This is a genomic window from Burkholderia sp. DN3021 (assembly GCF_049805555.1).
Classification (GTDB): Bacteria; Pseudomonadota; Gammaproteobacteria; order Burkholderiales; family Burkholderiaceae; genus Burkholderia; species Burkholderia pyrrocinia_C.
The window spans coordinates 1-41,869 of the sequence record NZ_JBNCAB010000061.1; the positions used below are offsets into that span (position 1 = coordinate 1).

The 41,869-nt window shown below is 66.7% G+C and carries 32 protein-coding genes and 2 pseudogenes; 18 read left to right on the plus strand and 16 right to left on the minus strand.

What is annotated here, in order from left to right:
* The 6 genes from ACPUER_RS25510 to ACPUER_RS25535 form a co-directional block, all read right to left on the minus strand.
* The coding region (locus ACPUER_RS25510) for an amino acid adenylation domain-containing protein (protein WP_425132454.1) at nucleotides 1–4,638 on the minus strand (4,638 nt) is incomplete at its 3' end.
* 19 nt (nucleotides 4,639–4,657) lie between these two features.
* Nucleotides 4,658–6,421 carry a carbamoyltransferase family protein gene (locus ACPUER_RS25515; protein WP_425132455.1) on the minus strand — a complete coding sequence of 588 codons (1,764 nt, stop codon included), beginning with the start codon at nucleotides 6,419–6,421 and terminating at the stop codon, nucleotides 4,658–4,660.
* Between the two features lie 53 nt (nucleotides 6,422–6,474).
* The gene (gene bioB / locus ACPUER_RS25520) at nucleotides 6,475–7,470 is read right to left on the minus strand and encodes a biotin synthase BioB (protein WP_425132456.1); all 996 of its coding nucleotides are present in this window, start codon (nucleotides 7,468–7,470) and stop codon (nucleotides 6,475–6,477) included.
* A 40-nt stretch (nucleotides 7,471–7,510) separates the two neighbouring features.
* Nucleotides 7,511–8,494: an NADPH:quinone oxidoreductase family protein gene (locus tag ACPUER_RS25525; RefSeq protein WP_425132457.1), complete on the minus strand. Its 984-nt coding sequence runs from the start codon at nucleotides 8,492–8,494 to the stop codon at nucleotides 7,511–7,513.
* Nucleotides 8,495–8,496: 2 nt separating this feature from the next.
* A complete protein-coding gene (locus tag ACPUER_RS25530; RefSeq protein ID WP_425132458.1) occupies nucleotides 8,497–9,663 on the minus strand; it encodes an FAD-dependent oxidoreductase in 1,167 nt (388 codons plus the stop codon).
* A 101-nt stretch (nucleotides 9,664–9,764) separates the two neighbouring features.
* Nucleotides 9,765–10,814, minus strand: coding sequence for an aminotransferase class I/II-fold pyridoxal phosphate-dependent enzyme (locus ACPUER_RS25535; protein ID WP_425132459.1), 1,050 nt, complete (start codon nucleotides 10,812–10,814; stop codon nucleotides 9,765–9,767).
* A gap of 117 nt (nucleotides 10,815–10,931) precedes the next feature.
* On the opposite strand from ACPUER_RS25535, the gene ACPUER_RS25540 reads away from it, so the two are divergent.
* Nucleotides 10,932–11,390: a hypothetical protein gene (locus ACPUER_RS25540; RefSeq protein ID WP_310137396.1), complete on the plus strand. Its 459-nt coding sequence runs from the start codon at nucleotides 10,932–10,934 to the stop codon at nucleotides 11,388–11,390.
* A 434-nt stretch (nucleotides 11,391–11,824) separates the two neighbouring features.
* Nucleotides 11,825–12,002: pseudogene (locus ACPUER_RS25545) on the plus strand (transposase domain-containing protein); the annotation flags it as partial.
* Between the two features lie 103 nt (nucleotides 12,003–12,105).
* Here ACPUER_RS25545 and ACPUER_RS25550 read toward each other — a convergent pair.
* Nucleotides 12,106–13,200, minus strand: a complete 1,095-nt coding sequence (locus ACPUER_RS25550; protein ID WP_072443240.1) for a potassium channel family protein — start codon at nucleotides 13,198–13,200, stop codon at nucleotides 12,106–12,108.
* 84 nt (nucleotides 13,201–13,284) lie between these two features.
* A complete protein-coding gene (locus tag ACPUER_RS25555) occupies nucleotides 13,285–14,619 on the minus strand; it encodes an NAD(P)/FAD-dependent oxidoreductase (RefSeq protein ID WP_425132460.1) in 1,335 nt (444 codons plus the stop codon).
* Nucleotides 14,620–14,844: 225 nt separating this feature from the next.
* Here ACPUER_RS25555 and ACPUER_RS25560 point away from each other — a divergent pair, with 225 nt between their 5' ends.
* On the plus strand, nucleotides 14,845–15,699 hold the full coding sequence (locus ACPUER_RS25560) for a helix-turn-helix domain-containing protein (RefSeq protein WP_175959343.1): 855 nt from the start codon (nucleotides 14,845–14,847) through the stop codon (nucleotides 15,697–15,699).
* A 107-nt stretch (nucleotides 15,700–15,806) separates the two neighbouring features.
* The gene (locus tag ACPUER_RS25565) at nucleotides 15,807–17,474 is read left to right on the plus strand and encodes an ATP-binding domain-containing protein (protein WP_425132461.1); all 1,668 of its coding nucleotides are present in this window, start codon (nucleotides 15,807–15,809) and stop codon (nucleotides 17,472–17,474) included.
* Nucleotides 17,475–17,530: 56 nt separating this feature from the next.
* Here ACPUER_RS25565 and ACPUER_RS25570 read toward each other — a convergent pair whose 3' ends face one another.
* Complete coding sequence (locus ACPUER_RS25570) at nucleotides 17,531–19,090, minus strand: methyl-accepting chemotaxis protein (RefSeq protein ID WP_425132462.1); 1,560 nt, start codon at nucleotides 19,088–19,090, stop codon at nucleotides 17,531–17,533.
* A gap of 230 nt (nucleotides 19,091–19,320) precedes the next feature.
* Here ACPUER_RS25570 and ACPUER_RS25575 point away from each other — a divergent pair, with 230 nt between their 5' ends.
* A complete protein-coding gene (locus tag ACPUER_RS25575) occupies nucleotides 19,321–20,835 on the plus strand; it encodes an MDR family MFS transporter (protein ID WP_425132463.1) in 1,515 nt (504 codons plus the stop codon).
* Between the two features lie 99 nt (nucleotides 20,836–20,934).
* Here the strand turns inward: ACPUER_RS25575 and ACPUER_RS25580 are convergent, their stop codons facing one another.
* A complete protein-coding gene (locus ACPUER_RS25580) occupies nucleotides 20,935–21,933 on the minus strand; it encodes a quinone oxidoreductase family protein (protein ID WP_425132464.1) in 999 nt (332 codons plus the stop codon).
* 131 nt (nucleotides 21,934–22,064) lie between these two features.
* On the opposite strand from ACPUER_RS25580, the gene ACPUER_RS25585 reads away from it, so the two are divergent.
* Nucleotides 22,065–22,958, plus strand: coding sequence for a LysR family transcriptional regulator (locus tag ACPUER_RS25585; protein WP_310137378.1), 894 nt, complete (start codon nucleotides 22,065–22,067; stop codon nucleotides 22,956–22,958).
* 75 nt (nucleotides 22,959–23,033) lie between these two features.
* Here the strand turns inward: ACPUER_RS25585 and ACPUER_RS25590 are convergent, their stop codons facing one another.
* A complete protein-coding gene (locus tag ACPUER_RS25590) occupies nucleotides 23,034–24,398 on the minus strand; it encodes an MFS transporter (RefSeq protein WP_425132465.1) in 1,365 nt (454 codons plus the stop codon).
* Nucleotides 24,399–24,836: 438 nt separating this feature from the next.
* Here ACPUER_RS25590 and ACPUER_RS25595 point away from each other — a divergent pair, with 438 nt between their 5' ends.
* The 4 genes from ACPUER_RS25595 (at nucleotide 24,837) to ACPUER_RS25610 (ending at nucleotide 28,472) form a co-directional block, all read left to right on the plus strand.
* Nucleotides 24,837–25,856, plus strand: coding sequence for an AraC family transcriptional regulator (locus tag ACPUER_RS25595; RefSeq protein WP_310137371.1), 1,020 nt, complete (start codon nucleotides 24,837–24,839; stop codon nucleotides 25,854–25,856).
* A gap of 98 nt (nucleotides 25,857–25,954) precedes the next feature.
* Nucleotides 25,955–26,518 (plus strand): N-acetyltransferase family protein, encoded by a 564-nt coding sequence (locus ACPUER_RS25600; protein ID WP_425132466.1) that lies wholly within the window; start codon nucleotides 25,955–25,957, stop codon nucleotides 26,516–26,518.
* A gap of 9 nt (nucleotides 26,519–26,527) precedes the next feature.
* Nucleotides 26,528–27,367, plus strand: a complete 840-nt coding sequence (locus ACPUER_RS25605; RefSeq protein ID WP_175959352.1) for a MerR family transcriptional regulator — start codon at nucleotides 26,528–26,530, stop codon at nucleotides 27,365–27,367.
* 124 nt (nucleotides 27,368–27,491) lie between these two features.
* Nucleotides 27,492–28,472 (plus strand): sulfonate ABC transporter substrate-binding protein, encoded by a 981-nt coding sequence (locus ACPUER_RS25610; protein WP_175959353.1) that lies wholly within the window; start codon nucleotides 27,492–27,494, stop codon nucleotides 28,470–28,472.
* A 187-nt stretch (nucleotides 28,473–28,659) separates the two neighbouring features.
* On the opposite strand, the gene ACPUER_RS25615 is transcribed toward ACPUER_RS25610, so the two are convergent.
* Nucleotides 28,660–29,487 carry an SDR family NAD(P)-dependent oxidoreductase gene (locus ACPUER_RS25615; RefSeq protein WP_425132467.1) on the minus strand — a complete coding sequence of 276 codons (828 nt, stop codon included), beginning with the start codon at nucleotides 29,485–29,487 and terminating at the stop codon, nucleotides 28,660–28,662.
* A 100-nt stretch (nucleotides 29,488–29,587) separates the two neighbouring features.
* Here ACPUER_RS25615 and ACPUER_RS25620 point away from each other — a divergent pair, with 100 nt between their 5' ends.
* Both ACPUER_RS25620 and ACPUER_RS25625 read left to right on the plus strand, forming a co-directional pair.
* The gene (locus ACPUER_RS25620) at nucleotides 29,588–29,962 is read left to right on the plus strand and encodes a heavy metal-responsive transcriptional regulator (protein ID WP_072443292.1); all 375 of its coding nucleotides are present in this window, start codon (nucleotides 29,588–29,590) and stop codon (nucleotides 29,960–29,962) included.
* Between the two features lie 115 nt (nucleotides 29,963–30,077).
* A pseudogene (locus ACPUER_RS25625) lies at nucleotides 30,078–31,329 on the plus strand (IS256 family transposase).
* 52 nt (nucleotides 31,330–31,381) lie between these two features.
* Here ACPUER_RS25625 and ACPUER_RS25630 read toward each other — a convergent pair.
* The gene (locus ACPUER_RS25630) at nucleotides 31,382–31,951 is read right to left on the minus strand and encodes a TetR/AcrR family transcriptional regulator (RefSeq protein WP_072443294.1); all 570 of its coding nucleotides are present in this window, start codon (nucleotides 31,949–31,951) and stop codon (nucleotides 31,382–31,384) included.
* Nucleotides 31,952–32,094: 143 nt separating this feature from the next.
* On the opposite strand from ACPUER_RS25630, the gene ACPUER_RS25635 reads away from it, so the two are divergent.
* Nucleotides 32,095–32,778: a glutathione S-transferase gene (locus ACPUER_RS25635; RefSeq protein WP_310137347.1), complete on the plus strand. Its 684-nt coding sequence runs from the start codon at nucleotides 32,095–32,097 to the stop codon at nucleotides 32,776–32,778.
* Between the two features lie 254 nt (nucleotides 32,779–33,032).
* On the opposite strand, the gene ACPUER_RS25640 is transcribed toward ACPUER_RS25635, so the two are convergent.
* Nucleotides 33,033–33,662 carry a TetR/AcrR family transcriptional regulator gene (locus ACPUER_RS25640; RefSeq protein ID WP_425132468.1) on the minus strand — a complete coding sequence of 210 codons (630 nt, stop codon included), beginning with the start codon at nucleotides 33,660–33,662 and terminating at the stop codon, nucleotides 33,033–33,035.
* 451 nt (nucleotides 33,663–34,113) lie between these two features.
* Between ACPUER_RS25640 and ACPUER_RS25645 the strand changes: the two genes are divergently transcribed.
* Nucleotides 34,114–35,244, plus strand: a complete 1,131-nt coding sequence (locus tag ACPUER_RS25645) for an alpha/beta fold hydrolase (RefSeq protein ID WP_175959718.1) — start codon at nucleotides 34,114–34,116, stop codon at nucleotides 35,242–35,244.
* A gap of 78 nt (nucleotides 35,245–35,322) precedes the next feature.
* On the opposite strand, the gene ACPUER_RS25650 is transcribed toward ACPUER_RS25645, so the two are convergent.
* Nucleotides 35,323–36,198: a LysR substrate-binding domain-containing protein gene (locus ACPUER_RS25650; protein WP_425132469.1), complete on the minus strand. Its 876-nt coding sequence runs from the start codon at nucleotides 36,196–36,198 to the stop codon at nucleotides 35,323–35,325.
* A 129-nt stretch (nucleotides 36,199–36,327) separates the two neighbouring features.
* Here ACPUER_RS25650 and ACPUER_RS25655 point away from each other — a divergent pair, with 129 nt between their 5' ends.
* Nucleotides 36,328–36,816 (plus strand): DinB family protein, encoded by a 489-nt coding sequence (locus ACPUER_RS25655; RefSeq protein WP_425132470.1) that lies wholly within the window; start codon nucleotides 36,328–36,330, stop codon nucleotides 36,814–36,816.
* Nucleotides 36,817–37,107: 291 nt separating this feature from the next.
* Here ACPUER_RS25655 and speB read toward each other — a convergent pair whose 3' ends face one another.
* Nucleotides 37,108–38,076: an agmatinase gene (gene speB, locus ACPUER_RS25660; RefSeq protein WP_175959360.1), complete on the minus strand. Its 969-nt coding sequence runs from the start codon at nucleotides 38,074–38,076 to the stop codon at nucleotides 37,108–37,110.
* Between the two features lie 414 nt (nucleotides 38,077–38,490).
* Here speB and ACPUER_RS25665 point away from each other — a divergent pair, with 414 nt between their 5' ends.
* From ACPUER_RS25665 to ACPUER_RS25675, 3 genes are all read left to right on the plus strand, one after another.
* Complete coding sequence (locus tag ACPUER_RS25665) at nucleotides 38,491–39,162, plus strand: lysoplasmalogenase (RefSeq protein WP_425132471.1); 672 nt, start codon at nucleotides 38,491–38,493, stop codon at nucleotides 39,160–39,162.
* 248 nt (nucleotides 39,163–39,410) lie between these two features.
* Nucleotides 39,411–40,991, plus strand: a complete 1,581-nt coding sequence (locus ACPUER_RS25670) for a flavin-containing monooxygenase (RefSeq protein WP_425132472.1) — start codon at nucleotides 39,411–39,413, stop codon at nucleotides 40,989–40,991.
* Nucleotides 40,992–41,012: 21 nt separating this feature from the next.
* On the plus strand, nucleotides 41,013–41,869 hold an 857-nt coding region (locus tag ACPUER_RS25675; RefSeq protein ID WP_425132473.1), incomplete at its 3' end, for an SDR family NAD(P)-dependent oxidoreductase.

Genomic DNA, 41,869 nt, shown 5'->3' on the forward strand with positions numbered 1-41,869 from the left:
CTCGATCTGCGCCGACGTCCCCGCCACCACCTGCTGCGACGGCCCGTTCAGCGCGGCGATCACCAGCCCGCCGCCCTGCTCCGCCAGCCGCGCGCGCAGCGTCGCCGCATCCAGCATCACCGACAGCATCGCCCCGCCTTCGCAACGGCCCTGCATCAGCCGCCCACGGCTCGCCACCAGCTTCAGCCCCGCCTCCAGCGTCAGCACCCCCGCCGCCTGCGCCGCCATGTACTCGCCCAGGCTGTGACCCATCACCACCTGCGGCGTCACACCCCACTCCTCCCATGTCCGGCGCAGCGCATACCCCAGCGCGAACAGCGCCGGCTGCGTGTAGTCCGTGCGGTCCAGCAGCGCCGTCGACGCCCCGAACAGCACCTCCAGCAGCCCCACCTCCAGCTCGCCTTCCAGCAGCCTCGCGCAATCGTCCAGCGCCGCCCGGAACACCGGCTCGCGCTCGTACAGCTCACGGCCCATCCCCGCGTATTGCGAGCCCTGGCCCGTGAACAGCATCGCCACCCGCGGCCGGCGGTTCCGGTACACCCCGCGCAGCAGCGCCGGCTGCTCGCCGCCCTCGCCGAATGCGCGCAGCCGCGACACCAGCTCCGAGCGCTCGCGCACGACCCACGCAGCGCGCTGCTCGAACGCGCTGCGTCCCGTGTTCGCCGTGTAGCAGATCGATGCCAGATCCGCCGAGCCCTGCTCCACGAACGACGCATAGCGCGTCGACAGCGCGCGCAATGCCTCCTCGCTGCGCGCCGACAGCGTCAGCACCTGCGCGCCGCGACCCGCGACCGCCGCTTCGCGCGTCACCTCCGGCGCCGATTCCAGAATCGCGTGCGCATTCGTGCCGCCGATCCCGATCGAACTCACGCCGGCCACCCGCACGCCGCCCTCGGGGCGCCACGCGCGCAGCTGCGTATTGACGAAGAACGGGCTTGCGTCGAACGGAATGTCCGGATTGGTCTGCGTGTAGTGCAGGCTCGGCGGGATCTCGCCGTGAAATACCGTGAGGACCGCCTTGATCAGCCCGGCGACGCCCGCCGCCTGATCGAGGTGTCCGATGTTGGTCTTGACCGAGCCGATCGCGCAGAAGCCGGTGTCCGCGGTCGACGCGCGGAATGCCTGCGTCAGCGCGGCGATCTCGATCGGATCGCCGAGCGGCGTCGCCGTGCCGTGCGCCTCGACGTAGCCGATCGCACGCGGATCGATGCCGGCCGCCGCGTGCGCCTCCATGATCGCTGCCGCCTGGCCGTCGACGCTCGGCGCGGTGTACCCGACCTTGCCCGAGCCGTCGTTGTTGATCGCGGTCCCCTTCACCACCGCGTAGATGCGGTCCCCGGCCGCGAGCGCGTCGTCGAGCCGCTTCAGCAAGACCACGCCGGCTCCGCTGCCGAACACCGTGCCCGCGCCCTGCCGGTCGAAGGCGCGGCAGTGGCCGTCCGGCGACGCGACCATCCCTTCCTGGTACAGGTAGCCGACGCGATGCGGAACGTGGATGCTGACGCCGCCGGCGAGCGCCGCGTCACACTCGCCGCGCAGCAGGCTTTGCGCGGCCAGATGCACGGCGACCAGCGAAGTCGAGCAGGCCGTCTGCACGTTGACGCTCGGGCCGCGCAGGTTCAGACGGTAGCTGACGCGCGTCGGCAGGTGATCCTTCTCGTTGCTGATGCGGATCTGGAAAGCCGCCGCGGGCGCCGAGTCCGATTCGAGCGACGCGAGAACCGACTTGTGATAGCCGCTCGCGTCCGTGCCCGCAAATACGCCGATCCCGTCGCCCTCCTTCTGCGGATCGACGCCCGCATCCTCGAGCGCCTGCCACGCGCATTCGAGGAAGATCCGCTGCTGCGGATCGAGCAGCTCGGCTTCGCGCGGGCTCATGCCGAAGAAGGTCGCGTCGAACGCGTCGATGTCGTCGAGCACGAAGCCCGCGCGCACGTAGTTCGGATCGGCGAGCAGCGCGGGCGAGACGCCGGCCGCGCGCAGCTCGGCTTCGCTGAATTCCGTGCGCGATTCGACGCCTTCGCGCAGGTTGCGCCAGAACGCGTCGACGCTCGACGCGCCCGGCACCCGCACCCCGATCCCCACCACCGCGACGCTCGCCGAGCGCGCCGGCGTCTCGCCCCGGCTGCGTCTGCGCGGCCGGCCGGCGGCGCCGGCCGGCTGGCCGTGCGCGTCGAGATGGGCGGCCAGCCCGGCCACCGTCGGATTGCGGAAGAACTCGACGCGCGGCACGCGCATCCCGAACGCCTGCTCGATCTTCTGCTGCATCTGCAGCAGCAGCATCGAATGGCCGCCGAGATCGAAGAAATTGACGTCGACGCCCACCTCGGGCGTGCGCAGCACGTCCCGCCAGATCGCCTGCACGCGTTCGAGCGTCGATCCGGCCGCCGCGGCCTGCGGCGCGGGCGACGCCGCACGTGCGAGCGCCGGCAGCGCGTTGCGGTCGACCTTGCCGTTGTCGGTCAGCGGCACCCGCTCGATGGACACGAACGCCGCCGGCATCATGTAGTCGGGCAGCGTGCGGCGCAACGCGTCGCGCCATGACGCCGAGCGGTCCGTGGCTGCGCCGTCGTCGTGCACCACGTAGGCGACGAGCCGCTGGTCTTGCTCGTCGACGCGCTCGACGATGGCAACCGCCTGGCGTACGCCCGGCAGCGCGGTCAACGCGGCCTCGACGTCGCCCAGCTCGATCCGGAAGCCGCGTAGCTTCACCTGGTTGTCGAGCCGCGCGAGCCAGCGGATCGCGCCGCTCGCGCTCGCCCGCACCAGGTCGCCGGTGCGATACAGCCGAACCTTGCGGCCACCGTCGAGCGTCGCTTCGACGAAACGCTCCCGCGTCAGCGAATCGCGGCCGTGGTAGCCGTCGGCAAGGCCCGCGCCGCCGATATACAGCTCGCCCGCCACGCCGGGCGGCACCGGTGCGCCATGCGCGTCGAGGATATGCAGGTGCACGTTGCGCAGCGGCGCGCCGATCGCCACGAAACCGTGATCCCGGACTTCGTGCCAGGTCGCCCACACGGTTGCCTCCGTCGGCCCGTAGACGTTGCACAGGCGGCCCACCAGCGGCCGCAGCGCGCGAGCGAGCGGTTCGTCGAGCGCTTCGCCGCCGCACACGGCGGTCAGGTCGGGCTTGCCGCGCCATTGCGCGGCGACCAGCATCCGCCAGGTGGCCGGCGTTGCTTGCAGCACGCGTGCCTGCGCCGCGTCGATCCGGCTCGCCAGCGCCAGCGGGTCCGCCGTTTCGTCGCGGCTCGCAAGCCACACGCGCCCGCCGGCGACGAGCGGCACGAACAGCTCCGCGAACGCGATGTCGAACATCGGCGTGGTCACGGCCAGCCACGTCTCGCCGGCCTGCAGGCCGCTGCGCTCGTGCATCGCGAGCAGCAGGTTGACGGCCGCGCGATGCGCGACGCGCACGCCCTTGGGCTGCCCCGTCGAACCCGACGTGTAGATCACGTAGGCGATCGCGGACGGATCGTCATCGCTGAAATCAGTGCCCGCGCCGTCGCCGGGCGCACCTTCCAGCAGCGTGTCCAGCGCCACCTGCGGACGCGCCGGCGCACCGTCGGCCGCCGCCTCGGCGATCACGAGCCGGACGTCGGCGTTCTCGAGGATGAAATCGCGTCTCGCGGCCGGGTAACCGGGGTCCAGCGGGACATACGCGCAGCCGGCCGTCATCACGCCGAGCAGCGCGCCGAGCAAATCGACGCGACGCTCCACGCACACCGCCACGCGCTCGCCCGGCTGGACGCCTCGCGCGCGAATCTCGCGGGCGACCCGCGCCGCCCGCTGCAGCAGTTCGCGATAGCTCAGCCGCTGCGTCGCCGTCTCGACCGCGATCGCGTCCGGCGTGCGCGCGGCGGCCGCCCGGATCAACGCGCTGACCGTCAGATCGGGGATCTCCGCCACCGGGCCGCGCAGCGTGTCGCACCACGCGGCAAGCGCAGGCGCCGGCCACAGCGGCAGCTCGCCGATCGGCGCGTCCTCCGCGTCCTCCGCGTCCTCCGCGTCCGACAGCGCCGTGGCCGCACCAAGCCAGCTCGTCAGCATGCCTGCGATCGTCGCGGCTTCGTAGCGATCCTCGTCGTACTCGCACTCGAGCGACAGGCCCTCCGCGCGGCGGATCAGCATGAAATTGAGCTCGCTGTCGACGAACAGCGCGTCGGCGTCATCCAGCGCCGCCTCGGACAACGCCGCCTCGGGAAGATCGGCGGGCAAGCCGGCGAACGACACCGTCACGGGAGCAGGCACGCGCTCGGCGTCGTGCAGCGCGCGCTGGTCGAGCGCGCCACGGGTCGCGCGCAGCAACACATCGGCCGGCGCCTCCGGCGCGACGTCGAGCGTCAGTCGCGTGCGCGCCGGTTCGTCCTGCGCGTCGGCCTGCGTGATCAGGTCGAGCGGCACGCTGCGCTGGTCCGCGTAGCGGGCGAGCGTCATGCCGAGCCCCGCGAGCCAGAGTGTCGTCTCCGCGTGGCCGTCCTGTCGCGCGCGCTTGCCGGCCGCCTCCGCCGCCGCGGCGGGCACGGGCATGTCGTGACGCATCCTGCGGTAGCGGGGCGTGACCGGCGCGGGATAGTCGCGCGGCAGGTCGAGCGGTACGGGCGCGTGCGTCGCGGGCGTCGTCGTGTGTGCGTTCATGGTCGTGTCGTCGTTGTCTTCAAGCCTTCAGCACTGCCAGGTAATTACCGATCACCAGCGCGTCGAGGCGCGCTTCGCGGAACGTCTCGACGGCCTCCTCCGCGGTGCGAACGATCGGCTGGCCGCGCACGTTGAAGGAGGTGTTCAGCAGGATCGGGATGCCCGCCGCATGCTCGAACGCTTCGAGCAACTGATAAAAGCGCGGGTTGCGGTCGGCGAACACCGTCTGCACCCGCGCGGAGCCGTCGCAATGCGTGACGGCCGGCAACGCGTCCCGGTGCGCGGCCTTCACGCCGGTCACGTAAAGCATGTGCGCGAAGGTATCCACTTCGCCCGCCCTGACGTCGAAGAATTCCGGCGCGCGGTGGGCCAGCACGGCCGGCGCGAACGGCCGGAAATCCTCGCGCTTCTTCACCAGCGCGTTGACGCGCGCGCGCATCGACGGCGAGCGCGGATCGGCGAGGATGCTGCGATTGCCGAGCGCGCGCGGACCGAATTCCATCGCGCCCTGGAACCAGCCGACGATCCGCTCGCGCGCGAGCAGGTCCGCCGTCACGCCCGCCAGTTCCGCCGCGTCGTCGAAGCGGCGCACGTCGAGCCACGGCTTGTCGAGCGCCGCGCGGATCGCGCCGTCGTCCTCGTGCGTGCCCCAGAACGGCATGCTCATCGGCTGCATCACCGCATCCGGGTCGTGCTCGCTCTGCACGTAGAGCGCCGCGCCGAGCGCCGTGCCGTCGTCGCCCGAAGCGGGCTGCACGAAGGTGCGCCTGAACAGCCGGCTGCGCAGCACGACGCCGTTCGCGGTGCAGTTGAGCGCGACGCCGCCCGCCATGCACAGGTGGCGCGCGCCGGTGCTCGCCTTGAAGGTCCGCAGCGTATGCAGCGTCGTGTTCTGCAGCACGGCCTGCAGCGCGGCCGCGAGATCCATGTGAGCCTGGGTGATCGGCTCGTCCGGCAGGCGCGGCTTGCCGAACAGTTCCTCGATGACGCGCGACGACGCGCGATAGGTCGCCATCTCGAGCGGCGTCTCGTTCAGCTGCAGGACCGGAATCGTGTAGAAGCCATCGTCCTGCAGGCGCACCAGCTCGCTCAGCTTCGCGAAGTACGGGCGCGGATCGCCATACGGCGCCAGTCCCATCACCTTGTATTCGCCCGAGTTGAAACGGAACCCGAGGTGCAGCGTGAACAGCCCGTACAGCACGCCGAGCGAGTGCCGGTGCGACACGCTCGCGACCCGGGTGAGGCGGCCGTTGCGGCCGGTCCAGATCGACGCGCTCTCGGTCTCGCCCATTCCGTCGGAGACGAACACCAGCGCGTCGTCCATGCCGCTCGGGTAGTAGGCGCTGGCCGCGTGCGCGAGATGGTGAGGCACCTGCACGAACTTCTCGTTCCACGGCCCGTCGCCCCAGCGTTCGCGCAGCACGCTCAGTTGCGCGTCGCGCGACTGGACCTGCTCGAACTCCACGCGTGCATCGCCCGACTGCGCCAGCGATGCGGCGACGGCATCGTAGGCAAAGCCGTGCGCGATGCGATCGACCTGGTCGAGCCGCAGGCCCGCCTGGGCCAGCACCGCGTCGATCGCGCCGGCCGGAAAGCGCTCGGTGCCCTTGTGACCCGTGAAGCGCTCTTCCGCCGCCGCGCCGACGATGCCGTCCGGGCCGACGAGCGCCGCGGCAGCGTCCAGCCCTTGCGTGATGCGCAATTCACGGCGCTGGATATCCGGGTAGTGCTGCTCGCGAAACGCAATGGCGCGGTCCAGCCCGCTAATCCCAAGGACATGCATGACGGCCCCTCGTAAAGTGATTCGAATGGTGTCGGGTCGACACGGACGCCGGGTCAGCGCGCGCCCAGTCTCGTGATCAGATGCTCGTCCCGCTCGAGCGTCGGGTTCGGGGTCGTCAACAGCCGGTCGCCGACGAATACCGATCCGGCGCCGGCCAGGAAGCACAGCGCCTGCAGTTCGTCGCTCATGTGCTCCCGGCCGGCCGACAGGCGGACCACCGATTCCGGCATCAGGATCCGCGCGACCGCGATGGTGCGAACGAACTCCAGCCCGTCGACGCCGTCGGCGTCGGCCAGCGCGGTGCCGGGAATCCGCATCAGCGAGTTGATCGGCACGGACTCGGGATGGACCGGCAGGTTCGCGAGGGTCTGCAGCATGCCGATGCGGTCGTCGCGGGTCTCGCCCATGCCGACAATGCCGCCGCAGCACACCTTGAGGCCCGCGCCGCGCACGTGATCGAGGGTCTCGAGGCGATCGTCGAGCGTGCGCGTACTCGCCACCGTCGGGTAATACGCCGGCCCGGTGTCGATGTTGTGGTTGTAGAAATCCAGCCCGGCTTCCGCCAGCCGCTCGGCCTGCGGCCCGGTCAGCATGCCGAGCGTCACGCAGGTCTCGAGGCCGAGCGCCTTCACGCCCTTGACCATGTCGCACACGCGCTCGAGATCCCGCTCGCGCGGGCTGCGCCACGCCGCGCCCATGCAGAACCGCTGCACGCCGGCCGCCTTCGCGGACGCCGCGGCAGCCAGCACCGCATCGAGATCCATCAGCTTGCTGGCCGGCAGCATCGTGTCGGCATGCACCGACTGGCTGCAATAGCCGCAGTCTTCCGGACATCCGCCGGTCTTGATCGACAGCAGCTGCGAAATCTGCAGCGGACGTCCCGCATGGAAGCGGCGCTGGATCGTCTGCGCGTCGTACAGGAGATCCGTCAGCGGCGCGGCGAACAGCGCCGCGATCTGTTCGTGCGTCCAGTCGTGCCGGACGGCCGCGTCGGCGCTCCGCCCGCCTGCGCACGCGCGAACGCCGTCCGACGACGTGTCATGACTCATGTGAACGATTCCGTTGATTGAAATGAAAATCGGACGGCAGTCAGTTCCGCCCGGTGCTCAGCACCACCTTTCCGGCCACCTTGCGCTGGCGCAGCAGCTCGATTGCGTCCGCCGCCTCCGACAGTTCCATGACGCGCGACACGTGCGGTGCGAGCTTGCCGGCCTCGAACCAGCCGAACAGCGTGGCGAACGCCTTGCGTACCCAGTCCGGCCGGTTCGCCCGGTAGTGCCCCCAGTAGAAACCCATCACCTCGCAGTTCTTGACCAGCAGCAGGTTCGCCGGCACGCGCGGGATCTCGCCGCTCGCGAAACCGATGACGACGATGCGCGCCTCGGGCGCGACCACCCGCAGGCTGGTGTCGAACGCAGCCCCGCCGACCGGGTCGTACACGACGTTCACGCCCTTCCCGCCGGTCAGCGCCTTCACCTGTTCGCGGAAATCGTCCCGGCCGACCTCGATCACGTGGTGCGCGCCGTGGCGACGGGCGGCCGCCCGCTTGTCCTCCGAGCTCGCCACCGCGATCACCGTGGCACCGAGCGCCCGACCCACTTCGACAGCGGTCAGGCCGGTGCCGCTGCCCGCGCCGTGCACCAGCAGCGTCTCGCCCGCCTGCAGCTTCGCGCGCCACGTGAGCGCGCCGTACGACGTGCCGTAGGCGATGGCGAAGCCTGCGCCGGTCGTGAAATCCATCGACGCCGGTATCCTGAACAGGTTTGCGGCAGGCAGCACGACCTCGTCCGCGAAGCCGCCCCACGCGAGGATGCCCATGACCCGCTCGCCGACCGACACCGACGTCACGCCGGGCGCCGTCTCGACGACCGTGCCCGCGATTTCGAAACCCGGCACGAACGGCAGCGCCGGCTTGGTCTGGTAGCGCCCCTCGACGATCAGCGTGTCCGCGAAATTGATGCCGCACGCATGCACGTCGACCCGCGCCTCGCCCGCCCCGAGCGGCGCCGGCGTCACGTCCCGCAGCGCGAGCGCCCCGGTGCCGTCATAGGCTTCACATACGATCGCGCGCATGATCAAGCCCCGGCCGGCACGTCGTCGGCGCGCGCGCCCCGACGGCCATCCTGCTCGATGCCGGCCGACCTGGCCGACAGCATCTGCTCGACCCGTTCCGCAGCCTCGAGCGCGCATCCCCACGACAACGTCACACCGGCCCCACCGTGCGCGTAGTTGTGCAGGATGTGCGTGCCCGGCACTGCTTCGAGCCGCACGTTGCCGTGCCTGAACGGCCGCAGCCCGGCCCGCACCGGCTCGTCCGGATCGATCTCGACGTTCGCGAGTGCGGGCATGAACTCGATGCCACGCCGGTACATCCGCCGGATCGGCTCGTGATTGTCGAACCCGATGTCGGTGCTCCATTCGTCGGCTTCCGCGATCGCGCCGAGCACGATGCGGTCCTCGCCGCGCGGCACGAGGAACACGATCTCGTCGACGCCCGTCACGTGGTCATGAGACACGCAGTGCGCCTGATCAAGGCGCGGCATCTTGCTGCCGTCGTTCACGAGGCGGATCACGGCGCCGCGCAGCGGATACATCGGCTCGCCGCTCAGCTCGGCCGCCCCGAGGCCCGCGCAGTTGACGATCGCATCGACGCCGAAGTCCGCCTTCAGGCGCGCCTCGTTCGCCTGCAGGTCGCCTTCGATCCGCTGCTGGACGACCCGGATGCCCTTTGCGATCACCTGGCCCAGCAGCCAGGCCATGTAGACGTCCGTATCGACCATCGGCGCGAGATGGCAATACGCGTCGACGAGTCCGATGTCCGGATTCACGCCGTTCTCGCGAATCAGCGACGGGTCGCGCCGGAAGCCCGGCACGTGCTCGCGGATCTCGTTCATCTTCTCGAGATGGAGCGCGTGCTCCTCGATCCTGTTGCGGAAATAGAAATTGACCGGGCGGATGTAGACGCCCGTCGCCGGATCGGCCGCGAGCGTCTCGAACGTGCGGAACGACACCATGCACCAGTGCTTCGAGCGCTCCAGCGAAACCTCGTCGTCGTGATAGCCGCAGACGGCGGGCGGCCATTCCCACAGGGCGCCGGCCACCACGGACGTGATGTTCGGCGCGAATTGCTCGCCGACGACCGTCACGCGGATGCCGCGCGCGTGCAGGCACAGCGCTGTCGTCAGGCCGGCCACGCCCGCGCCTATGACGAGCGCGTGCCCCTTCTCTCCAGATACCCTCATGTCTTCTCCATGAATCGGCCGTTCCACGCGACCCCGAGGCGGCCGACAGGAAGCAGCACTGCCGGGCGCGCCGCGCCCGCTGCACGCACGACTGCGGATGATCAGCTGCCGGCCGGCACGTCCGCGCGCGCAACGCGCTGCCGGATCACCGTCGCGAGGCGCTCGACCTCGTCGTCGGGATGGCCCGCGGTGATCAGGACGCGCAGGCGGGCCGTGCCGCGCGGCACCGTGGGCGGACGGATCGCGGTCACGAAGAAGCCTTCGTCGGCAAGCATGCGCGATGCGTCCAGCGTGGCCCTCTCGTCGCCGATGATGATCGGCACGATCGGCGTCTGCGGCTCCGGGATGCCCAGCGACGCCGCGAACGCCTTCGCTTTCGCGAGCGGCCGTTCGACCAGCGCCGGATCGGTGGCGATGATCTCGAGCGACGCGATGGTCGCCGCGACCGTCGCCGGGGGTTGGCCCGTCGTCAGCCCATAGGTACGCGCGCGGTTGCGGATCAGGTCGATCACCGGGGCCGACGCTGCAAGGTAGCCGCCGTAGCTGCCCACCGCCTTGCCTAGCGTGCCCATCTTCAGGGGTACGCGCGCGTCGCGCCCGGTCGCGAAGGTCGCGCCGCGCCCTTGCCCCACCACACCGATGCCGTGCGCGTCGTCGGACATCACCCATGTGTCGAAACGATCGCCAAGCGCGACCAGCGCCTCGAGCGGCGCGATGTCGCCGTCCTGCGAGAACACGCCATCGGTCAACAGGATCGCTTTGCCATGTGCGCGCCGGTGCTCGTCCAGCAGCGCCTCGACGTGGGCGAGGTCGTTATGCCGGAACGCGACGGTCCGGCCGCGCGACAACTGCGCGCCCGCCCACAGGCAGCCGTGCGCAAGTTCGTCGATGAGGATCAGGTCCTCCTTGCCGACGAGGGCCGGAACGATGCCCGAGTTGGCGAGGTAGCCCGAGCCGAACACGCAGGCGGCCTCCGTGCCCATCAGGCCGGCGAGCCGCGCTTCGAGATCGGCGAACAACGGGTGATTGCCCGTCACGAGCCGCGACGCGCCGGCACCGGCCCCATAGCGGCGAATCGCGGCGATCGCCGCTTCCTTCACCGCCGGATGCTGGGTGAGATTGAGGTAGTCGTTGCACGAGAACGAAAGCAACCGGCGTCCGTCCCGGCGGATCCAGATCCCTTCACTTCGATCCGTTTCCGTGAGGACGCGACGCAAGTTCGCTGCGCTCAGTTCCGCGAGCTTTTGCTCTGCAAATGAATCAAGCGAATGAGTCACTGGGCCCCTCTCTTCCCGAAATTCGGTTCAATGGACATGTGCGCCGCGGTGCCCGTGCATCCGGCCATAGGTGACGCCGTGCACGCCCCGGCGCCTCGCTGCCACGGAAAAACACGGGATATTTCGATGAACACGGATACGAATACACATCGGTGCAAAGCCCCTTCCATCTCTTATTCATTTGCAACTGGCGCATCGACCCCGCAAGTCAACTCATACAGAGGTGCCTTGTTTGCTTTGCGCCGGCAACTTTCGCGCAATAAAAAAATTTCGGATTCGATCGTTTTACGACGCATCCTGACAAAAGCGTTTTTGCAACAAAAACAAGATACCGGCAAGACGTCAGGCACTCGCCAGCGCTCCGTGGAATCGGGCTTGTCGATGATGTCAGTGTCACATCACCCGGCAATTTTGCTTTTGATATCTCTCAGATTATTGATTTTTGAATAATTTTTATGAGTGAACCGGTACCAGCAAGCCACAAACTGCGTTGCCCGGCCACCGGCCTCTGCACTGTTTAGCGAATTGAAAAACGGGAAATGCACACCAGAACGGCGCGCACCAAAACGCCGACCGATAGACTCCGGGAGTTCTTCAACGGAACATTGCAATAATGAAGCGACCCTCTGGCGATATTTTAAATCTTCTTGAACTGCAAACTCATCGAGACGACAAGGTAGTACACAGCGTTTTCAAAGTCAATCTCATTAACAATCTTCATGTCGCGCGCACGAGCGCGAACATTAAACTCAATATTTAGGGGATTTGATTTGATTTTGTTTTCAATCCTGCATGGCGAAATTACAATTCGACAAGCCCTGCGATAAATAACAGGCAATTGACTTGAAATTCGATTCAAACAGCGTGATTGACACCGTCAAACGATGTTCTCCGATACGGTCGCCGGCGCGCGGGCCAGTCAACCTGTACTCCCTCGTCGATACCTGCAAAGCGAACGATGTCGAGCCGCACCGCTACCTCGTCCGGCTGTTCGCAACGTTGCCGCTTGCCACGACCGTCGACGGCTACGCTGCACTCATGCGTTGGGTGATGCCCGCCGGCCCCGAACTCCGCGGGGCGGCGTTAAAAGAAGCCTACTTCCAGACAAGGACGTCGCAAACGGATCGCATACCTAAATATCCATGCTCTACAAAAACAAACATCCTCAAGCATCCGGATCCGGAATCCGCGCCGACTGAATCACGACCAGCGTGTCCCCCGCCTCGATCCGGCATGGCGGATCTTCATAAAACGACTGGATCTTCCCGCAGCGATCGAGCCCGACCACGATCGCGCCCGGCACGACATTCGTCATGCAGCCGATCTCGTGCGGCAGCGCCTCGCGCTCGATCAGCGTCGCGCGCCCGCGGGTCGACAGCATGTCGTTCACGAACGGCACGATATAGCGGCTATGCACCGCATCCGCGAGCAGCAACGCGCCGATCTTCGTCGACGACACGATCACGTCCGCACCGGCCTGCCGCAGTTGCCGCTGGTACAGGTTCTCCTGGATCCGCACGACGATCTTCGTGTCGGGCGCGATGCTGCGCACCGACAGCGTCAGCAGGATCGCGGTCGGATCGTCGGTCACCGAGATGATCACGGCCTTCGCCGCGCGCACCTGGGCCTGCTGGAGCAGATCCTCGTGCGCGGGATCGCCGAGCAGCCCCGTCACGCCGAGCGACGTCGCGGCCTCGAGCGCCTGCTGCTGCGCATCGATCACGATGATCGTCGCGGCATCGACGCCGCTCTCGAGCAGCTCGCGCACGGCGATCGACCCCGACAGGCCGTAACCGCACACGACGATGTGATCGGACAATTGCTTTTGCAGGCGTTTCATGCGGAATTCCTCGATGACGCGCTGGATCACGAACTGATACGCCGTGCCCAGGAAAATGAACCAGATGACGATGCGGATCGGCACGATGAAGAACGCATCGATCAGGCGGGCGCGCGCGGTGACGGGCACGATGTCGCCGTAGCCGACCGTCGCGACCGTGACCATCGTGAAGTACACGAGATCGGCGACGGTCATCGGCGTGCTCTTGGTCGAATCGCGCAGGCCGTCGCGATCGAGATACAGCACGAGGAACGCGAGCATGCACAACAGCGCGACCGCACCGACACGAAACAGCAGCGTGCGCCGCGGCGACGTCGCGGGACGCGTGAACAGCATGCGCGCACGCGGCGCCTGCCACGGGTTGCGGGCGCGACGCAGGCGTGAGCGCAACGAACGGCGCTGGGCGGAAGGCGAGGCCAACGGGGAATCTCCTGAAGGATGCGGGCTCGATTCTACGACGGGAAGGCGGCGATCCGGCCCGACGCCATCGCATCGATTCGTCCGCTACAGCATGCTGCGCGGCCGCACCATCGTCCCGTCGACGAAACGCTGCGCACGAAACGCCGACAGGTCGAGCGACGGCGCACCGGTGTCGATCCATTCGGCGAGCAGCCGGCCGACGATCGGCCCCATCGCGAAACCGTGACCGCAGAACCCCGTCGCGATCGCGAGCCCCGACGGCGCGCCCGGCGCATCGATCACCGGAATGCCGTCGGGCAGCACGTCGATCAGGCCGGCCCATGCCTCGACGATCTGCGCGTCCTTCAGCGCGGGGAAGATCGCCTTGAGCTTCGCGAGCGCGCGCGGCGCATGCGCGCGATTCGGCTGCGGCTGCGGATCGCGCGGCTCGATCGGCCCGGCCGCGCCGTTGATGCGCGCAAGCACATCGCGCCACGCGGCCGAATTCACGTGCAGCCGGAATTTGTCGCGCTGCGACCAGAACTCCGGCCAGAACAGGCTCAACCCGCGCAGGTGGCCGAGCGTCAGGTCGACGTCGACCTGCATGTCGTCGGCGAGATTGATCGCGCCGTTCTTGCGCTGCCGGATGCCGAGGCCGTGCCCCCACACCGTCGACGCCGATACCGGCGGCACCACGTTGGTGCGCATGCAGGTGCCGCGCACGGCCTGCTGCGGCAGCCGGATGCCGACGCCGTCGAGCAGCCTGAAACTGGTCGCGCCGGCCGCGCAGATCACGCGCCGCGTGCGGATCGTGCCGCGCTCGGTCGCGACGCCGACGACCGCGCCGCCGGCCGTCTCGATCGCCGTCACGCCGCAGCCTTCGAAGAAGCGCGCACCTGCCTCGGTTGCACGCGCGGCGAACGCCGCGGCCACGCGGCGCGGCTCGGCCTGCCCGTCGGTCGCGGTATACAGCCCGCCGAGCGTGCGCGCCTGCGGCGAAAGGCCGCTGACGCGCTCGTCGATCTGCGCGCGCGTCAGCGTGCGCGTATCGAGACCGTGCTCGCGCGCGACGGAGAGCCACGCGTTGAACGACGCCCAGTCCGTTTCGTTGTCCGCAATATAGAGACAGCCGCCCTGCCGCCATTCGAGATCGAAACCGAGGGTTTCCTCTAACCCCTCCCAGATCCGCATGCCGGCCATCATCAGCGGCACTTCGGCGGCTTCGCGCCCCTGCTGCCGCACGAAGCCCCACGCGCGTGTCGACTGCTGCCCGGCGATGCGCGACTTGTCGAGCACGACGGCCTTCAGGCCGCGCAGGCCCAGGTAGTACGCGGCCGCGCAGCCCATGATGCCGGCGCCGGCGATCACGACGTCGGCTTCGGCCGGAAGCGCCGTTTCGGCGCGCGTCAATGCATCGTGCAGCGGATAGATTGTCGTCATTGCTTCCTGTCGGGCGTCAATACATTCGAGATACGGCCGCTCGCGGTAACGTCGTGACACACCTTTCACACAAACGCACCTTTCGCGACACGGAATGACGACCATTTTGCGGTAAAGTTATCTTTTCCGCGCGTGGCCGGTCGGCTCGCCATTGGACGTCATGAAGACTGTCCGTCGAGACTGCCGCAAGGCGTCGTTCTGAACGTCACGATCCGTTCCCGTAGCATGACCACTGAAGCAATCACCACGGATTCCCTCGCGGTCGCCGAGCGCGTGCGCGAGCTGATGACCCGCAACGGCATCGGCAAGCGCCAGCAGACCACCGAGCTGTGCCGCATCCTCGACCTGAGTTTCTCGCAAGGCCATCGCAAACTGCGCGGCAGCAGCCCCTGGACGCTCGCGCAGATCAAGAAAGTCGCCGAAGCGTACGGCGAACCCGCCGCCCAGCTGTTCGGCGCGCAAACGCTCGACCCCGGCATGGTCGGCGCCTGTTCGCAGGAAGCCGTACTTTACGCGGGCGTCGCCGAGATTCCGTGCACCGCATGGATCGGCGCGCCGCTCGAAGCCGGCGCGCGCCCCGAGTTCGTCGCGTACGAACAGAACGGCCGCTGGCGCGTGCTGCGCCACACGGGCGTGCTGTACCAGAACGCGTACGACGTGCACAAGATCGAAATCTATCCGCGCCGCGCGGAGAGCGACAAGCTCGTCGTCGCCGTGATCGATCCCGATCGCGTCAGCGCGACCGAGCTGTGCCGCTATCTCGAACGGCAGGGTTTCGCGACGGCCGCGTTCGACGGCCTCGCGCCGTTCGTCGACGCGCTGCAGGGCCAGGCTTTCGATGCGGTGCTGACCGAATGGCTGTTCGACGACAGCACGGCCGCGACCGCGATCAAGGCGGTGCGTACGTCCGACAACCCGGGCGCGCCGATTTTCGTGCTGACGGGCGACCTGCTCACCGGCCGCGCGAGCGAAGTCGACATCAGCGAAGTGATCCGCACGTTCGACGTCGTCTGCTACGAAAAACCCGCGCGCATGGCGATCCTCAGCGCCGATCTCGCGAAACGGCTCGCGCGCGGGTAGCTTCCGCCCGCCTCCGCCCCTCTCCCGGACGGCCAGCGTCCGTGCGGCCGTGAACAGGTTCCTCAGTACAATAGCCGCACCTGTTCACGCCTACGCCGCCCGACTCCATGGCCCGCCTCATTCCCGACGACTGGAAAAGCCTCGCCGCGACCGGCGCGGCCGAACGCGAGCGCGAAACGCTCGCCGCGCTCGAACACGCGCTGCCCGACACCTACACCGTGTATCACGGCGTGCACTGGACGCGCGCCGACCAGGCCTTCTCGGTGTTCGGCGAGGCCGCGTTCGTCGTCGTGAGCCCGGCCGGCCGCGTGCTGCTGATCGAGCAGAAGGCCGGCTTCCTGCGCGAAACGCCGAAGGGGCTCGTGAAGGTCTACCTGCAGACCGAGCGCAACGTCGCGATCCAGCTCGCGCGCACGCAGGAAACGCTGCACCGGCGCCTGACGGCCGCGCTCGGCGCGGGCGTCTACGGCGTCGAGGCGCTGCTGTACTGCCCCGACTATTCGATCCGGCAGGCATCGATCGCCGGCGTCGCGGCCGACCGCATCGTCGACGCGTCGCGCAAGGCGCAGCTCGCGCAGGTGATCCTGCAGATCCTGCCCGAGGACGACGAACGTCTCCCGAACGCGCCGAAGCTCCACCATTTCCTCGCGGACGAGCTCGCGCTCACGCCCGACACGAGCGCGCTCGTCGGGCAGGCCGGCACGCTCGTCACGCGGCTGTCGGGCGGCCTCGCCGCGTGGGCGCGCCAGCTCGAATTCGCGCCGTTCCGGCTGCGCGTCACCGGCACGGCCGGCTCGGGCAAGACGCAGCTCGCGGTGCAGGCGATGCGCGATGCGGTCGCGGCCGGCAAGCGCGTGCTCTACGTGTGCTTCAACCGGCCGCTCGCCGACTACATCGCGCGCATCGCGCCGCCCGGCGCGAAGATCGCGAACTACCACCAGCTGTGCGACTGGGTCGCGCGCGACGGCGGCTATACGCCCGACTTCCAGGTGCCCGGCGAATTCGAGCGGCTCGAGGCGCGCTTCGCACAGGCGCCGATCGCCGAACGCTGGCGTTTCGACGTGCTGGTCGTCGACGAGGGGCAGGATTTCCATGCGCCGTGGGCGGCCGCACTGGAGCGTTTGCTGGCGCCGGACGGCGCGTGGTGGTGGCTCGAAGATCCGCTGCAGAACCTGTACATGCGCGAGCCCGTCGCGCTGCCCGGCTGGGTGACGCTAAAGGCGCTGACGAACTACCGCAGCCCGCGCGACCTGCTCGACTTCGTGCGCGACGTCGTCGGGCGCGTCGAGCCGCTTGCGACCGAGCTGCGCTCGGGCAGCCCGTTCGACGGGTCCGATCCGTCGGTGTCGGCATACGGGGAAGTAGGCATGTCGGGCGACGCATTGGCGCAAGCCTGCATCGACGCGACCAAGCGCGCGATCACGCACGCGCTGTCGCTCGGCTTCCGCAAGCAGGACATCGCGGTGCTGTCGTATCGCGGCCGCGATGGCTCGGTGCTCGCGCCGCTCGACCAGCTCGGCCCGCACCGGGTCAAGAGCTTCACCGGCAAGTACGACCTGTTCGGCAACCCCGAATATCGCGAGGGCGATGTGCTGCTCGATTCGATCTACCGCTTCAAGGGCCAGTCGGCGCCGTGCGTGATCCTCACCGAAGTCGACTTCGACACGCTCGACGCGCGTGCTGCGCGCAAGCTGTTCGTCGGCGCGACGCGCGCGACGATGAAGCTGCTGATCGTCGCGTCGTCGCGGGCGGCTGGGCAGCTCGCGGCGGGTTGACGCAACGGGCGGGCAGCCGGCAGGCGAGTGCCCGCCGCGTCTCCGCCCGTTATCCATCAAGCCACCCGGAACGCCCCCACCGCACGACGCAACCCGTCAGCCTGCTCCTCCAGCGACGCCGCCGCAGCCGCGGCCTGCTCGACGAGCGCCGCATTCTGCTGCGACACCTGGTCCATCTGCGACACCGCGCGGTTCACCTGCTCGATCCCGTCGCGCTGCTCGTTCGACGCGGCCGCGATCTCGGTCATGATCCCCGTCACGCGCCCGATCGCCTGCTGGATGTCCTGCATCGTCGCGCCGGCCACGCCGACGAGCCGCGAGCCGTTCGCGACGCGCTCGACCGATTCGCCGATCAGCGTGCGGATCTCCTTCGCGGCGGACGCCGAGCGTTGCGCGAGCGTGCGTACCTCGCCCGCGACCACCGCGAAGCCGCGGCCCTGCTCGCCCGCACGCGCGGCTTCGACCGCCGCATTCAGCGCGAGGATGTTGGTCTGGAACGCGATCCCCTCGATCGTGCCGATGATGTCGGCGACCTTCTGCGAGCTCTGGTCGATCTCGTTCATCGTGCCGATCACCTCGCCGACCACCGTCGCGCCGCGCGTCGCGATCTCGCTCGCGCTGTCCGCGCACGCCTGCGCCTCGAGCGCATGGTCGGCGTTCTGCTTCACGGTCGCGGTCAGTTGCTCCATGCTCGCGGCCGTCTCCTGCAGCGCGGACGCCTGTTCCTCGGTGCGCTGCGAAAGATCGGTGTTGCCGGCCGCGATCTGGTGCGTCGCCGTCGAGATCGCTTCCGAACCCTGGCTGACCTGGCGCACCGTGTCCGCGAGGCTGCGCTGCATGCCCGTCACGCCATTGACCAGTTCGGCCATCTCGTCGCGCGACGACCAGAGCACTTCCGACGTCAGGTCGCCGTCCGACAGTCGGCGGAAATGCGACAGCAGCCGGTTCACCGGCTGCGTGATCGCGTAATGCAGGCCGATCGCGCAGCCGAGGCACGCGGCCAGGCCGAACGCGATGCCCGCGATCGCGCCGGCGCGCATCCAGCCGTAATAGGTCTGCGCGGTGTCGTAGACATCCTTGCCGCGCGCCGCCTGGTAAGCATCGAGCGCATCGGTCGCCTGCGTGAGCGCGACCGACAGCGGCGGCGCGACCTGCATCAGCAAGCGGTCGGCCTCGTCGCGCCGGCCGTCGCGGATCGCGTCGATCAGCGGCTTCAGCGCCTGCCCGATCAGCGCCTGGCGCGCGGCGTCGAGACGGCTCGCGAGCGGGCCTTCGTCGCCGTCGTGCGGCATCGCCGCGTAGCCGCGCCACGCGGTGTCGGCCTTCGCGAGATAGTTCTCGGCCTTCTTGACGAGATCGGGCACTTCCGGCGCTTCCGGATGCAGCAGCGCGCGGTCGAGCGTCGTACGCACGATCGTCAGGTTCAGGCTCGCCGCGGACAACGCAGTCTTCGCCGCCAGTTGCTGCGTATAGGCCTCGTCGAGCGCGCGGTTCGAGCTTTGCATGCCGGCGAGGCCGATCAGCCCCGACACGACGAGCAGCGCAGCGACGAGACCGAGCGTGGAGAAAATCCGCGTACGGATCGAGAAACGGGAAAACAGGGCGTTCAGGTTCATGACGGGACGTGAGCGATGAAAAATGCCGCGGCAATCGGTCCGCGGCACTCTGGATTACGGTTTGCCTGCAGAAAACTTGAGTCCGGCCCCGCTTTCTGTCTGATCCCGATCAATTTTTCGCACCGGCAATCTCCTGTTACGGCTGCAACATATCGAGGCTGGGCAGAAATTGACTAGTCAATCACTGGTCGTTATATTTCGACCAATTCCCTGCCATGGCAGATATCTCGATGACAACCGACACCCTCCTTACTCCGCCGGCCGCCGAGACGGCCCGCCGCGACGCGCCGACCGGGCTGATCGTCGCCGCGCTGCTGCTCGTCATGCTGCTGTCCGCGCTCGACCAGACGATCGTGTCGACCGCGCTGCCGACGATCGTCGGCGAGCTCGGCGGGCTCGACCAGTTGTCGTGGGTCGTCACCGCGTACCTGCTGTCGTCCACCGTCGTGCTGCCGCTGTACGGCAAGCTCGGCGACCTGTACGGCCGCAAGATCGTGCTGCAGGCCGCGATCGTGCTGTTCCTCGCGGGCTCGGCGCTGTGCGGCGTTGCGCAGGACATGACGCAGCTGATCGTGCTGCGCGCGCTGCAGGGGCTCGGCGGCGGCGGCCTGATGGTCGTCACGATGGCCGCGATCGGCGATCTGGTCCCGCCCGATCGCCGGGCGCGCTACCAGGGGATGTTCGGCGGCGTGTACGGCCTCGCGACGATCGTCGGCCCGCTGCTCGGCGGCTTCCTGGTCGAGCATCTGTCGTGGCGCTGGATCTTCACGATCAACCTGCCGCTCGGTTTTCTCGCGCTCGCCGTGATCGGCATCGCGTTCCGGCCGCACAGCGCGCACGTGAAGCACCGGATCGACTACATGGGCGCCGCGTTCCTCGCGACGGCCCTCACCTGCGTGATCCTGTTCACCAGCGAAGGCGGCTCGCTGCTGCCGTGGACGTCGCCGCAACTGTGGATGACGCTCGTGCTCGGCCTCGTCGCGATCGGCGGCTTCATCTACGAAGAACGGCTCGCGGCCGAGCCGATCGTCCCGCTCGAACTGTTCCGCCATCGCACGTTCGTGCTGGTCAGCCTGATCGGCTTCGTGGTCGGCACCGCGCTATTCGGCTCGGTCACGTTCATTCCGCTCTACCTGCAGGTCGTGAAGGGCTCGACGCCGTCGCAGGCCGGGATGCAGTTGCTGCCGATGATGGGCGGGATGCTCGCCATGTCGGTCATTAGCGGCCGGCTGATCTCGCGGTTCGGCTCGTACCGGATCTTTCCGATCGCCGGCACGCTGATCGGCGGGACCGCGCTGGCGCTACTGTCGACGCTGTCGCTCGATACGCCGCTGCAGACGATGTACGCGTACATGGCGCTGCTCGGGATCGGCCTCGGGATGGTGATGCCCGTGCTCACGCTCGCGGTGCAGAACACGGTCGAGTTCCGGCACATGGGCGTCGCGACATCGGGCGCGACGCTGTTCCGCTCGATCGGCAGCTCGATCGGCGTCGCGGCGTTCGGCGCGCTGTTCTCGCACGGGCTGCAGGCGCGGATGCTGCGGGCGCTGCCGGCCGGCACGGAGCTGCCGCCCGCGCTCGGCCCCGGTGCCGTGCACCAGTTGCCGGACGCGGTGCGCGACGCGTACCTGCATGCGTTCGCGGGCTCGCTGCATGTCGTGTATCTCGCGGCGGCGACCGTGGTCGCGATTGCGTTCGTGCTCGCGTGGTTCGTCGAGGATGCGCCGCTGCGCAAGCACAACTGATCGGCATGCGAGCTGCGCCGCGGCCGGCACCGGAAGCGCGCCGCGCCGCGGCCTTCAGGCCTTCGACCCGCATCGCGCCCCATCCGCAGCGGCCCGACGTTACGGCACCAGCACGACCGCGCCCGTCGTCGCGCGCGACTCCAGCAGCCGGTGCGCATCGGCCGCCTGTTCGAGCGGCAGCCGCGCGCCGATCTCGACGTGCATTCCGCCCGCCAGCCGTTCGAGCGTCGCGCGCGCGGCTTCGCGATACCCCGCGACGTCGCGCGCGATGAAACCGAGCACGCTCGGCCGCGCGAGCGCGATCGAGCGGGCCGGCCCCAGTTCGTCGAGATCGACCGTCTGCCGCGTGCCGATCGCGGCAACCTGCCCGATGCTCGCGACCATCCCGAACGGACGGATCGCGCCGAGCGTGCGCGTCAGCACGTCGCCGCCGATCCCGTCGATCGCGTAATCGACACCCGCGCCGCCGCCGAACGCGCGCGCGGCCGCGACGAAATCCTCCTCGCGATAATCGACGACCGCGTCGGCGCCATGCGTGCGCACGAGCGCGGCTTTCGCGGCCGACCCGACCGTGCCGATCACCCGCGCGCCGAGCGCGCGCGCCCACTGCGTCGCCAGCAGCCCGACGCCGCCGGCCGCCGCATGCACGAGCACCGAGTCGCCGGCGCCGACCTGCCGGACGCGATGCAACAGCATGTAGACGGTGATCCCTTTCAGCAGCCCGGCGGCGACCGCGTCGTCGCTCAGGCCGTCGGGTATCGGCAGCACGCGCCCGGCCGGCATCGTGCGCAGGCTCGCATAACTGCCGGTCGGCATGCCCGCATACGCGACGCGCTGGCCCGGCACGAGATCCGTCACGCCGGGCCCGACCGCGTCGATCACGCCGGCCGCCTCGACGCCGAGCGCGTCCGGCAGCGCGGGCAATGCGTGCGCCCCCGTCCTGAAATAGATGTCGACGAAATTCACGCCGACGGCGGTCTGGCGAATCCGCACCTCGCCGGCGCCGGGCGGCGCGACGGGCGCATCGACGCGGCGCAGCACACCTGCGTCGCCGTAGCGGTCGATCCCGATCCGGATGGCGGTGGCAGTTTGGGTCATGACGTTCCTCGCAATCGAATGAAGTGACACGATCATCCCATCGTGCATAATCGACCGGAATTCCCGTTTATCGCCCAACTACTGTGCAAAATTCGACCGATCCTGGTTCCGTACCCGCGTCCGCGCCGTCAATGAGCTGGGACGACATCCGCACCTTCCTCGCGGTGATGCGCGGCGGCAGCCTGTCGGCCGCCGCACGCGCGCTACAGGTCCAGCATTCGACGGTCGCACGGCGCATCGACGCGCTGGAGTCCGCGCTCGGCATCCGGCTGTTCGACCGCCTGCCGCGCGGCTGGCCGCCGACCGACGAAGGGCTGCACCTCGCCGAGCACGCCGCGCGCGTCGAAACCGATGCCCATGCGTTCGCGCGCGCCGCGCAGGGCGCGGCAGCGCTCGACGGCGTCGTGCGCGTGTCGGCGTCGCCGGTGTTCGCCAGCCATTTCCTCGCGCCACGGCTTGCCCGCGCGCAGCGCGCATGGCCGGCGCTGCGGATCGACCTGATGGGCGAGATGCATGCGGCGAACCTGTATGCGCGCGAAGCCGATCTCGCGGTGCGGCTGTCGCGGCCGAGCGAGCCGGGGCTCGCCGCGCGCCGGCTCGGCACGATGCGCTTCGCGCTGTGCGCGTCGCCGGAATGGGCGGCCGCGCCGCCCGACACCTGGCCGTTCGTCGGCTACGACGACGCGCTCGCGCAAACGCCGCAGCAGCAATGGCTCGAACGCTTCGCGGCCGGGCGCCGTTTCGCGTTCGTCGCGAACGACCTCGCGGCGCTGCACCGCGCGTGCGTCGCCGGCGCGGGGGTCGCACTGTTGCCGCGGTTTCTCGTCGACGATTCGCTCGCCGCAGCCGGTGCGGCACCCTCGTCCGCACCCGCGCCGCTCGTCGAGCTGACTTCCGCGCCGCGCTGCGACATCGAGCGCGAGATCTGGCTCGTCGTCCATCCGGACGTGCGCCGCTCGCCGCGCGTGCAGCGCGTCGCGGACGCGATCGCAGACGCCGTGCGCGCGGCGGACGGGCGGCTCTGACACCGCCGCCCCTTCAGAACCGCCGTTGCGGGCCGACCATGATCCCCGGCTGGCTGCGCCCCGCCGATGCGCCGCTCAGGACTGCCGGACAGGCGACGCCTGACGCTCGCCGGTACTGGCCGGGTGATCGCGATGCGACGCCGAGCGCCGATGATCGATCAGGCCGACCGCGACGGCCGCCGCCAGCGCGGGCAGCCCGATCGCCATGAAGTTCTGTTCCAGCGGCAGATCGATGCCGACCAGCAAACCGATGACGATCGGCGCCAGGATCGCGCCGCTGCGGCCCACGCCCAGCGTCCAGCCGATGCCGGTCGAGCGGATCGCCATCGGATAGAACTGCCCCGCATACGCGCAATTGACGATCTGCGTGCCGATCGTCGACGCGCCCGCGAGGCCGACCAGCACGAACAGCAGCGCGGTCGGCATCTTGTAGCCGAGCAGCGTGATCGACACCGCGGCAAGCAGATACATCGACACGAGCACCCTCTTGATCGGAAAGCGATCGGCCATCCAGCCGCCGCCGATCGCGCCGACCATCGCGCCGGCGTTCAGCACCAGCACGAAGGTCAGCGCGGAGCCGAGGCTGTAGCCGGCGCTCGCCATCAGCCGGGTCAGCCACGAGCTGAGCGCATACACCATGAACAGGCACATGAAGCACGCGATCCAGAACATGACGGTGCTGAATCCGCGGCCGTCGTCGAACAGCTGGCGAACCGGCGCGCTGCCGGCGTTGCCTTCGCGCGGGACGACATAGCAGTCGCCCGGTTGATGCCGGTATGCGGGATCGAGCCGGCGCGCGATGCGCGCGAGCTCGTCGGTCCTGCCGCGCCGGATCAGGAACGGCAGCGATTCCGGCATCCATTTCACGAGCATCGGAACGAGCAGCACCGGCGCACCCGCGGCGACGAACACGGACTGCCATCCGTACGCCTCGATCATCCCCTTGCCCATCACCGCCGCCAGCATGCCGCCGACCGAATAGCCGCTGAACATCAGCGTCACCAACGTGCTGCGCAAGCGGCGCGGCGCGTACTCGGTCATATGGGCGATCACGTTCGGCATCACGCCGCCGATGCCGATGCCCGCCAGGAAGCGGGCTGCGCCGAACAGCGCGGGCGTCGGCGCGAGCCCGGCCGCCGCGGTAAAGACGCTGAACAGCGTCAGGCAGGCCGCGATGGCCCAGCGGCGCCCGATCCGCTCGGCGACGGTCCCGAACACGATGTTGCCGAACATCATGCCGAACAGCGCCGAGCTGACCATGAAGCCGGCCTGCGCCGGATTGACGCCCATCTCCTTCATGATCGCCGGGAGCGCGATGCCGGCCACCGCGAGGTCGTAGCCGTCGAACACGATGATCAGCGCGCACCAGAACAGCACGACGCCGTGCAGCGGACCCAGCCGCGCATCGTCGGAGAGCGCCTGCAGGTTGATTTGACGCATGGAGCTTCGTTCCTTTTTCCAGAGGGGATTCGGGCCCGGCGGTCGCCATCGCATCACACGCGTTCGAAGTAATACGATCGCTCAGCTCATCGATTTAGTAGCTGTACGAAATTTCATCGTGAAATGCGCCGCTTTCCGTCCGGATGCCGGCGCAGTGTAGGAAGCCACAATGATTCTCACTATCCGGAATTTGCACGTGGCTCGCGAACTCAGTCCGCTTTTTTTCTAGTGCCGCGTACCGCGGGCCGCGCGCTATCCGGATTTTTCCCTGGCGGGAGCGGGACTATCCGATTCTTGCGATACTTTCGACAAGTCTGACGAAGATCAATATCATCCTTTCAGGATATCTCGCTCACAAGAGAAACCGATGTGGCACGACGCGCATCCGCGGCCCGCTGGATGCGCTGCACGAAAAGCGCCACACAGGAGACGCCCCCCATGCCCCTCACCCCGAATGCGGAAGTGCTGTCCGCGCTATATCGGAATTGCGTGTTCCGATCCGGCTTGCGCATGGATGCGCACGAGCAGGTCTCGCTGGAGCTGGCCGAGCATGCGCTGCGCTGGAAGCAGGGCGTGCCCGACGCGGCGCTTTTCAAGGGGCAACTGAATCATCTGAGCGTCTACGCGCTGCAGTACGGCGCCGAAGTCGAGGTCGCCCCGCGCCCGTTCGACGGCTTTTCGCTCGTCCACACGTCGCTTGCGGGCGGCGCCGAGATCGAGTGCGACGGGCACGTGATGGGCGTGTCCGAAGGGCGCACCGCCGTGCTGGCGCCGACGTCGCACGTCCGCCTTCGCTGGCGGTCCGGCACCCGGCAACTGATCGTCAAGGTGCCCGATTCGCTGATGCGCGCGGTCTGCGGCCGCCGGCCCGACGACGCGGCGCCCGGCCTCGCGCCGGGATTCCTGTTGCCGACGGCGCTTGCGTCGCAATGGGATCTGATCGCGCAGTCGCTGCTCAACGTGCTCGCCGTCGCCGACGACGGCGGCATCCGGGCCGAATGGCGCGACCATTTCGAACGAAGCCTCGCGCTGTTCCTGCTCGTGCATTGCCCGCCGTCGCCCGCCGCCGTGCATGCCGGCGCGGCGCCGCCAGCGCGCGGCGCGCCGGCGCAAGCCGCGTCGCGTGGCGGCATCCGGCAGATGGATGCGCTGCACGAATTCATCCACGCGCGGCTCTGCGCGCCGATCTCGCTCGAAGATCTCGCCAGGGCGGCCGGCGTCAGCCTGCGGACGCTGAACGTGCTGTGCCGGCGCTACCACGGCGCGACCCCGATGGAACTGCTGCGCAACATCCGGCTGGACGCCGCGCGCGTGCAGTTGCTGACCGACCCGGTGGCCAGCATCACCGATACGGCGCTGACGTTCGGCTTCGGGCACCTCGGCCGCTTTTCCGCGTACTACTTCGCCCGCTTCGACGAGTTGCCGCGCGACACGCAGAAGAAGCGGCCGCCGAACTAAAGGCCGCGTCGCCGGGCACGCGGCCACCGCTTTACGCGTCAGGCGATCGCCCGCATAGTAACGGTTTGCCCGCATCCCCGCCCTGCCGCCCCATCGCCATGCCTGATACGCCAACCGCCTGCATCGTCCGCGATTCGACCGAAGCCGATCTCGCCTCCATTCACGCGATCTATGCGCACCACGTCCGCCACGGCGTCGCGTCGTTCGAGGAAACGCCACCCGACGCCGCCGAGCTGCGCGCGCGCCGCGAAGCGGTGCTGGGCCACGGGCTGCCGTATCTCGTCGCCGAATGCGACGGCCGCGTGGCCGGCTACGCGTACGCGACGCCGTACCGCACGCGCAGCGCATACCGCTTCACGATCGAGGATTCGATCTACATCGACGATGCGCAGCGCGGGCGCGGGATCGGCCGCGCACTGCTCGCGGCGCTGATCTCGCGCTGCGAGGCCGGCCTGTGGCGGCAGATGATCGCGGTGATCGCCGACGGCGGCACCGGCGGCTCGACGTCGCTGCATCGCGCGTTCGGCTTCGAGCCGGCCGGCACGCTGAAGGCGGTCGGCTTCAAGCACGGCCGCTGGATCGACACGGCGCTGCTGCAGCGCCCGCTCGGGGACGGCGCACGCACGCTTCCCGCCTCGCCCGAGCCTGCCGCGTCGCGCTAGAATGGCCGCATGTCAAAACAGACTCATTCCCCCCCCGACGAGGCCGCGGCGGATTCCCGCAACGAGTACACGGTCGACGAACTGGCGCGCGTGTCCGACACGACCGTGCGCAACGTCCGCGCATACCAGGATCGCGGTTTGCTCGCGCCGCCCGAGAAGCGCGGGCGCGTCGGCATCTACGACGACACGCACGTCGCGCGCCTGAAGCTGATCAACCACCTGCTCGCGCGCGGCTACACGCTGTCGAACATCCAGGATCTGATCAAGGCGATCGACGAAGGCCACGACCTGCGCTCGATCCTCGGCCTCGAAAACGCGATCGGCGGGCGCTGGTCGCATGAACTGCCGAAAACCTATTCGCTCGCCGCGCTCGCGCAGATGTTCGGCCCGCAGGCGACCACGCAGCTTTCGCGCGTGACCGAGCTCGGGCTGCTCGAACGGCACGGCCTGTCGTTCGTCGCAAAGAGCCCCGCGCTGCTCGAAGCGGCGGCCGCGATGACGAAGGAAGGCATCCCGCCGCGCGAGCTGCTCGACGTGATCAGCCTCGCGCGGCCGCATTTCGACGCGATCGCGCGGCTGCTCGTCGATCTCGTCGTGAAGCGGCTCGACCGCTACGACGCCGACACGCTTCCGCCGGCCACCGACGTGCCCGAACTGGTCGACGCGATCTGGCGCCTGCGCCCGCTCGCGGCCGTGTTCGTCGAAGGCGAGACGAACCGCGCGCTCGAAGCCGCGGCGGGCGCATATCTCGGCGGCCGCGTCGCGACGATCCTCGACAAGAAGCTCAGCGACGAAGCGGCGCGCCAGTCCGGCACGCCCGATACGCAAGGCGACGACGACAAAGCATAGGGCCGCCGCCGTCATATTCTTATCGGCAATGCTTCGTTTGCGAGCGCAACCGCCCATGCGACGATTCTTCCAACCGAGCGGCACCGGCCGCTCTCCCGAAGACGTTTCGCATGGAGTCCGTTCGATGATTCGTTTCACCCGCTGGATCACCCGCACCGCCGCCGTCACGCTCGTCGCGCTGTCCGCCGCGTCGGCCTTCGCGCAGGGCGGCGCCGACAAGGTCGTGCGCATCGGCTATCAAAAGGCCGGCCTGCTGTCGATCATCAAGGCGCAGGGCTCGCTCGAAGCGCGGCTCAAGCCGCTCGGCTACAACGTGCAGTGGTTCGAATTCCCGGCCGGCCCGCAACTGCTCGAAGCGCTGAACGCGAACAGCATCGACTTCGGCTATACGGGCGCGCCGCCGCCCGTGTTCGCGCAGGCTGCCGGCGTGCGCTTCGTGTACGTCGGCGCGGAACCGCCGTCGCCGCACAACGAAGCCGTGTTCGTGAAGGCCGATTCGCCGATCCGCTCGCTCGCCGAGCTGCGCGGCAAGAAGGTCGCGCTGCAAAAAGGTTCGAGCGCGAACTACCTGCTGCTGGAAGCGCTGAAGAAGGCCGGCGTGCGCTACGACGAGATCCACCCCGTGTACCTGCCGCCCGCCGACGCGCGCGCCGCGTTCGAAAGCGGCAATGTCGATGCGTGGGCCGTCTGGGATCCGTATTACGCGGCCGCACAGAATTCGCTGAAGATCCGCACGCTGTCCGACTACACGGGCCTCACGCCGGCGAACAACTTCTACGAGGCGACGCGCGATTTCGCGGAGCAGCATGCCGACGTGGTCGGCGCGATCCTGAAGCAGGCGCGCGAGACGGGCCTGTGGGTCAACGGGCATCCGGCCGAGACCGCCGCGCTGATCGCGCCGAAGGTCGGGTTGCCGCTGCCGCTCGTCGAGACGTGGATCAAGCGCGTGCCGTTTGGGGCGGTGCCGGTCGACGGGAAGATCGTTGCGGTTCAGCAGGGTGTCGCGGACGCGTTCTACGCGGCGAAGCTGATTCCGCAGAAGCTGAGCGTCGCCGACAACGCGTGGAGCGACAAACGCGTGGCAACCGCGCTCGCGGCGAAGTAACGCGCAGCGCGCGCAGTCGAAAAAGGCCGACGGGCACCCTGCCCGTCGGCCTTTTTTGTTCTTCTCGAATTTTCGGGGAACGTGGAGCGAACTGTCGGTGTTCGGCCGGTTGCAGCCGCTCGCTATCCGCCGAAGACGATCTACGGATAGCGACGTCGAGAGACTACCATCCGGAAACGGCGCAGCCCTAAGCCTTGAGATCTGTTGCCGCGAAATCCGGATCTTCTCTTGGCCGAAGGATTTTTTCAACGAGCCGGGCCGACATATGACGGCTCAGTAGTCTCTGCAAGTTCGCCAGCAGTCGATTTCGCGCCCCCACAACCCGGTAGCTCAGATTGCGATCGAGCGCCCACAACGCATCCCGCACCACGTTCGCGACCGGCATCGGCACGCCGACAGCAGCCTCCTTCGCGCCGACAACGTCGAAAAAGGCCGTTTGCGTCGCGCCAGGACATAGCGCGACGACCCGGATGCCCCGATGCCGGTTCTCAGCCCAAACAGCTTCCGAAAATGACAGGAGAAAGGCCTTCGTCGCGCCGTAGACGGCCATATACGGATCGGGCTGGAATGCCGCGGTTGACGCGACGTTGATGACTGCGCCACCGGATCGCGCTTGCATCCCCGGCAGCAGAAGATGAGTCAGCTCGAGCGCGGCGATGCAGTTCACCAGAACTTCATCGCGCTGGCGCGTCAACGGAATCGTTTCAAAGCGCCCGTATGCTGCGAAGCCCGCATTGTTGATCAGCACATCGACGAACGTGCCGGTCTCCTTCAGATGACGATCGATCGTGTCGACGGCGTCGGCCGCACTCAGGTCGACCGTCAGAAAATCGGCGTCGCACGCATAGTCGCGCCGCAGTTCTGCGGCCAGATCGCGCAGCTTGTCGTGAGAGCGTGCGACCAGCAGGAGTCTTGCACCGCGTTCGGCCAATGCATAGGCAAACGCGCGCCCGATACCCGACGATGCACCGGTGACGAGTGCTGTTTTTCCGCCAAAATCGAAAGATTTACTCATAGCTTGCTGATGGAGTGGAACGGGAGTTTGCACTCTAAACCGTTGACTATAGGCAACGGTCAAGCGTAAATGACGCTCCACGACATTGATTGGAGGCAGCATGCGCATCGGCGAGCTATGCAAGCGGGCGGGTGTATCGCGCGACACCGTCCGTTACTACGAGCGCATGGGTCTGCTGGACAAAGCAACACAACCTAACGCGACGAACACTTACAAGCGCTATTCAGAACTTTCGTTACAGCGGATAAGGCTGATCGTCCACGCGAAGGCGTTGGGCTTCACGCTGGCGGAAATTCGCGACGTTGTCCATGTATGGGAAAGTCCGACGTTCGGCGTTGACCAAAAGGTCGCGTGCCTGCAAGCAAAACTCGCCGAACTCGACGCAAAGAGTCTCGCGTTGATCACGCTGCGAACAGGGTTGCTGAATGCGTTGGCCAAAGTTGGCGGCGATTGTGTCGAAGAAGAAATAGCGTGATGAGTCGCGTCCGTGCAAGTGACATGCTGCATCGACCGGTTGAATCCGCAGTCGGAAAGCGCGGGCCTGTCAGCAATTTCGTGTTCGAGGCATATGATGTTCCCAAGGAGAACGTATGCCACGCAAACCGAAAACACCGCCGGCAACGCTGCCGGCGATTCCCACCGAGCTGCTTGAACAGTTCGGCAATGGTCCGATGACGGCCGAGGCCATCAACGCCGCGACGATGGCGCTCAAGAAGGCGCTGATCGAGCAGGCGCTGGGTGGCGAGATGAATCATCATCTCGGCTATCCGCCCGGTGCTGCCAAGCCAGCCAATACGGGGGAACCAGCGCAATGGTAAAGGCGCCAAGACGACCCTGACCGAAGATGGACCGATACGCATCGAGGTCCCGCGTGACCGCAATGGCAGCTTCGAACCGTTGCTGATTCCCAAGCACGGACGACGCTTCACCGGTTTCGGCGACAAGATCGTTGCCATGTATGCCCGGGGGATGACGGTATGCGAGATTCAAGGCTTTCTGCTTGAGCAATACGGCACCGAGGTCTCGCCCGACTTCATCAGCTCCGTGACCGACGAGGTGATGGCCGAGGTCACTGCCTGGCAGGCCCGGCCGCTCGAGCCGATGTATCCAGTCGTATTCTTCGATGCGTTGCGGGTCAAGATCCGCGAAGACGCTGTGGTTCGCAACAAGGCGGTTTATCTGGCGCTGGGCGTGCTGCCCGATGGTTCGCGCGACATCCTCGGCCTGTGGATTGAAAACACCGAGGGTGCCAAGTTCTGGATGAAGGTGTTCAACGACCTGAAGACGCGTGGCATCCACGATGTCCTGATCGCCGTAACCGACGGCCTCAAAGGCATGCCCGAGGCGCTGGCTGCGGTGTTCCCGGTGACCACGCTGCAAACCTGCGTCGTCCATCTGATCCGCAACAGCCTCGATTACGCGAGCTGGAAGGATCGCAAGGGATTGGCCGCCGCGATCAAGCCGATCTATACGGCACCCAGCTCGGAGGCGGCTCAGGCCGAACTTGAGGCGTTTGCCGAAGGGCCCTGGGGCCAGAGATTCCCGCCCGTCAGCACAGCCTGGCGCAATGCCTGGGACCGCGTGATTCCGTTCTTTGCGTTTCCGCCTGAGATACGCAAGGTTATATACACTACGAACGCCATCGAGAATATCAACTCGCAACTGCGCAAGATCATCAAGACGCGGGGACACTTCGCGACAGATGACGCAGCGACGAAACTCATCTGGCTGGCACTGCGCAATATCACCGCTGATTGGGGACGCGCAGCCAAGGACTGGAAGGCGGCCATGAACCAATTCGCGATCCTCTACGCCGATCGTTTCGTTCGTCCGTCCGTGTGATTCTCAACCCGCCTTGAACACGGAAATTCTGATACCCCACTTTTTTCTACTGCTATGCCGGCAAAAGACCAGCAACACGATAGCTTTCAATTAGCCCGTCATAGACAGAGATATCCGCGCGACTTCTGGCGATGAGTTGCGCGCCAGCGACGGCTGCGAAGATAGCGCGAGCACGCCCCTCGCTGTCCTCGGCGCTGGCCGTGGCCGACAGCACTTTGCTCAACCACGCAATATTCACATCTGCAAAGGTTTGGACTTCTTTCGTTACCGCTTCGGGCAAGTCATCAGATTCGGCGGCCATGAAACTGCAGAGGCAGATACGATTACCGTTCTCCAGCGCCTTGCGAAACGTCTCTGGATAGCGGCGCAGACAGTCGATCGGATCCGAGGATTCAGTCCACAGTGCGTCCAGAGTGGCCGCCGAGTCCTCCCAGTAGCGCCTTGCTACCGCCGCGCCAAGATCGGCCTTCGTGGGAAAGTGATGGTGAATGCTGGCTGCCTTGATACCGACCGCTAACGCGAGATCACGAAAATTCAGACCGTCGTAGCCATGCGACTGCGCAGCCAGCTTGGCTGCCGCGAGGATGTTTTCCCTTGAATTCGAACTGGCTTCGTTCCTCACTGCTTGCCTCGCTTAAGAAAAATACGTGTTGACCAAGCACATTATAGCGTCTAACGTAAACCTACCAAGTGGCAGGTAGGGTCGCATCAAACGGTTCGGCCCTATCTAATTTCAAACGCTTCACCCCTCCTGATAGGCGAACCATGGCTTCCGACACCCGCGAATTCGACGTAAGCAAACTGGCTACGATGACGATTTACGATTTCCCCACGGGCCCTTATCCGACACGAGTCCGTATCGCTCTGGCCGAGAAGAGCCTGCAATCGCGCGTCCAGTACGTCTTGGTCGATCTCTACAAGGGCGAGCACAAAAGGCCTGGGTTCATCGCCAACAAGAACTACTCCGGCACGCTACCGGTGCTTGAACTGGATGACGGAACCTGTATTGCCGAGTGCACCGCCATTACCGAATACCTCGACACGCTCGATGGCGTACCCACGCTTACCGGTAGCACGCCGCGCGAAAAGGGTGTGATCCACATGATGAGCAAGCGCGCCGAGCTGGAATTGCTCGACGCCATCAGTGTCTATTTCCACCACGCCACGCCCGGGCTCGGGCCCGAAGTCGAGCTCTATCAGAACTCCGAATGGGGATTTCGTCAGCGTGACAAAGCCCTGAGGGGCATGCAGTACTTCAATGACGTCCTGAAAAAGCAGCCATTTGTCGGCGGGGATGCGTTCTCGATGGCCGACATCACCGTCATCGGCGGCCTGGTCTTCGCGTCGATCGTGAAGCTGCCCGTTCCCACCGAGTGTGAAGCCCTTCTCGCCTGGTACAAGAGAATGCGGGAACGCCCGAGTGTCAAGAACCAGCCGGCATTTGCCTGAAATTGCAGCTGTGGCCGGACTTCATTGACGAGCGACCAATCTTGGATTGCAGACCCAAGCGAACGCAGTCGAGAGAATGAGCTGACATATTCCCGCTTAAGCCGAAGCCAAACTGATTGTGGCGGTCCGGCAATGGACAAGGCTAAGACATTCATCCGGCGGCTGAGCGTCTGCAAACGGACATGCGCGAAAGATCGACGCTCTTCGTAGGATGATCGGGGCCAATTTCGTCCGACCGGGAACATTGGACCGGATCACCCCTCGGAGGCAGCCCACCTTTGAACACTAACCTCTGCCAGCGCCTCGAATACAGCGGGTGTGCGTTCCAGGCGGGCGATCGTCCGCGCGCCTTCGAGGGCGGCTACCAATGCGGCTGCGGTAGAGGACGCGCGCGTGGGAGCGAAACCGCACCCCCTAAAATGCTCCGCGATAATCTCGGTCGACTCAACAAACCCGCGTGCTATCCGTTTGGTCAGCTCGGCGTCGAGCGCGGGCAGCTCATTCGCCAGATTTTGCATCAGACATCCATACTGGAAATCAGAGGCGACCATTTCAGCCGCGAATGTCCTGAAAATCTGATGAACAAAATTCAGAGCATCACCCGTCGTATTCGCCGAGATGTCCCGTAGTACAGCAATTCGATTCGCAATGTAATTATCGATTGCTTCTTCTGCGAGTTGTGCCTTGCCGCGTGGAAAGTGAAAGTAGAACGATCCTTTAGGCGCACCGCTTTCTTCAAGGATCTGGGTCAATCCCGTCGCAGTGTAGCCCTGGATGCGAAACAGTCGTTGAGCCGTGGCAATCGCGCGAGCGCGGGCGTCAGTCTTACGTGGCATGCCGAGAACATAGCACGTTTCGCTTGATGATTCTATGGCGATTGGCATAGTATGGTGATCACCATATCCGGAGCCCGGCGATGCCCCTCGACCCAATCGCAAGTCAAGAAGGTTCGTTCAGTGATCCGCAGCCTCCCCAGATCGCGGCACGAATAGCTGAAACTCAACGTGAAACGCGCGGGTTTTCTCGCTCATCCCATGCAGAGCGTCTTCGTGTCGGGGCTGCTCGTCCTCGATTGCCCGGCCGCCGGGCGAATCGTTCGTCGCGTGCGTTTTCGCTGAAGCTGAAGACAGCGCTTGCACGCGGACGGGGTGTTCCATCATGAGTCGCCCACATCGCTTCAGGCCAACGGCGTCCCGACGAGCCTTCCTGGCGATGGGCGCGGTCAGCCTGTTTGCCCCTTTGATTCGACCCGCCCGCGCAACCCCCATAGGAGGAGTTGACTTGTCCGCATCAACATATGGCGGTGGAACGCTTCCGAAGACGGTCCGCTCGCGCATGATCCACGGGGTCAACGGCCTCGATGTCCATATTCTCGAGGCCGGTTACGAGCCCCCCGGCCGGCCGCTTGCATTGCTTCTGCACGGTTTTCCCGATTTGGCTTACGGCTGGCGACACCTGATCCCGATTCTGGCCGACGCCGGCTACCATGTCGTGGCGCCCGACCAGCGGGGTTTTGGCCGCACCACCGGTTGGATGAACGACTATGACGCCCAGCTGGCGCCTTTCAGCCTTTTGAATATGGCGCGTGACGCCCTCGGATTGGTTTTGGCGTTGGGGTATCGGCGTACGGCAATGCTCGTCGGGCACGACCTCGGCTCGCCCGTCGCGGCCTATTGTGCGCTAGCCCGACCTGACGTCTTTCCCTCGGTAGTGCTGATGAGCGCACCGTTCCCCGGTCCGCCGACGCTTCCGTTCAACATTGCGGAAAGCGAGGTATCGTCGGTTCAACCGAATACCGGCAATCAAAAGCTGGCGGCCGCGCTGGCTGCGCTCGACCCGCCGAGAGAGTATTACCAGCAATACCTGAGCACACGGGAGGCGAACCATGACATGTGGCATCCCCCTCAAGGCTTACACGCGTTTCTTCGTGCATTTTTCTACGTCAAGAGCGCCGACTGGCCGGGAAATAAGCCGCATCCGTTGAAGGCGCTGACCGCCGCAGAACTTGCGCAAATGCCCACCTATTACGTCATGGATCTCGGCAAGACGATGCCCGAGACCGTCGCGCCATTCCAACCCTCCGCCGCCGAGGTCCTGGCCAGCAAATGGCTCACCGAGCCGGAACTTGGGGTGTACACGGAGGAGTATGGCCGCACGGGGTTTCAAGGCGCCCTGCAGGCTTATCGCGTCTTTTCCGATCCTGACCTAAACGCTGAGTTGCGCCTGTTTTCGGGCAAGACGATCGATGTCCCGTCGCTCTTCATTGGCGGCAAGAGCGATTGGGGTACGTATTCGGCGCCGGGCGCGCTCGATCTCATGAGGACGAAGGCGACGACGAGAATGGCGGGCATCGAGATGATCGACGGCGCCGGTCACTGGATCCAACAGGAGCAGCCGGTTCGGCTCAGCGAGCTCCTGCTCGCCTTCACCAAGGAGGTGGTTGGGGCGGATCACACCGGCAGTTAGGTTGGGGAATGGCTATCGTGGCTCTTGAAAATATCGCCCGACTTCCAGACCACCGTCCCAAAAACACGACAAGCGATCCTAAGCGACAGCGGCGGACACGGCATCAAGAAGCCATTTTGCGACGCGCTGACTTGCCTTGCTGCGACTGCTCGCTCGTCGTTGAATCAATGATGTCTGCCCCACGCATTCGAGCGGCGTTCCGTCGAATTTCACCAATTCGCCGGCAGCCAGATGGTCCGCCACCAGCGATTGGCGTGCGAGAGCGACGCCTGCCCCGCGGCGCGCGGCCTCGATCATCAAGCCCGCATCGCTGAACACGATCCGCCTGCGCTCTCGCGGAATATCGCATCCGTTGAACTCATACCATGCGTCCCACGATTGGTGGCGAGATCCGCCGAGACGGCTGCAGTCATCTTCGAGCAACCTCATACCGTCGAACGGGTCCGGGCGCCCGGCACGGCTCGCCCGACTGCCGGGCGCGTGGACCGGGATGAGCACGTCGTCGGTTGCCGTCATCCGCTCTCCCGGGATACCAGCCCTCGGATGCAAGCGGATCGCGAGATCGTATTCGCCTTCGTCGATGGCTACGATCTCGTCGGAAACGTGCAGATCGAGACAGATGTCTTCAAAGGACTGGGAGAGCGATTCGAGTCGGGGAGCGAGCCAGCAGTGCGCAAAGGACGAGACAACCGTCATGCGGACAGTGTCGCGGCGATCCGCAAGCCTGTTGTCCGCGCGCGCCAGCGTTCTCAGCACGCCTTCCGCTGTTGCCAGATAAGCAAGGCCATCGCGGGTCAATTCGAAGCGGCCATGGTCTCGATGGATCAGGCATGTATTGAGGCGGGTTTCGAGAGCCGCCACGCGCTGGCTGACAGCACTCTGTGACACGCCGATTTCGACAGCCGCCTGCTTGAAACTCTTCAGCCGGGCGACAGCCTCAAAGGCGCGAAGCAAGTGGGTCTGGGGCGGATCACGGCGGACAGGCATCATCGGGCCTTATAGCTGATCAGAAAAACGCCATCGACAGGGGCCATCAGGGCCAATAGATTACCCGTGCGGCTATCGAAAGACAAAGGAACGGTGATGAGGAACAACTTCGAGATGTTGGCACGTTGGACCGTCTGGGCGAATGGCCTCCTATACGACGCATGCGCCGGGCTTTCGCCGGACGACTATTTTCTCGAGCGCGCCTGCGCCTTCGGCTCGATCCACAATACGCTCAATCATCTGCTTGCCACCGACCGCATCTGGCTCGGCCGGCTCTCCGGGGAAGGGCATGACATCCCGTCCCTGGACCATGTCGTCTGCCAGGATTTCGAGAGCCTGCGAACCGCAAGACTAACGGAGGATGAGCGGCTTGTCCGCATTGTCGGCACGGTCGCACGCAACGACCTGGAGAAAAACATCGACTACACGAGCATGGATGGAACGCCGCAACGAAAACCTCTTCAACTCGTTCTTTCCCACATTTTCATTCATCACGCCCACCATCGCGGCCAAGTTCATGCGCTCCTCTCGCAGACGCCCGTCGCGCCCCCCGCCCTGGACATCACCTATTTTCCGCTCGGATGACCCATGCTTGCGTGGAAGCGGATTGCCATCGCATGCAATGCAACGACTTATCGACCTCGGAACCTGTTTTCAGGCCGTGAGCCCCCGCAGCGCAGGAACGAGTCGGATAGCGCCGCCGGAAGATGCGCACACTCGATCCCGTTCGCCTGAAAGGAGATCGTCATGGAGAATCCGCACAGAGGTGCTGTCGATGCGCGCGCGGCTCACGCCAGCCAGCACGCGAACAGATCGTGCGTCGTGGGCACCTCGTACTTGAGCAACAAACCCGCGTGATGAAGGTCGACCATCGCCCTACTTCAACGCCCCCGCCACCTTCTTCTGCCGCCATAGACACAGCAGATCGCAAGCGACATGCGCGGCCGCGATCGCCGTAATGTCCGCGTGATCGTAAGCAGGCGCGACCTCGACAACATCCGCACCGACCAGGTTCACCGCCCCGAGCGCACGCACGATCGCCAGCGCCTGCGCGGACGACAGCCCGCCCGCGACCGGCGTGCCCGTGCCGGGCGCGAACGCCGGATCGAGGCAGTCGATGTCGAACGTCAGGTACGCGGGCCGCGCGCCGACGATGTCGACGATCCGCTCGACCGCCGCGCGCGAACCGTGGTCGTGCACCCACGCGGCATCGAGCCGCTCGATCCCGAGAAAATCGTCGTTCCACGTGCGGATGCCGACCTGCACCGACGTCGCGGGATCGATCAGCCCTTCCTTCACGGCCTTGTAGAACATCGTGCCGTGATTGAGGCTGTCCGGATCGTCGTCGGCCCACGTATCGCAGTGCGCGTCGAAATGGATCAGCGACAGCGGCTTGCCGTAGCGCTCCGCGTGCGCGACCAATAGCGGATACGTAATGTAGTGATCGCCGCCGAGCGTCAGCATCTTCGCGCCCGAGCGCAGGATCGTGCGCGCATGCTCGACGATCGCGGGCTTGATCGACAGCGGGTTGTGCGCATCGAACCAGCAGTCGCCGTAGTCGACGGCCGCGAGATCGTCGAACGGATCGAAGCCCCACGGATACGGATTGAGCTCCGCGAGCTGCACGCTCGCCGCACGGATCGCGGCCGGCCCGAGCCGCGCGCCGGAGCGATAGGTGGTCGCGAGGTCGAGCGGCACGCCGGAAATCGCGACGTCGACGCCGTCGAGCGCGCGCGAATAGTTGCGGCGCATGAACGACAGCACGCCCGCATAGGTGTTTTCGATCGAGGAGCCGTACGGCGTCGTGCGACGGATCGCGCCGTCGCCATGGAGAAGTTCGGTCATGGTCGGACCTGTTTTCATGGGGGCCGGCTCGGCCTCGCGTTGCATGGGCGCGCGGGCCGGGCACGGCGTGGATACATCGGGCACGCACCGGCTTGCGCATCCAGTCGCGCGGCCGGGCGGGACAACGACAACGGCTATACCGCGGCGATCATAGCAAGCCGAATTGGAGCCGTTGCCCCGGTTCAGCAGGGGCAACGCGTTGAAAAATCCGGCGGCAACGGCCGCGCATCGTCACCCGGCAGCACCGGATCGCGGCGGCGGCGGGCACACACCTGCACGTGTCATCCCGACCGCGTCCTAGAAGGATTCGCCGGTTTTCGCCCGCCCTTTCTTCCGGATAATGGCCGCAGCCGCGCCGCCGACGACGACGGCGCGCCGTCCACCGCAGACAACAACAAACCGGAGACACCCGCCTTGATCGCCACGCTTCCCGCCACCTATCGCCGGCTCTGGCCGCTCGCCGTCGCCGCCGCGCTGCTGTACGGACTGTCGCTCGCCGCCGCGCCCTATCCGGGCCAGGCCGCCGCGAAAGCCGCGATGGGCATCCTGCTGCTCGCGGCGGGCAGCACCTGCGGCGCGCCGCGCGAACGCGCGTGGCTGTGCGCGGCGCTCGCGACGGCCGTGCTCGGCGACGCGCTGCTCGCGCTGCCCGACTGGCCGCTGTCGTTCGTCCTCGGCCTCGGCGCGTTCCTGCTCACGCACCTGTGCTATTGCGCGATCTTCCTGCGCTGGCGCGCGCGGCCGCACGGCTGGCGCATCGTCGCGCTGATCGGGCTGTGGATCGCCGCGCCCGCGTTCTACCTCGCCTTCCTGCCGCACCTCGGCGAACTGCTGGCACCGGTCGCCGTCTACATGCTCGTGCTGTGCGCGATGGCGAGCTTCGCGCTCGCCGCCCGCACGCACGGCCCGCTGGTGGCCGTCGGCAGCCTGATCTTCGTCGGCTCCGATACGCTGATCGGCGTCGGCCGGTTCCTCGGCGGTTTTCCGGGCATCGATTACCTGATCTGGGGCCTCTACGCGCTCGCGCAGGTCACGATCGTGGCCGGGGTTTTCCATGAGACGGCCGCCCGATCGATCCGCCCCTGATTCCGTTTCAAACAGACCGCCGCATACCGGCGGTCTCCTCTCCGCCCCGCTCCGCCCGTATCGACGCGTCTTTCCGCGTATCCCGCATTGCGGAAAATGCGCTGTTCCAAACCCCGCTCAGCCTTTTCCCGCCTGGTTTTCCGGCCCTTAGAGCGCCACTTCTAGCCTCTTGCGGTTTCCGGGCTCACCCACTATCGTTACATCAACCAATGTAACATTAAAAAATGAGCCAAATCGGAGACACCCGGATGAATGCTCGCACGTTGCCTTTCGGTCCGCCCGGCCACGACGGCCTGGACGAAACCATCGACATCGCCATCATCGGCACCGGCTTCGCCGGTCTCGGGATGGCGATCCGCCTGCGGCAGACAGGCTTGACCGACTTCGTCGTCCTCGAGAAGGCCGCGTCGGTCGGCGGCACGTGGCGCGACAATCACTACCCCGGGTGTGCATGCGACGTGCAATCGCACGTCTATTCGTTCTCGTTCGCGCCGAACCCGCGCTGGACGCGCATGTTCGCGCCGCAGCCGGAAATCCGCGCGTATCTGGAAGACTGCGTGCAGCGCTTCGGGATCGGCCCGCACCTGCGCATGAACCACGAGCTGCAGCGCGCCGAGTACGACGAGGCCGCGCAGCGCTGGCGCCTCACGTTCGCGAACGGCAAGCGGCTGTCCGCGCGCGTGCTGGTGTCGGGGATGGGCGGCCTGTCGCGCGCCGCGCTGCCGGCAATTCCGGGCGTCGAGAATTTCCGGGGCCGCGCGTTCCATTCGCAGCAGTGGGATCACGACTACGCGCTCGAAGGCAAGCGCGTCGCGGTGATCGGCACCGGCGCGAGCGCGATCCAGTTCGTGCCGCAGATCGCGCCGCGCGTGAAGGCGCTCGCGCTGTTCCAGCGCACGCCGCCGTGGATCATGCCGAAACCCGACCGCAACCTGACCGGGTTCGAGAAATGGCTGTTCCGCACGCTGCCGTTCACGCAGAAGGTGGTGCGCAGCGGCATCTACTGGATGCTCGAATCGCGCGTGCTCGGCTTCGCGATCCATCCGTCGCTGATGAAGAACGTGCAGAAGCTCGCGCTGCGCCACATCCGCAAGCAGATTCCCGATCCGGAGCTGCGCAAGACCGTCACGCCGAACTACACGCTCGGCTGCAAGCGCGTGCTGATCTCGAACGACTACTACCCGGCGCTGTCGCGCAAGAACGTCGACGTGATCACGACCGGCATCGACCATATCGAAGCCGACGCGGTCGTGACGACCGACGGCCGCCGCCATGAAGTCGACTGCCTGATCTACGGCACCGGCTTCCAGGTCGCCGATCCGTATCCGCGCGGCGCGATCGTCGGCCGCGGCGGCCTCGACATCGTCGACGCATGGCGCGACGGCGCGCATGCGTATCTCGGCTCGACGCTGCCCGGCTACCCGAACTTCTTCATGATCGTCGGCCCGAACACGGGCCTCGGCCACAACTCGATGGTGTTCATGATCGAGTCGCAGATCGAATACATCCTCGGCGCGCTGCAGGCGATGCGCCGCGAGCGCGCGGACGCGATCGAGGTGCGTCCGCTCGTCGAAGCTCAGTTCAACAGCGACCTTCAAGGCAAGCTGAAGAAAGCGATCTGGTCGACGGGCGGCTGCAAGAGCTGGTATCTCGATCCGCGCACGGGCAAGAACACGACGCTGTGGCCGGGCTTCACGTGGCGTTTCCGCCAGGCGACCGCGCGCTTCTCGATCGCCGATTACCACGCGTATCGCGCACCGCACGACACGATCGCGCGGCCGATCGCCGCGCCCGCCGCTTCCGCCTCCACTTCCGCCGAAGCGGCCTGAGCCCGACAAGGAGCCAACGACATGAGAGATTTCGCCAACAAGGTCGCCGCGATCACGGGTGCCGGCTCGGGCATGGGCCGCTCGCTCGCGATCCAGCTCGCGCAGGCCGGCTGCCATGTGTCGCTCGCCGACAAGAACGGCGTCGGCCTCGCCGAAACCGAACGGATCGTCCGCGCGATCGCGCCGAACGTGCGCGTGTCGACGCGCGTGCTCGACGTCGGCGAGCGCGACGCGATGTTCGCGTGGGCCGACGACACCGCGAAGGAACACGGCAAGGTCAACCTGATCTTCAACAACGCGGGCGTCGCGCTGTCGAGCACGATCGAAGGGATGGACTACAGCGATCTCGAGTGGATCGTGAACATCAATTTCTGGGGTGTCGTGCACGGCACGAAGGCGTTCCTGCCGCACCTGAAGGCATCCGGCGACGGCCACGTGATCAACACGTCGAGCCTGTTCGGGATCTTCGCGCAACCGGGCATGAGCGGCTACAACGCGACCAAGTTCGCGGTGCGCGGCTTCACCGAATCGCTGCGCCAGGAGCTCGACATGATGAAGTGCGGCGTGTCGGCGACCTGCGTGCATCCGGGCGGCATCCGCACGAACATCGCGCAGGCCAGCCGCGTGTCGAAGAACATGGTCGGCTTCATGGTCGCGAGCGAGCAGCAAGGCAGGGACACGTTCGAGAAGTTCTTCATCACGACCGCCGACGACGCCGCGCGCACGATCCTCGCCGGCGTGCGCCGCAACAAGCGCCGCGTGCTGATCGGCCGCGATGCGAAGGCCGGCGACTGGATGGCGCGCGTCCTGCCGTCCGCGTACCAGGCGCTCGTCGTGCTCGCGACGCGCCGCGAGGCCGCGCGGGCCCGCCGCGACGC

Bases quoted from the DNA above. Each gene is read 5' to 3' on its own strand.
- ACPUER_RS25635 (WP_310137347.1), top strand. From the start codon at position 32,095: ATGGCTTCCGACACCCGCGAATTCGACGTAAGCAAACTGGCTACGATG.
- ACPUER_RS25620 (WP_072443292.1), top strand. From the start codon at position 29,588: ATGCGCATCGGCGAGCTATGCAAGCGGGCGGGTGTATCGCGCGACACC.
- ACPUER_RS25575 (WP_425132463.1), top strand. From the start codon at position 19,321: ATGACAACCGACACCCTCCTTACTCCGCCGGCCGCCGAGACGGCCCGC.
- ACPUER_RS25540 (WP_310137396.1), top strand. From the start codon at position 10,932: ATGAGTCACTGGGCCCCTCTCTTCCCGAAATTCGGTTCAATGGACATG.
- ACPUER_RS25565 (WP_425132461.1), top strand. From the start codon at position 15,807: ATGGCCCGCCTCATTCCCGACGACTGGAAAAGCCTCGCCGCGACCGGC.
- ACPUER_RS25570 (WP_425132462.1), bottom strand. From the start codon at position 19,090: ATGAACCTGAACGCCCTGTTTTCCCGTTTCTCGATCCGTACGCGGATT.
- bioB (WP_425132456.1), bottom strand. From the start codon at position 7,470: ATGAGTCATGACACGTCGTCGGACGGCGTTCGCGCGTGCGCAGGCGGG.
- ACPUER_RS25615 (WP_425132467.1), bottom strand. From the start codon at position 29,487: ATGAGTAAATCTTTCGATTTTGGCGGAAAAACAGCACTCGTCACCGGT.
- ACPUER_RS25580 (WP_425132464.1), bottom strand. From the start codon at position 21,933: ATGACCCAAACTGCCACCGCCATCCGGATCGGGATCGACCGCTACGGC.
- ACPUER_RS25590 (WP_425132465.1), bottom strand. From the start codon at position 24,398: ATGCGTCAAATCAACCTGCAGGCGCTCTCCGACGATGCGCGGCTGGGT.
- ACPUER_RS25605 (WP_175959352.1), top strand. From the start codon at position 26,528: ATGTCAAAACAGACTCATTCCCCCCCCGACGAGGCCGCGGCGGATTCC.
- ACPUER_RS25610 (WP_175959353.1), top strand. From the start codon at position 27,492: ATGATTCGTTTCACCCGCTGGATCACCCGCACCGCCGCCGTCACGCTC.
- ACPUER_RS25640 (WP_425132468.1), bottom strand. From the start codon at position 33,662: ATGCCAATCGCCATAGAATCATCAAGCGAAACGTGCTATGTTCTCGGC.
- ACPUER_RS25530 (WP_425132458.1), bottom strand. From the start codon at position 9,663: ATGAGGGTATCTGGAGAGAAGGGGCACGCGCTCGTCATAGGCGCGGGC.
- ACPUER_RS25555 (WP_425132460.1), bottom strand. From the start codon at position 14,619: ATGACGACAATCTATCCGCTGCACGATGCATTGACGCGCGCCGAAACG.
- ACPUER_RS25645 (WP_175959718.1), top strand. From the start codon at position 34,114: ATGATCCACGGGGTCAACGGCCTCGATGTCCATATTCTCGAGGCCGGT.
- ACPUER_RS25515 (WP_425132455.1), bottom strand. From the start codon at position 6,421: ATGCATGTCCTTGGGATTAGCGGGCTGGACCGCGCCATTGCGTTTCGC.
- ACPUER_RS25595 (WP_310137371.1), top strand. From the start codon at position 24,837: ATGCCCCTCACCCCGAATGCGGAAGTGCTGTCCGCGCTATATCGGAAT.
- ACPUER_RS25525 (WP_425132457.1), bottom strand. From the start codon at position 8,494: ATGCGCGCGATCGTATGTGAAGCCTATGACGGCACCGGGGCGCTCGCG.
- ACPUER_RS25600 (WP_425132466.1), top strand. From the start codon at position 25,955: ATGCCTGATACGCCAACCGCCTGCATCGTCCGCGATTCGACCGAAGCC.
- speB (WP_175959360.1), bottom strand. From the start codon at position 38,076: ATGACCGAACTTCTCCATGGCGACGGCGCGATCCGTCGCACGACGCCG.
- ACPUER_RS25585 (WP_310137378.1), top strand. From the start codon at position 22,065: ATGAGCTGGGACGACATCCGCACCTTCCTCGCGGTGATGCGCGGCGGC.
- ACPUER_RS25655 (WP_425132470.1), top strand. From the start codon at position 36,328: ATGAGGAACAACTTCGAGATGTTGGCACGTTGGACCGTCTGGGCGAAT.
- ACPUER_RS25670 (WP_425132472.1), top strand. From the start codon at position 39,411: ATGAATGCTCGCACGTTGCCTTTCGGTCCGCCCGGCCACGACGGCCTG.
- ACPUER_RS25560 (WP_175959343.1), top strand. From the start codon at position 14,845: ATGACCACTGAAGCAATCACCACGGATTCCCTCGCGGTCGCCGAGCGC.